Origin of the sequence: Pseudoalteromonas sp. (genome assembly GCF_018402495.1) — a bacterium.
Taxonomy (GTDB): domain Bacteria; phylum Pseudomonadota; class Gammaproteobacteria; order Enterobacterales; family Alteromonadaceae; genus Pseudoalteromonas.
The window spans coordinates 1-57671 of the sequence record NZ_JAGYIU010000002.1; the positions used below are offsets into that span (position 1 = coordinate 1).

Annotated in this window: 51 protein-coding genes (1 of these 51 running past the window's edge); 24 read left to right on the plus strand and 27 right to left on the minus strand. The window is 39.6% G+C overall.

What is annotated here, in order from left to right; translation table 11 throughout:
- Positions 1 to 293 precede the first annotated feature (293 nt).
- On the plus strand, positions 294 to 1607 hold the full coding sequence (locus KG708_RS05525) for a Na+/H+ antiporter NhaC family protein (RefSeq protein ID WP_213609308.1): 1314 nt from the start codon (positions 294 to 296) through the stop codon (positions 1605 to 1607).
- Between the two features lie 110 nt (positions 1608 to 1717).
- Entirely contained in the window at positions 1718 to 2512 is a 795-nt protein-coding gene (locus tag KG708_RS05530) for a nucleoside-binding protein (RefSeq protein ID WP_213608483.1), read from the plus strand.
- A 67-nt stretch (positions 2513 to 2579) separates the two neighbouring features.
- Here KG708_RS05530 and KG708_RS05535 read toward each other — a convergent pair whose 3' ends face one another.
- Positions 2580 to 3377, minus strand: coding sequence for a M48 family metallopeptidase (locus KG708_RS05535; protein ID WP_213608484.1), 798 nt, complete (start codon positions 3375 to 3377; stop codon positions 2580 to 2582).
- Positions 3378 to 3547: 170 nt separating this feature from the next.
- On the opposite strand from KG708_RS05535, the gene KG708_RS05540 reads away from it, so the two are divergent.
- Complete coding sequence (locus KG708_RS05540) at positions 3548 to 4750, plus strand: Bcr/CflA family efflux MFS transporter (protein ID WP_213608485.1); 1203 nt, start codon at positions 3548 to 3550, stop codon at positions 4748 to 4750.
- A 24-nt stretch (positions 4751 to 4774) separates the two neighbouring features.
- Here KG708_RS05540 and grpE read toward each other — a convergent pair whose 3' ends face one another.
- Positions 4775 to 5386, minus strand: a complete 612-nt coding sequence (gene grpE, locus KG708_RS05545) for a nucleotide exchange factor GrpE (protein WP_213608486.1) — start codon at positions 5384 to 5386, stop codon at positions 4775 to 4777.
- A gap of 58 nt (positions 5387 to 5444) precedes the next feature.
- Complete coding sequence (locus KG708_RS05550) at positions 5445 to 6410, minus strand: HrcA family transcriptional regulator (RefSeq protein WP_213608487.1); 966 nt, start codon at positions 6408 to 6410, stop codon at positions 5445 to 5447.
- Positions 6411 to 6589: 179 nt separating this feature from the next.
- On the opposite strand from KG708_RS05550, the gene nadK reads away from it, so the two are divergent.
- The 3 genes from nadK (at position 6590) to recN (ending at position 9854) form a co-directional block, all read left to right on the plus strand.
- On the plus strand, positions 6590 to 7474 hold the full coding sequence (gene nadK / locus KG708_RS05555; RefSeq protein ID WP_213608488.1) for an NAD(+) kinase: 885 nt from the start codon (positions 6590 to 6592) through the stop codon (positions 7472 to 7474).
- Between the two features lie 73 nt (positions 7475 to 7547).
- Entirely contained in the window at positions 7548 to 8105 is a 558-nt protein-coding gene (locus KG708_RS05560) for a hypothetical protein (RefSeq protein WP_213608489.1), read from the plus strand.
- 75 nt (positions 8106 to 8180) lie between these two features.
- On the plus strand, positions 8181 to 9854 hold the full coding sequence (recN, locus tag KG708_RS05565; protein ID WP_213608490.1) for a DNA repair protein RecN: 1674 nt from the start codon (positions 8181 to 8183) through the stop codon (positions 9852 to 9854).
- 587 nt (positions 9855 to 10441) lie between these two features.
- Here recN and KG708_RS05570 read toward each other — a convergent pair.
- From KG708_RS05570 to KG708_RS05580, 3 genes are all read right to left on the minus strand, one after another.
- Positions 10442 to 11857: an FAD-dependent oxidoreductase gene (locus tag KG708_RS05570; protein ID WP_213608491.1), complete on the minus strand. Its 1416-nt coding sequence runs from the start codon at positions 11855 to 11857 to the stop codon at positions 10442 to 10444.
- Positions 11858 to 11866: 9 nt separating this feature from the next.
- Positions 11867 to 16324 carry a glutamate synthase large subunit gene (gene gltB / locus KG708_RS05575; RefSeq protein ID WP_213608492.1) on the minus strand — a complete coding sequence of 1486 codons (4458 nt, stop codon included), beginning with the start codon at positions 16322 to 16324 and terminating at the stop codon, positions 11867 to 11869.
- A gap of 813 nt (positions 16325 to 17137) precedes the next feature.
- On the minus strand, positions 17138 to 17476 hold the full coding sequence (locus KG708_RS05580) for a Grx4 family monothiol glutaredoxin (RefSeq protein ID WP_024602947.1): 339 nt from the start codon (positions 17474 to 17476) through the stop codon (positions 17138 to 17140).
- 264 nt (positions 17477 to 17740) lie between these two features.
- On the opposite strand from KG708_RS05580, the gene KG708_RS05585 reads away from it, so the two are divergent.
- The 5 genes from KG708_RS05585 to KG708_RS17805 all read left to right on the plus strand — a co-directional run bounded on the left by KG708_RS05585 (position 17741) and on the right by KG708_RS17805 (position 23803).
- Positions 17741 to 18322, plus strand: a complete 582-nt coding sequence (locus tag KG708_RS05585; RefSeq protein WP_213608493.1) for a Fe-Mn family superoxide dismutase — start codon at positions 17741 to 17743, stop codon at positions 18320 to 18322.
- A 209-nt stretch (positions 18323 to 18531) separates the two neighbouring features.
- Positions 18532 to 20454: a PrkA family serine protein kinase gene (locus KG708_RS05590; RefSeq protein WP_213608494.1), complete on the plus strand. Its 1923-nt coding sequence runs from the start codon at positions 18532 to 18534 to the stop codon at positions 20452 to 20454.
- A gap of 31 nt (positions 20455 to 20485) precedes the next feature.
- Complete coding sequence (locus KG708_RS05595) at positions 20486 to 21769, plus strand: YeaH/YhbH family protein (protein ID WP_213608495.1); 1284 nt, start codon at positions 20486 to 20488, stop codon at positions 21767 to 21769.
- An 18-nt stretch (positions 21770 to 21787) separates the two neighbouring features.
- A complete protein-coding gene (locus KG708_RS05600) occupies positions 21788 to 23296 on the plus strand; it encodes a SpoVR family protein (protein ID WP_213608496.1) in 1509 nt (502 codons plus the stop codon).
- 228 nt (positions 23297 to 23524) lie between these two features.
- Complete coding sequence (locus KG708_RS17805; RefSeq protein ID WP_213608497.1) at positions 23525 to 23803, plus strand: DDE-type integrase/transposase/recombinase; 279 nt, start codon at positions 23525 to 23527, stop codon at positions 23801 to 23803.
- Positions 23804 to 24490: 687 nt separating this feature from the next.
- On the opposite strand, the gene KG708_RS05610 is transcribed toward KG708_RS17805, so the two are convergent.
- Both KG708_RS05610 and KG708_RS05615 read right to left on the minus strand, forming a co-directional pair.
- Positions 24491 to 25459: a diguanylate cyclase gene (locus KG708_RS05610; RefSeq protein ID WP_213608498.1), complete on the minus strand. Its 969-nt coding sequence runs from the start codon at positions 25457 to 25459 to the stop codon at positions 24491 to 24493.
- 6 nt (positions 25460 to 25465) lie between these two features.
- Complete coding sequence (locus tag KG708_RS05615; protein WP_213608499.1) at positions 25466 to 26470, minus strand: response regulator; 1005 nt, start codon at positions 26468 to 26470, stop codon at positions 25466 to 25468.
- Positions 26471 to 26680: 210 nt separating this feature from the next.
- Between KG708_RS05615 and tpx the strand changes: the two genes are divergently transcribed.
- On the plus strand, positions 26681 to 27262 hold the full coding sequence (gene tpx / locus KG708_RS05620) for a thiol peroxidase (protein WP_013465186.1): 582 nt from the start codon (positions 26681 to 26683) through the stop codon (positions 27260 to 27262).
- Between the two features lie 73 nt (positions 27263 to 27335).
- Here tpx and adk read toward each other — a convergent pair whose 3' ends face one another.
- Together adk and htpG are read right to left on the minus strand one after the other, a co-directional pair.
- Positions 27336 to 27980 carry an adenylate kinase gene (gene adk / locus KG708_RS05625; RefSeq protein WP_036982340.1) on the minus strand — a complete coding sequence of 215 codons (645 nt, stop codon included), beginning with the start codon at positions 27978 to 27980 and terminating at the stop codon, positions 27336 to 27338.
- 153 nt (positions 27981 to 28133) lie between these two features.
- The gene (gene htpG, locus KG708_RS05630) at positions 28134 to 30047 is read right to left on the minus strand and encodes a molecular chaperone HtpG (protein ID WP_213608500.1); all 1914 of its coding nucleotides are present in this window, start codon (positions 30045 to 30047) and stop codon (positions 28134 to 28136) included.
- A gap of 309 nt (positions 30048 to 30356) precedes the next feature.
- Here htpG and KG708_RS05635 point away from each other — a divergent pair, with 309 nt between their 5' ends.
- The 8 genes from KG708_RS05635 to KG708_RS05670 are packed head-to-tail and all read left to right on the plus strand — an operon-like array spanning position 30357 to position 37343.
- Positions 30357 to 30869 carry a Na+/H+ antiporter subunit E gene (locus KG708_RS05635; protein WP_213608501.1) on the plus strand — a complete coding sequence of 171 codons (513 nt, stop codon included), beginning with the start codon at positions 30357 to 30359 and terminating at the stop codon, positions 30867 to 30869.
- Positions 30866 to 31138, plus strand: a complete 273-nt coding sequence (locus tag KG708_RS05640) for a monovalent cation/H+ antiporter complex subunit F (protein ID WP_213608502.1) — start codon at positions 30866 to 30868, stop codon at positions 31136 to 31138. Before KG708_RS05635 ends, KG708_RS05640 begins: the two co-directional genes overlap by 4 nt.
- Positions 31135 to 31470 (plus strand): monovalent cation/H(+) antiporter subunit G, encoded by a 336-nt coding sequence (gene mnhG / locus KG708_RS05645; RefSeq protein WP_213608503.1) that lies wholly within the window; start codon positions 31135 to 31137, stop codon positions 31468 to 31470. The genes KG708_RS05640 and mnhG overlap by 4 nt, the downstream gene beginning before the upstream one ends.
- Entirely contained in the window at positions 31463 to 32413 is a 951-nt protein-coding gene (locus KG708_RS05650; RefSeq protein ID WP_213608504.1) for a hydrogenase subunit MbhD domain-containing protein, read from the plus strand. The genes mnhG and KG708_RS05650 overlap by 8 nt, the downstream gene beginning before the upstream one ends.
- On the plus strand, positions 32406 to 32714 hold the full coding sequence (locus KG708_RS05655; RefSeq protein ID WP_213608505.1) for an NADH-quinone oxidoreductase subunit K: 309 nt from the start codon (positions 32406 to 32408) through the stop codon (positions 32712 to 32714). Before KG708_RS05650 ends, KG708_RS05655 begins: the two co-directional genes overlap by 8 nt.
- A 20-nt stretch (positions 32715 to 32734) precedes the next feature.
- A complete protein-coding gene (locus KG708_RS05660) occupies positions 32735 to 34162 on the plus strand; it encodes a proton-conducting transporter membrane subunit (RefSeq protein ID WP_213608506.1) in 1428 nt (475 codons plus the stop codon).
- Complete coding sequence (locus KG708_RS05665) at positions 34159 to 35661, plus strand: proton-conducting transporter membrane subunit (RefSeq protein ID WP_213608507.1); 1503 nt, start codon at positions 34159 to 34161, stop codon at positions 35659 to 35661. The genes KG708_RS05660 and KG708_RS05665 overlap by 4 nt, the downstream gene beginning before the upstream one ends.
- The gene (locus tag KG708_RS05670; protein ID WP_213608508.1) at positions 35658 to 37343 is read left to right on the plus strand and encodes a complex I subunit 5 family protein; all 1686 of its coding nucleotides are present in this window, start codon (positions 35658 to 35660) and stop codon (positions 37341 to 37343) included. Before KG708_RS05665 ends, KG708_RS05670 begins: the two co-directional genes overlap by 4 nt.
- A 311-nt stretch (positions 37344 to 37654) precedes the next feature.
- Here KG708_RS05670 and recR read toward each other — a convergent pair whose 3' ends face one another.
- The 8 genes from recR to KG708_RS05705 all read right to left on the minus strand — a co-directional run bounded on the left by recR (position 37655) and on the right by KG708_RS05705 (position 44104).
- Positions 37655 to 38263: a recombination mediator RecR gene (recR, locus tag KG708_RS05675; RefSeq protein WP_213608509.1), complete on the minus strand. Its 609-nt coding sequence runs from the start codon at positions 38261 to 38263 to the stop codon at positions 37655 to 37657.
- Positions 38264 to 38269: 6 nt separating this feature from the next.
- Entirely contained in the window at positions 38270 to 38596 is a 327-nt protein-coding gene (locus KG708_RS05680) for a YbaB/EbfC family nucleoid-associated protein (protein ID WP_213608510.1), read from the minus strand.
- Between the two features lie 60 nt (positions 38597 to 38656).
- Positions 38657 to 40990, minus strand: coding sequence for a DNA polymerase III subunit gamma/tau (dnaX, locus tag KG708_RS05685; protein WP_213608511.1), 2334 nt, complete (start codon positions 40988 to 40990; stop codon positions 38657 to 38659).
- A gap of 3 nt (positions 40991 to 40993) precedes the next feature.
- On the minus strand, positions 40994 to 41539 hold the full coding sequence (gene apt, locus KG708_RS05690) for an adenine phosphoribosyltransferase (protein ID WP_213608512.1): 546 nt from the start codon (positions 41537 to 41539) through the stop codon (positions 40994 to 40996).
- Positions 41540 to 41693: 154 nt separating this feature from the next.
- The gene (locus KG708_RS17525; RefSeq protein ID WP_301003320.1) at positions 41694 to 41816 is read right to left on the minus strand and encodes a hypothetical protein; all 123 of its coding nucleotides are present in this window, start codon (positions 41814 to 41816) and stop codon (positions 41694 to 41696) included.
- Positions 41817 to 41888: 72 nt separating this feature from the next.
- Entirely contained in the window at positions 41889 to 42641 is a 753-nt protein-coding gene (locus KG708_RS05695; protein WP_213608513.1) for a putative DNA-binding domain-containing protein, read from the minus strand.
- Between the two features lie 54 nt (positions 42642 to 42695).
- Complete coding sequence (locus KG708_RS05700) at positions 42696 to 43553, minus strand: DUF692 domain-containing protein (protein ID WP_213608514.1); 858 nt, start codon at positions 43551 to 43553, stop codon at positions 42696 to 42698.
- 68 nt (positions 43554 to 43621) lie between these two features.
- A complete protein-coding gene (locus KG708_RS05705; RefSeq protein WP_213608515.1) occupies positions 43622 to 44104 on the minus strand; it encodes a hypothetical protein in 483 nt (160 codons plus the stop codon).
- Positions 44105 to 44291: 187 nt separating this feature from the next.
- Between KG708_RS05705 and KG708_RS05710 the strand changes: the two genes are divergently transcribed.
- Positions 44292 to 45272: a tRNA-dihydrouridine synthase gene (locus KG708_RS05710; protein WP_213608516.1), complete on the plus strand. Its 981-nt coding sequence runs from the start codon at positions 44292 to 44294 to the stop codon at positions 45270 to 45272.
- A 59-nt stretch (positions 45273 to 45331) separates the two neighbouring features.
- A complete protein-coding gene (locus KG708_RS05715; RefSeq protein ID WP_213608517.1) occupies positions 45332 to 45658 on the plus strand; it encodes a TraR/DksA C4-type zinc finger protein in 327 nt (108 codons plus the stop codon).
- A 14-nt stretch (positions 45659 to 45672) separates the two neighbouring features.
- On the opposite strand, the gene KG708_RS05720 is transcribed toward KG708_RS05715, so the two are convergent.
- From KG708_RS05720 to pyrC, 9 genes are all read right to left on the minus strand, one after another.
- On the minus strand, positions 45673 to 46716 hold the full coding sequence (locus tag KG708_RS05720) for a hypothetical protein (RefSeq protein ID WP_213608518.1): 1044 nt from the start codon (positions 46714 to 46716) through the stop codon (positions 45673 to 45675).
- Positions 46717 to 46776: 60 nt separating this feature from the next.
- Positions 46777 to 48036, minus strand: coding sequence for a tetratricopeptide repeat protein (locus KG708_RS05725; protein WP_213608519.1), 1260 nt, complete (start codon positions 48034 to 48036; stop codon positions 46777 to 46779).
- A gap of 11 nt (positions 48037 to 48047) precedes the next feature.
- Complete coding sequence (locus KG708_RS05730; RefSeq protein ID WP_213608520.1) at positions 48048 to 48662, minus strand: energy transducer TonB; 615 nt, start codon at positions 48660 to 48662, stop codon at positions 48048 to 48050.
- Positions 48662 to 49066 carry a biopolymer transporter ExbD gene (locus KG708_RS05735; protein WP_213608521.1) on the minus strand — a complete coding sequence of 135 codons (405 nt, stop codon included), beginning with the start codon at positions 49064 to 49066 and terminating at the stop codon, positions 48662 to 48664. Before KG708_RS05735 ends, KG708_RS05730 begins: the two co-directional genes overlap by 1 nt.
- Before the next feature lie 14 nt (positions 49067 to 49080).
- Positions 49081 to 49605 (minus strand): MotA/TolQ/ExbB proton channel family protein, encoded by a 525-nt coding sequence (locus KG708_RS05740; protein ID WP_213608522.1) that lies wholly within the window; start codon positions 49603 to 49605, stop codon positions 49081 to 49083.
- The gene (locus tag KG708_RS05745; protein WP_213608523.1) at positions 49605 to 50969 is read right to left on the minus strand and encodes a MotA/TolQ/ExbB proton channel family protein; all 1365 of its coding nucleotides are present in this window, start codon (positions 50967 to 50969) and stop codon (positions 49605 to 49607) included. Before KG708_RS05745 ends, KG708_RS05740 begins: the two co-directional genes overlap by 1 nt.
- 6 nt (positions 50970 to 50975) lie before the next feature.
- Positions 50976 to 51746: a DUF3450 domain-containing protein gene (locus KG708_RS05750; protein ID WP_213608524.1), complete on the minus strand. Its 771-nt coding sequence runs from the start codon at positions 51744 to 51746 to the stop codon at positions 50976 to 50978.
- A gap of 1004 nt (positions 51747 to 52750) precedes the next feature.
- Positions 52751 to 52954: a cold-shock protein gene (locus tag KG708_RS05755; RefSeq protein ID WP_004588138.1), complete on the minus strand. Its 204-nt coding sequence runs from the start codon at positions 52952 to 52954 to the stop codon at positions 52751 to 52753.
- Between the two features lie 424 nt (positions 52955 to 53378).
- Positions 53379 to 54419 carry a dihydroorotase gene (pyrC, locus tag KG708_RS05760; protein WP_213608525.1) on the minus strand — a complete coding sequence of 347 codons (1041 nt, stop codon included), beginning with the start codon at positions 54417 to 54419 and terminating at the stop codon, positions 53379 to 53381.
- A gap of 207 nt (positions 54420 to 54626) precedes the next feature.
- Here pyrC and KG708_RS05765 point away from each other — a divergent pair, with 207 nt between their 5' ends.
- Both KG708_RS05765 and KG708_RS05770 read left to right on the plus strand, forming a co-directional pair.
- Positions 54627 to 56996 carry an EAL domain-containing protein gene (locus KG708_RS05765; protein ID WP_213608526.1) on the plus strand — a complete coding sequence of 790 codons (2370 nt, stop codon included), beginning with the start codon at positions 54627 to 54629 and terminating at the stop codon, positions 56994 to 56996.
- A gap of 243 nt (positions 56997 to 57239) precedes the next feature.
- On the plus strand, positions 57240 to 57671 hold the 5' portion of the coding sequence (locus KG708_RS05770; protein ID WP_213608527.1) for a LysR family transcriptional regulator. Its footprint extends 456 nt past the window's final position; the window shows 432 of its 888 coding nt (coding positions 1–432); the start codon lies at positions 57240 to 57242; its stop codon lies off the right edge, out of view.

Consider the following 57671-nt stretch of genomic DNA (forward strand, 5'->3'; position numbering starts at 1 on the left):
CAACCACACCACATAGGCTCTGCCTTGCCTAAATACCAAACAGACTGCTGCAAATTTAACCTTGAAAGATCAACAGACCCTCATAATAATAACAGATAGTCTTTGCATTTAGCCATCTATACATTTAAACTTCCTTTTTTGCGCCGATTTGGTCTTTGGCTTGCGGGCGCTGTTGAGTTACTTATCTGGTTAGATAGTAAAACAAACACCTAAATTCAGCTAAAAGAGGGATATTTTGGCTGTTTAATATATCAATCGACTTCGATTGTTATGAATAATTAACGAGGATTATGATGCAGCCATCATTTGATAAAAATAAAGCAAGGTTTTCTTTGCTCCCCCTACTCACCTTTGTGGCCATTTTTTTAGGCTCAGGCTTATATTTACAATCTCAAGGGGTTGATTATGCATTTTATCAACTCCCAGCACCGGTCGCTATTTTACCTGCGATTGTTCTCGCTTTTATTTTAAATAAAGCCAGTATTAACCAAAGCGTAGCAACTTTTATTAAAGGCGTGGGTAACAATAATATTATTACCATGTGTCTCATATACTTACTAGCTGGTGCTTTTTCTGCCGTTGCAGGTGCAACCGGCGGTGTGGATGCGGTTGTTAATGCCGGTCTTTCACTTATCCCTCCTTCATTATTACTGCCTGGTTTGTTTTTAATAGCGGCAGTTATTTCTACTGCGATGGGTACGTCAATGGGAACTATTGGTGCTATTGGCCCAATTGCCTATGCGGTATCTATTAAAACAGGAATTGATCCTGCTTTAATGGCCGGTACCATTGTATCTGGCGCTATGTTTGGTGATAACTTATCAATAATTTCTGACACCACGATTGCTGCTACCCGTACACAAGGTTGTGAAATGAAAGATAAGTTTAAAGAAAATCTTAAAATTGCGATTCCAGCAGCAGTCCTTACCATTGCATTACTATTATACTTAACGCCTGCAGCTCAGGTTGTAGAAACCAACGACTACGATATTTTGTTAGTTCTTCCTTACGCCTTTATTTTAATACTGGCTGTTTTAGGCTTTAATGTGTTTTTAGTGCTATTAAGCGGTATTGTGTTTGCCGCGTTAATGGGTTTTACCGGTAGCTATGAAGGTGCCAGCTTTGTAAAAGATATTTACAAAGGCTTTAGCGAGATGCAGGAAATATTTTTACTGTCTATGTTTATTGGTGGGCTTTCTGAGTTTATCCGTATTAACGGCGGTCTCGACTATATTGCTCAAAAAATTCAAGCTATTACTAAAATTATTGCAAAGTGGCACCGTAAAGTCGCCGACCAATTAGGGATTGCGGCGCTAGTTGTTACCAGTAACATGTGTATTGCCAATAATACAGTATCTATTATTGTGACCGGCCCTATTGCGAAAAAACTAGCAGAGGATGGCGAAATTAGCGCTAAACGTTCTGCTAGCTTATTGGATATTTTTGCCTGTGTTGTACAAGGTTGTTTGCCTTACGGCGCACAAGCATTGTTACTGGGTGCTACATTTAAAATTAGCCCGTGGGATGTGTCAACCTCGTCTTACTACTGCTTTATTTTAGCCTTTAGCGCCATTGCGGTTATTTGTCTGCGCCGCAATAAAGCGTAAGTTTTGTTTGAACAGCGTATTAAGGTGTTGCCGGTACGCTGTTTTAAAATAAATAATTAACAAGTAAACCATTTTTGCTATAATCGCGCTTTTCGCGTGTCACATAAAATATGGTTATGAAAATTAAAAACTTACTTCCCCTCGTTGCACTCAGTGCGTGTACTTTGAGTTCAACCGTGACTGCCGCTAATTGGAGCAACACGGCGCTTCATATTAACAACGGCAACCACAAAAACCCATTTACTGAACAAAAATCTAATACCACGGTGTACTCAATTGAGCATGCTTCTGGGCATGATTATGGCGATAACTTTTTCTTTATTGATTACAGTACTGACGGCAACGATGATGGCTTTCAAGATCAAGACTTTTATTTTGAAGGTTACTCTACACTTAGCCTATCTGCGGTAATGAGTGAAAAAGTCGCGTCAGGAGCGCTCGTTGATGTTGGCTTAACCATGGGTATAAATGCTGCAGGCGATGCCAAAGTGGTTAAATATTTACCAGGCGTAAAATTAAGCTGGGATGTACCCGGGTTTAACTTTTTTTCTACACTTATAACTGCATATATAGATGATAGCCAAGGCGTTGCAAAAGGCGGTGCCCCCATTGAAACTAACAGCTGGATGTTTGATGTAGCCTTTGATTACCCGTTCATGATTGGCTCGCAAAAGTTTAACGTAAAAGGCCATGCAGAGTACATAGCTGAGCGTAAAGATGAGTTTGGTAACGATGTGCGTGCTTGGTTTTTAGCCCAACCTATTATTGTATGGGATATGGGCCATGCGCTAGAAATGAAAGAAAATACCTTACTGTTGGGTATGGAATGGCAATACTGGCACAATAAATTTGGTACTGATGTTAGTGAATCAGTACCGCAAGTTCATTTAGAGTGGACTTTCTAATATATAATTGAATGTTTTAATTATAAAAAATAAAACCTGTCATTAGACAGGTTTTTTTTATGGCTGATCACAACCTACACTGCGGATTTTTACCTTGTGCTTTAGCTATTTTTTGCTCGCTAAGCGCTTTACTCATTTGCGATTGTAAATTTGCAATACGGCTCGTTGGCGCTGGGTGAGTTGATAAAAACTCTGGCGTAGCCCCACTGCCCGCTTGGCTCATATTTTGCCACAGCGTTACAGACTCTTTTGGGTTAAATCCTGCTTGCGCCATAAGATCTAAACCAATTGTATCTGCCTCTGACTCATGTGAACGACTAAAGGGCAAAACCACACCATATTGAGCGCCCAAACCAAGACCTTGCATAATTTCATTACGGTACTGCACGTTGCCCATTTCAAGTGCTGCTCCCCCTAACTGCATACCAGTTTGCAATAATGAACTTTGTGAAATACGCTCGTTTGAGTGCTCTGCAATCACATGCCCTACTTCATGCCCAATCACAGTGGCAACTTGATCTTGATTTGTTGCTATTTTTAAGAGCCCCGTATGTACACCAATATAACCGCCAGGCAATGCAAAGGCGTTTGCAGACTCATCTTCAAATACCACCACTTCCCAATTTTGAGATGTATATTCTGTAGGAAGCACGGCCACTACTTTTTCAGCAATGCAGTTGACGTAACTGTTTACTTTTGGGTCTTTATTTACCGGCTGCGCTTTTTTCATCTCTGCAAAACTCGCTGTGCCCATTTGAGTCATTTGCTGATCTGAGTAGAGTGCTATTTGCGTGCGCCCAGTTGGTGATGTTTTACAACCTGCTAATACTGTACTGACAAGAACTGCCAAAACCAATTTTTTCATTATGTTAACCTAAAAAAGTTTGTTACTGAGTATAGAATAGCAAACGCGGTATTAGTTTAAAATCTTTGCTTTTTGCGATTAAACAATTAAGTTAGCAGGCAAACTAAGTTTATCCAAGGCTATTGCCCTGCTATAATGCTGCGCCTATATTCGTTGTTTTGAGTTTTTAAATGAGTGCTTCGGCTTCTTCTTTTAATACCCGTATTTTATTACCTTTATTAGCCAGTATTGTCGCGATCACGCCTTTAGCCATTGATATGTATTTACCGGCAATGCTGGTAATTGCCAATGACCTCAATACCAGCATGCCAAATGTTCAAATATCGTTGAGTATATATTTAGCGGGTTATGCATTGGGCATGTTGTTTTTTGGCCCTATAGCCGATCAAATTGGCCGGCGTATGCTGGCACGAATAGGACTCAGTTTATTTGGCTTAAGTTCACTGGCATTAGCATTTACCACTGAAGTGCATACTTTTTGGGGGTTAAGAGCTGTACAGGCATTTACAGGCGCGGCCGCTACAGTTGTCGTCCCTGGGATCATTAGGCACATCTATCAAAAAAATACTGCTAAAGGTATGTCTTACGTGTCTATGATCATGATGATAGCGCCGTTACTTGCCCCCTCTATCGGCTCGGTTATTTTAGGCTTTTCGGTGTGGTCGACTATTTTTATTGTTTTAGCGACCTATAGCTTTGTTATTTTACTCTTTGTGCAACGTTACTTAATCGATATTCCAATATTTAAAAATGAGCGAAAAGGATTAGCATTATTCTTCTCAAGTTATAAAGTGGTATTAAGTAATACGCACGCCCGCGCCGATATTTTAAGCTCGATGTTTGTGTCGTTTGGCTTTTTTTGCTTTTTAACGTCCGTCCCTTATATTTACCTCGACCTATTTAAAGTATCAGAACAATTGTTTGGCCTGTTATTCGCTTTTAATGTAATGGCGCTGATGTTTGGTAACTTTTTAAATACTCGAGTAGTCCCGCGTATCGGCTCTCGTAAAATGCTTTATTACGGCCTAGTGTGTGGTTTTATCTCTGGTGCAGCGTTACTAAGCTTTAGTGTCTTGCACCTATCACTTTACTTTATTGTTGCCTCAATTGCCCCGTTAATGATGAGCTTGGGTATAATAGCGAGTAACGCAGATTCATTGATTTTAATGAGATTTGAGCAAAATACAGGGACCGCAACTGCCGTTATTGGCACCTTACGTTTTGGTAGTGGTGCATTAGTAGGCCCCATACTCGCAGTGATACATGCACAAAGTGCAGTGCCATTTTCAAGTTTAATGTTCAGTGCAGTTGTACTCACTATCCTAGTGCAGTTAGTTCATTATTTTAAAGACAAAAAAAATGCCTCATTATGAGGCATTTTTTAATTGTATACTTAATTAAGCATCAGCTGCTTTAGATACCATAACCATTGCAGGGCGTAATAAACGACCGTTTAATGTGTAACCTTTTTGCATTACTGCTAACACAGTATTAGGGGTCACATCATTACTTGGCTGAATCGACATTGCTTGATGAAAATCTGGGTTAAACTGCTCACCTTGTGGATTTACAATTTCAACGCCAAATTTAGCCACTGCATCGTTAAAGCTTTTTACTGTCATATCAATGCCCTCTAACACAGGCTTAAGCGTTTCGTTTTCTTTATCTGAAAACTCAATTGCACGCTCTAAGTTGTCTATAACAGGAAGTAGTTCGTTTGCAAATTTTTCAAGTGCAAATTTGTGTGCTTTTTCTACATCTTGTGCAGCCCGACGACGCATATTTTCAACGTCGGCAGCAGCACGCACTACGCTGTCTTTTTGATCGGCAATTGTTTGCTTTGCCGCTTCTAATTCAGCATACAACATCGCAATTTCAGCTTCTGGGCTTTGCTCTTGCTCGGCATGTTGCTCAGCGGCTTCTACAGCAGCTTCAACGTCGGCTTCCATTTGTGCTACTTCTTCGTTCAATTCTACTTCTTGCTCTGGGTTTTGTGTCTGCTCAGACATAAAATATACACTCCAATTCTTTACAACTGCGATAATTATGGGGATTGAATAAAAAGATTCAAGAGCTCGATGGCTCTAATAATTTAAATTCTTGGATTATTTTCTCTAATTGCGCTGATTTCGGACAAATAACACAAAAACGACTTTGATATTCCTGATTTTGAAAGTACGGCACAGTGATCACAATGAGATCATCACAGGTGCTAAAAGGTAAGTTTTCAGCACTGAGAATTGAGACCCCATTTTTAAATGCGAGCTTATCTTCCACAAAATTTAAAAATGAAACGCCAATATTAAGACTTTGCTCGCAATCTATTTTTTTATAAAGGTAGTTTTCGCCCACCACTATGCTGTTGTCTGAGCCTAATTTTTGACTTAACTCACGTGTCCATTGAGTCAAAGAGTCATGACAATTTCGAGGGGCGGTATTAGCCATAGCCTGCATTCTGTACAACCCTTCAATGAGTGTTTGTTGACTAAACACTGTATTAAGCCAAGTAGCAAATTCGTACCGTTCACTATTATCGCAGTAACGTGGCTTATTAATACAAATATTATGGCTTTGCCCTGCTCTATCTAACAGTAGGATGAGCCAATTACTGGCATCAAAATCGAGCACTTCTACTCTGAATACTTGCTGAGTTCTGACTTGTGGCAAACCAACACAACAACATACCTGATAGCGCTGACTTAGACCATGTGCAAGTTCAACCAATTCAGCCTGTTCGGGTTGCCAAAAATTGGCTATCTCACTTAAGGTAAAAAACTCCTCAAACCAATAGTCAAAACCATTATTCGTTGGTACACGTCCAGCTGAGGTGTGAGGTGAATACAATAAGCCAATTTTTTCAAGGCGTGCCATTGCGTTGCGAACAGTCGCTGAGCAAACCGCCATACCTTTTTGTTTTGCAATTTTTGTTGAAGGCACAGGTAAGCCATCACCATTACAGTACAGGCTCATAACAGCGGCAAAAATTTGCTGGTCTCGAGGATTTAGTTTCATGTTATCTACATCTTTGAACATAACTGGTATATCGGGGCTACACATTATTATTTCAAGTAGATAAATTAACACCTATACAACAAAACTAAGTTTTACAGTGAATTAATCAAAACGACTGGTCATTAATAATAATCTGTGTTTTCAAACACTTCTTTTTTAGGTTACTCTTACAATTATTGAAACTCTCAGTGTAATTTATTATGGACTCTCCTTTTATCACTATTGGCCTGATTGGTAAACCAAACCACCCTAATGCAGCGACTACACTACAACGATTACATACGTTTTTATTGGCTTTAGGCTTTGAGGTACTTGTGGAGAAAAGAACAGGGAGCCAGCTTAGCGATGTACCTGAGGACAAACTCGTAAAACTCATTGATTTAGGTGAGCGGGCAGATTTAGCAATTGTTGTAGGCGGAGATGGTAACATGCTTGGCGCTGCAAGAGTACTCGCTCGTTTTGATATTGCAGTGATCGGTGTAAACAGGGGAAATTTAGGCTTTTTAACTGATTTAAATCCCGAAGGGTTTGAGGGCAGTTTAGAGCAAGTACTTAGCGGCGACTACATTGAAGAAAAGCGTTTTTTATTAGAAGTTGAAGTGTATCGTCATAACGAGCTTAAAAGCGCGAATTCTGCGGTTAATGAAGCTGTACTCCATGCAGATAAAGTAGCCCATATGATTGAATTTGAAGCATTTATAAATGATGACTTTGTTTTCTCACAACGCTCTGATGGATTAATTGTATCAACACCCACTGGCTCAACGGCCTACTCTTTATCGGGCGGCGGGCCGATTTTAACACCTGAGCTTAATGCCATATCATTGGTGCCTATGTTCCCACACACGTTATCGAGCCGCCCTTTAGTGGTAGATGCCGATAACGAAGTACGTTTAAAGCTCAGCCTAGAAAATACCGACAGCTTACAGGTAAGTTGCGACAGCCATGTTGTACTTGCCGTACTACCCGGTGATGAAGTAGTTATTCGCAAAGCTGATAAAAAATTACGCTTAATTCATCCCAAAGATTACTCTTATTATAATGTACTACGTAAAAAATTAAATTGGGGTAGCCGTTTATACTAAGTTATTGCCAAACCAGTAACTTTAGAGCAAAATATCGTGCTAAACTCTAAATCATCATCGGGAAATCATAGCAATGAATTATGTAGTATTTCTTGCTTTATTATTATTAATCACTTTACTTGCCAGCTACTTATTAATTGAGAGTAATCGTAAAAAAACGATTGAAGCAAAGAAAAAGCTGTTTAACGAACGCCTAGTAAATACTCAATCACGCCTTAAATTAAAACTAAGCGAGTTACTTGATGCTAAGATTATTAATCCTAAATATATTCCTCGAATTCAAGCTGTCGTCAGTAACTTTTTTGTCGTACAGCCACATACAGACGAGAACTTAAATAAGCTAGAAGCATTGTGTAATTCACTTATTAATATACTTAACGAAGAGCTGATAAAAACATATCAAAATAATAACGCTCAGGCATTTGCCGATACCACTGATTATTTTATTTCACAATTGCCTGCACAAGGCATTTTGTATAATAAATATTTTTACCAAGAAGTTCTTCCTTCGTTAATTTTAAAGTTAAAAACTGATGATACAATACAACCAATTGATAACAGTGAGGTTAATAATGAAATCATCTCTAATGAGGAAGAAAGAGCAACACCTACTGAATCGAGTCTCGCTTAAAATTTAAAAATTTAATTTGCAAAAAAACAAAACACTGTATAAATTAACAGTTAATTCACTGGATGGATGAACAGTATGTTAATTGGTTTAGAAATTAAAAATTTTGCAATTGTAAGTAATTTAAGCACTGAATGGCATTCGGGTATGACCGCTATCACCGGTGAAACGGGAGCAGGTAAATCGATCGCCATTGATGCATTATCATTGTGTCTTGGAGAGCGAGCAGAAGCGTCTGCTGTGCGCCCAGGTACTGATAAAGCAGAGGTAAGTGCACAATTTGATTTAAGCAATTTACCACACGCTCATGCTTTTTTAGAAGAGAACATGCTTAATAACGACGACAACGAATGTTTACTTCGTCGAGTTGTTTGTAAAAATGGTCGCAGTAAAAGCTACATTAATGGCAGCCCAGTTACCGCTGCACAACTAAAAGAGCTAGGCCAATATTTAATTTCTATTCATGGCCAACATGCGCACCAGCACCTATTAAAGGCAGAGCATCAGCTACAACTATTAGATGCCTATGCAGGGCATCACAACTTAGTTAATGCAGTAAGCCAACGCTATAAACGTTATGCTGATTTACAAAAAGAATTTAAACTGCTAGAACAACAGCAACAACAACAAGCGGCGCAAAAACAATTATTAGAATACCAAGTGGCAGAGCTAGATGAGTTTGCCTTACAAACAGGTGAATTTGAGCAAATAGAAGCCGAACATTATAAACTCAGTAATAGCCAAACTATATTGCAAGCCTGCCAGCGCGAGTTGCAGCATTTATATGAAAGTGATGAACAAAATGCGTGCTCCCTTTTACAGCACAGCGCCCAACAATTTACTGAACTTGCACAGTATGATGAAAGCTTAGCCAGTGTGGCAACATTATTATCAGAAGCCGCCGTTCAAGTTGAAGAAGCAAGTAGAGAAATACGAAATTACACTGAACAAGCTGATTTAGATCCTGCTCGCTTAACCGAAGTAGAAAACCGACTTAGTGGCGCGATGGATTTAGCTAGAAAACACCATATAAAGCCACAAGAGCTTGTAGAGTTTCACCAAACTATTACACAAGAACTTGACTCTATAAGTAATAACAGCTCACGTCTTGAGCAACTTAAAATAGAAATTGAACATGCTCTTGAGGATTACCAACACGCCAGCGAAGAGTTAAGCGCTAGCCGACACCAATACGCCAATACATTGAATAGCTTAATAAGTGAAAGTATGGCTAATCTGTCGATGGAAAATGGCGTATTTGAAATAGCCCTTACAGCACAAAATGATCGCTCTCCAAATAGCTTAGGCTTTGATAACGTTTCGTTTTTAGTATCAACAAATCCTGGGCAGCCATTGCAACCTTTAGCAAAAGTAGCCTCTGGTGGTGAATTGTCACGCATTAGTTTGGCTATACAGGTTATTATTGCGCAAAAAGTCACGACCCCTACTTTAATATTTGATGAAGTAGATGTGGGTATTTCTGGTCCAACAGCTGCTGCTGTTGGTAAACTACTGCGCCAACTAGGTAAGTCTACGCAAGTAATTTGTGTGACCCATTTACCGCAAGTGGCCAGTAGCGCTCATCAGCAGTTTTTTGTTGCCAAAGAAATTGCAGACGGTGAAACATTTACGCATATGCTGGCACTGAATAAAGATGGCCGAGTAAATGAAATTGCTCGATTACTAGGTGGTGATAATATTAGTAAAACAGCTAAAGCAAACGCGAAAGAGCTTATAAAAGCGCACGGATAAAGTTAATCGCTCTATTGCGCGTTACCTTAACACGGTGGGGATACCTTAATGCAAACAACGGTCATTTATTTTGGCTTAGCAATTAACTGGTTGCTATTAGTGGTCAGTATACTTTTGGCTATTTTTAGTAAGTTTAAACACACACAATTTAAGCAAAGTTTATATCGTTTTTTAAATATGGCATTAATTGTACATATTGTTATTGCTGTTATGCTAGCTTTTAGCAGCACAACTATTAATGGCTTGATAACACTTAGTTGGTTGGTAATTAGCATACAGCTTGTTTGTAACTTTATTTGTTATAAAAGCGTGAAGCGCCGACAAGCCAGGGTAAAACCGAGCCTTGATCACTTCTCGATGGATTAACAGCGCGTTTAAAAATGCTCGCAATCTATGTATTACGGGCATTTTTATATGTAAAATCTCATAATTGTAAAATATAGCTAGGTCAAAACCTACGTCCCTTTTTATAGACCTTAAACACCGACTATGTGAACCATAAATATTTATCCTTGTTTGTAAAACTGAGGGAATAAAAAAGCAAACCCTAAGGTTTGCTTTTGACTCAATGCTAACAAAGGAATCATTCACACTTTTAAATAATCCATAATACCTTCTGCAGCGTTACGTCCCTCAAATATAGCGGTGACCACTAAGTCTGAACCACGAACAATATCACCACCCGCAAATATTTTAGGATTAGTGGTTTGATGGGTAAATTCACCATGCTCGGGTGCATTTATACCACCCCAGTGATTAATTTCTACGTCGTACTGCTCTAACCAATCCATTTTATGTGGCTTAAAACCAAATGCCATAATCACTTGTGTAGCTTCAATAATATGCTCTGAACCCGGTACTTCCTCAGCGCGACGGCGGCCGTTTTCATCGGCTTCGCCAAGCTGAGTTTTTACCATTTTAACACCGGCTACAGCACCTTTGTCATCAAGTACAATCCCTTTAGGCTGAACGTTATAAGTAAAAATTACGCCCTCTTCTTTGGCATTTTTTACTTCACGCTTTGAGCCGGGCATGTTCTCTTCATCACGACGATAAGCACAGGTCACCTTTAATGCGTTATGGCGAATAGAGGTACGCACACAGTCCATTGCTGTATCACCACCACCTAGTACCACTACTTTTTGGTTTGCCATATCAATGCAGGCTTGTTTAGACTCATCGTAACCCATAACACGGTTAGTGTTACCAATTAAGAATGGCAGGGCATCATGCACCCCCGGTGCATCTTCGTTCTCAAGCCCCGCTCGCATACTCTGATAAGTCCCCACTCCCAAGAATACGGCGTCATACTCATTAAGTATTTCATCCATGCTAATATCTTTGCCCACTTCGACATTAAGCTTAAATTCAACACCCATTTCGGTAAATATTTCGCGACGTTTTTGCATGACTTCTTTTTCTAATTTAAAAGAAGGAATACCAAAGGTTAACAGCCCACCAATTTCAGGGTGACGGTCAAATACCACTGGCTTAACGCCATTACGCACTAAAATATCAGCACAGCCCAGGCCCGCAGGCCCTGCGCCAATAATAGCAACTTTTTTATCAGTCCATGTCACATAGGACATGTCTGGTTTCCAGCCCATTTTAAACGCGGTGTCGGTGATGTATTTTTCAATATTACCGATTGTTACTGCACCAAACTCTTCATCTAATGTACATGAGCCTTCGCACAAGCGGTCTTGCGGGCATACTCGTCCACACACTTCTGGCAAACTGTTAGTACGGTGCGATAGCTCAGCGGCCTCTAAAATGCGCCCTGTACGGATCAGTTTTAACCATTGTGGAATATAGTTATGTACTGGACATTTCCATTCACAATAAGGGTTACCACAATCAAGGCAACGATCCGCTTGTGAATTAACCTGATTTTCTGAAAAGGGTTCATAAATTTCTACGAACGATTTTTTACGCGACGAGATTGGTTTTTTGCGTGGATCTACACGCTGCACGTCTATAAATTGATATACATTTTCGCTCATACTGCCCCCTTATTGCGCCTGAACACGTAGTTCGGCGCTACTGCGAGCGCGGTGCCCGAGTAAACTTTTTACGTCACTTGATTTAGGTTTTACTAATTTGAACATCGGTAAATAAAGTTCAAAGTTAGCTAAAATAGTTTCTGCTCTGCATGAGCCTGTCAGCTCTAAATGATCGGCAATTAAGCCGCGTAAATGCTCTTGATGTGAACTTAAGTCATCTAAAGTAACCACTTCAACCAACTCTGGGTTAATGCGTTTCTCAAAATCACCTCGTTCATCTAAAATGTAAGCGAAACCACCGGTCATACCTGCACCAAAGTTCACTCCTACATTACCAAGTACACACACAACGCCACCGGTCATGTATTCACAACCGTTATCACCTACGCCCTCAACAACGGCTTGCACGCCTGAGTTACGTACAGCAAAACGCTCGCCTGCACATCCTGCTGCAAACAATTTACCGCCGGTTGCACCATATAAACAGGTATTACCAATAATTGTTGCTTTATGACTTTCAAATGACGAACCCAATGGTGGGCGAATAACTAGCTTACCGCCGGCCATGCCTTTACCAACGTAATCGTTAGCATCGCCAACCAAAGTCATTTCAAGGCCACCAGCATTCCATACACCGAATGACTGACCAGCTGTACCATGTAATTCAATAACTACCGGATCTGCGGCCATGCCTTGATTACCGTGTTTATCAGCAATATACCCAGAAAGCATGGCACCTACTGATCTGTCGGTATTACAAATACGACTTACTAATGAAATGCCGCTTGAGTTATCTATTGCCTCTTGTGCCTTGCCTAGTAAGCTCTCATTTAACTCACCTAAATAATGCGAGCTATTTGGTGCACTGCAAAACAGTGTTTCACCTGTTGGGTTATTTGGCTGAGCGATAACCGCTGATAAATCTATTTTTTGCTGCTTCGCTGTTTTGCCTTCAATGGCTTCGAGTAAGTCTAAGCGACCAATTAAATCGGTTAGGTTTGCAACCCCTAAACTTGCCATAATTTCACGCGCTTCTTGAGCAATAAACTTAAAGTAGTTCATCGCCATTTCTGGCAGACCATGATAATGCTTTTGACGTAATGTTTCGTCTTGTGTTGCAACACCTGTCGCACAGTTATTTAAGTGACAGATTCGTAAGTATTTACAGCCTAATGCCACCATAGGCCCTGTGCCAAAGCCAAAACTTTCGGCGCCTAAAATGGCCGCTTTGATGATATCAAGGCCCGTTTTTAAACCACCATCTGTTTGCAGGCGAATGCGATGGCGAAGGCCATTTTCTACCAATGCTTGTTGTGTTTCAGCAAGTCCCAACTCCCATGGGCTGCCAGCGTATTTAACCGAGGTTAATGGACTTGCACCCGTTCCGCCGTCATAACCTGAAATAGTAATTAAGTCGGCATACGCTTTCGCTACACCGGTTGCAATTGTGCCAACACCCGGTTCAGATACCAGTTTTACAGAAATCAATGCATTCGGATTTACTTGTTTTAAGTCAAAAATCAGCTGGGCTAAATCTTCGATAGAATAAATATCGTGATGCGGCGGAGGTGAAATAAGTGTCACACCCGGTACCGAGTAACGAAGCTTGGCAATATAGGGCGTGACTTTTTCACCCGGTAATTGTCCGCCTTCCCCAGGTTTAGCGCCTTGCGCCACTTTTATTTGAATGACATCCGCATTGCGTAAATAATGCGGCGTTACACCAAAACGACCCGAGGCTACTTGTTTAATACGTGAATTTTTTTCTGTGCCGTAACGCAGCTTATCTTCGCCACCTTCACCAGAATTTGAGCAGCCACCTAAACGATTCATGGCAATTGCGAGTGCTTCATGCGCTTCTGGCGATAATGCACCAATACTCATAGCCGCTGAGTCAAACCGTTTATAAAGCTCAGTTGCAGGTTCTACGTCATCAATACTTATACCCTTTTCTGGAAGTTTTAAAGCCAACATATCGCGCAGAGTCGCGACTGGACGGTGATTAACTAGCTTTGCGTATTCGCTGTAATCACTGTACTCGCCGCTACGTACTGCTTTTTGTAACGTTTGAATCACATCAGGGTTGTAAGCATGGTACTCGCCGCCATGTACGTACTTAAATAAGCCACCATGGCTTAATAATTTACGTTTACTAAGCGCCAGTTTATGCAAGCTTTGCTGGTCTTCATCAAAATCGCTAAAACATGCCCCTTTAATACGGCTCGCCACGCCTTTAAAACACATCTCAACAATCGCATCTGATAGGCCAACCGCTTCAAACAACATTGAACAACGATATGAAGCCACGGTACTGATGCCCATTTTAGACATGATTTTGTACAAGCCTTTGTTAATTGCTTGACGATAAGCCAGTGTAACTTCACAGTATGACTTATTAATTACCTTAGTATCGCTCATAGCCACAAGTGACTCGTACGCTAAATACGGGTAAATTGCGGTTGCACCAAATCCAAGTAATACCGCAAATTGATGCGCATCGCGAACGCTGCCAGTTTCAATAATAATATTTGACTCACAGCGTAAGTTATTATCTACCAAGCGTTTCTGTACCGCACCCACCGCCATAGCAGCAGGAATAGGTAATTGATTGTCATCAAAGTTACGATCCGTTAATACCAGCATAATGCAGCCAGATGCGGCTTTTGCTTGTGCTTCGTCACAGATGCGCTTAACCGCATTCTCAAGGCCTTCTTCTACGGTGTAAGTAATATCAATCTTACAATAGCTGTAGTGCGCTTCATCGGCGTTAAGTAGCTGCTGCATATCGGCGTACATTAAAATAGGCGTATCAAATTGCAGGCGTTTAGCGTGCCCTGTTGTTTCATTAAATACGTTTTGCTCACTGCCAATACACGTTGCAAGCGACATTACATGGTTTTCACGTAACGGATCAATTGGCGGATTAGTAACCTGAGCAAACTTTTGACGGAAATAATCATAAAGTGAACGGTGCCCTTCACTCAGTACGGCAAACGGCGTATCGTCACCCATTGAGCCAGTGGCTTCTTGCCCATTTTCACCCATAACACGAATAACACTGTCTAGCTCTTCATTAGTATAGCCAAACATCTTTTGGTATTTGACAAGGGTTTCATCATCAAATGAGCGATTGCCCGCATCTTGCTCGGTAAGTGCTTCAAAAGGCGTTAATCGTTTAACGTTTTCTTCTAACCACGACTTATAAGGGTGGCGTGATTTTAAATCTTGGTCAATTTCATCTGAATGCCAAATTTTACCCAATTTAGTATCAATAACGAGGAGTTCGCCCGGGCCAACACGTCCTTTTTCGACCACTTCGTCAGCGGTGTAATCCCATATCCCTACTTCAGACGCTAAAGTAATAAAGCCATCTTGAGTGATGATATAGCGCGCTGGACGCAAACCATTTCGGTCTAAGTTACAGGCAGCAAAACGACCATCCGACATAACAATCCCTGCAGGGCCATCCCACGGTTCCATATGCATCGAATTAAAATCATAGAATGCGCGAAGGTCGTCATCCATAGCACGGTTTTTTTGCCATGCTGGCGGCACTAGCATGCGCATCGCACGGAATAAATCCATACCACCAGCTAAAAACAGCTCTAGCATATTATCTAGGCTAGATGAGTCAGACCCTGTTTCATTAACAAACGGCGCTGCGCTTTGTAAATCAGGAATAAGCGGCGAAGCAAATTTATAAGAGCGTGCACGGGCCCACTGGCGGTTACCTTCTATAGTATTAATCTCACCATTGTGCGCTAAATAACGAAATGGTTGCGCTAAAGGCCAGCGAGGCTGTGTGTTTGTAGAGAAGCGTTGATGAAAAACACAAATAGCACTGGTCATGCGAATATCAGCAAGATCGAGATAAAAATTTGGCAAGTCAGCAGGCATCATTAAGCCTTTATAGATGGTGACTAGCCCAGATAAGCTCGCGATATAAAATGATTCATCATCCATCAAGCGTTTTTCTGCACGACGACGTGCAACATACAAGCGGCGTTCTAAGTCTTTAGAACGCCAACCTTCAGGCGCACTAATAAAAATTTGTTCAAACCCAGGCAATTGCTTTAGGGCTATAGGTCCTAACATTGATGGATCTGTAGGAACAACACGCCAACCTAAAATATTAAGCGTTTCTTTTTCTAGTTCTTCGCTTAAAACATCTTTAGCTGCTTGTGCTAATACCGGATCAGCATTGAGGAAAATCATCCCAACGGCGTAATTTTTACCTAAATGCCAATTATTTTCAGCAGCAATAGAACGAAAGAAGCTGTCTGGTTTTTGAAGTAACAAGCCACAACCATCACCCGTTTTACCATCAGCAGATATACCGCCGCGGTGCTGCATGCGATCTAAACCGGTGATTGCCGTACGAATGAGTCGGTGACTCGCTTGGTTATTAACTTGGGCTATTAAGCCAAAGCCACAATTATCTTTTTCTAATTTTGAGTCATATAACATGGACCCCTCCCCTTGCTGCACTGTTAACGTGGATGAACGGCTCGACGATTTGCTAACAGACGATCAAAATTAGCGTTATTCCTAACCTGAGTCAATATTTTTCTGAATACATATTCATTATATTGAATATATTTCAACTTCATTAAAAATCATAAAATAATGCTAAATATTAACATTTGAGCAGATATTGGATCGAAAACTTTAATGACACCGGTGTTATTTTTAAGAACTTGTAAATAAAATACCTCCATCAAAAACAGTTTACGTAAACGTAAACCATGCAAATAATGAATAATTATTCACTGTCGTATTTTCTTCTTTATTAACTTGCTGATAATTACCTTTTACAAGCAAATTAATTAATAGTTTTTTACAGCGGTTTAAATTAATGCATATATTATTTAATAGTTACCAGTGTTTGCTTTCATATTATGCATCGAATGAAGTTGGACCTGCCTTACCTCCAGGTAAACTTTGTTTGGCCACCTAAGCAAAAACAGTACTGCAATGAATACAGACATAAAATATAAAGCACTTTAAAATCAAAATACTAAAAGTTGACATGTCACTCGACTGCGTAAAAACAGATTCGCTTTTGAGTAAGCTAGCACGGTTTACTCGTGGAGTATTTTTAATTTCATCAACTTGATTAAGGTGGGTATTGTATCGACAGGTTATTGGATCGGCAGAGAATTGAACCTCATCATAGGCAAATAAGCCTATACCATTGTGAAATCGGCAGGTTCAGTGCTATTTAAGCTTACGCTAGACATAAAAAAGCTGCTTATAGCAGCTTTTCTTAACCCTAAACGCTTATTCAGCGTCTGCAGGTTTATGCTTTGCAGCTGTTTCAGCGATCAGCGGTTGTAATTCACCACGTTGAAACATTTCAATGATAATGTCACAGCCACCAATTAACTCACCTTCAACCCAAAGTTGCGGGAAGGTAGGCCAGTTAGCGTAAGCAGGAAGCTCTGCACGAATGTCTGGATTAAGTAAAATATCCACATATGCAAACGGTTCACCGCACGACATTAATGCTTGTGATGCTTGTGAAGAAAAACCACAATTAGGCAGTTTTGGTGATCCTTTCATGTATAAGATGATTGGGTTTTCAGCAATTTGCTGTTTAATTTTATCGATGGTTTCCATTTACAACCTCAAAATGACGATAGCGAACACATTAGGCCTTGAAAAAGTTTCACTGTGGCCTCAGATATATAGATTAACATAGGCAATTAAAGCCTCAATCTTAAATAGCTTTAGCAAGAGCATTGCTGTTTGCTAAAACTTGAGTAAAATACTCAACAATTATAGTAACACTATATTCCTGTTTGGTATAGATAAGTGCCCTGTTTGCGCAGGCATTACGTATTACTAAATAGACTATCAACCAAAAGAAGATGGAGATAAAAAATGGCATTTGAACTACCGTCACTACCGTATGCAATTGATGCACTTGAGCCACATATTTCACAAGAAACGTTAGAATTTCACCATGGTAAACACCACAACACTTATGTGACTAAACTTAACGGTTTAATCCCAGGCACTGAGTTTGAAGGTAAATCACTTGAAGAGATCGTATGTTCTTCAGAAGGCGGTGTATTTAACAACGCAGCTCAAATCTGGAACCACACTTTCTACTGGAACAGCCTATCTCCAAATGGCGGTGGCGCTCCAACAGGTGCAATTGCTGATGCAATTAACGCTAAATGGGGCTCATTTGACGCATTTAAAGACGCGTTAAACGACAAAGCAGTAAATAACTTTGGTTCGAGCTGGACGTGGTTAGTTAAACTAGCTGATGGTTCACTAGACATCGTTAATACATCTAACGCTGCAACACCATTAACAGATGCAGGTGTTACACCAATCCTAACAGTGGATTTATGGGAACACGCATACTACATTGATTACCGTAACGTGCGTCCAGATTACCTTAATGGTTTCTGGTCACTAGTTAACTGGGAATTCGCGAACGCTAACTTCGCATAATTAGTTTTAAACTAATCTTTAAAAAGACGCTTAGGCGTCTTTTTTTATGCCCGCTACTTTATTTGATTCCCTTTATACGTAGGTTGTTTTCTAAAAGCGCATCATGATCATTTTTCATATAAATTTTTAATTTTATTGCACAAAAATTTAAATTCGTGACTAGACTTTAAACAGTGAATACATTTTCCAAGTAGGTTTCGGAGGTCATTATGACTATTTTTGATCACTACCAAGCACGTTATGAATCAACACAAGAAGAAGAGTACAGTGTTGCTGAGTTTCTAGAAATTTGCAAAACCGATAAGTCTGCTTATGCCAGTGCACCGGAAAGATTACTGATGGCCATTGGCGAGCCTAAAATGGTAGATACCGCTACCGATACCCGTTTAAGTCGCTTATTTTCGAACCGTGTTGTTGCACGTTACCCTGCATTTGCCGATTTTTATGGTATGGAAGACGCCATTGAGCAAATTGTTTCTTATCTAAAACACGCGGCACAAGGCTTAGAAGAGTGTAAACAAGTGCTTTACTTGCTTGGTCCGGTGGGTGGCGGTAAGTCATCGATTGCTGAAAAGCTAAAGTATTTAATGCAACAAGTGCCTATTTATGCAATTAAGGGCTCTCCAGTTAATGACCATCCGCTGTCATTATTTGATCCCGTTGAAGATGCCAGCCTACTCGAAAAAGAATATGGAATTAAGTCTCGTTACCTCAAAACGGTAATGTCGCCATGGGCCGCAAAACGTTTACAAGAATTTAATGGTGATATTAGTCAATTTAGAGTGGTTAAACGCTTCCCATCAATTTTAAATCAAGTTGCGATTGCTAAAACAGAGCCCGGAGATGAAAACAATCAAGATATTTCTGCTCTTGTCGGTAAGGTCGATATTCGCCAGCTTGAACACTTTGCACAAAATGATCCAGATGCTTATGCCTATTCAGGCGCATTATGTTTAGCCAACCAAGGCTTAATGGAATTTGTGGAAATGTTTAAAGCCCCTATAAAAGTGTTACACCCACTACTAACAGCCACACAAGAGGGCAACTATAACGGCACAGAAGGTATAAGCGCCCTGCCATTTAACGGCATGATACTCGCCCACTCTAATGAATCAGAATGGCAAACCTTTAAAAACAATAAAAACAACGAAGCCTTTTTAGACCGTGTTTATATTGTTAAGGTCCCGTATTGCTTACGAGTGACCGAAGAAATTAAAATTTACGATAAGCTGATTGAACACAGTGAGCTTTACAACGCCCCCTGTGCGCCAGGTACACTTAAAATTTTAGCCCAATTTACCACTCTTTCGCGCTTAAAAGAGCCGGAAAACTCAAGTCTTTACTCTAAAATGCGAGTTTACGATGGTGAAACCCTTAAAGACACCGACCCAAAAGCGAAGTCTTATCAAGAGTATCGTGATTACGCTGGTGTTGATGAGGGCATGACCGGTCTTTCAACCCGTTTTGCGTTTAAGATTTTATCGCGAGTATTCAACTTTGACACCACCGAAGTGGCCGCTAACCCTGTGCATTTGTTTTATGTGCTTGAGCAACAAATTGAGCGTGAACAATTTAGTGCCGAGGTTGAAGAACGTTATTTAAGCTTTTTAAAAGGCTATTTAATTCCACAATATGTTGAGTTTATAGGTAAAGAGCTACAAACCGCGTACTTAGAGTCATATTCAGAATATGGCCAAAATATTTTTGACCGCTACGTTATTTATGCTGATTTTTGGATTCAAGATCAAGAATACCGCGACCCTGATACAGGGCAATTATTTGACCGTGATGCACTCAACGCTGAGCTTGAAAAAATAGAAAAACCTGCAGGTATTTCAAACCCTAAAGATTTTAGAAATGAAATTGTTAACTTTGTACTGCGTGCTCGCGCTCATAACAATGGCAAAAATCCGCTGTGGACAAGTTATGAAAAACTACGCACGGTTATTGAGAAAAAAATGTTCTCAAACACGGAAGACTTACTCCCTGTTATTTCATTTAATGCAAAAACATCAGCTGAAGATCAGCAAAAGCATGAGGACTTTGTTAATCGTATGGTTGAAAAAGGCTACACGCAAAAACAAGTGCGCTTGCTATCTGAGTGGTATTTACGGGTTAGAAAATCGCAATAACCTTCATAATTGCAGTTTTTAGGAGGTCATTATGGCGCATTTTATCGACAGGCGTTTAAATGGCAAAAACAAAAGCACAGTTAACCGCCAGCGTTTTATTAGGCGTTATAAAAAGCAGATCAAAGAAGCGGTGTCTGATGCGATAAATAAACGCAGTGTCACTGATTCAAGCTCTGGAGAGAGTATCTCTATTCCGCAGCGTGATATTAATGAACCTACTTTTCATCAAGGTAGAGGCGGTAATAGAGAGCAAATACACCCTGGGAACGATCAATTCTCTACTGGCGACAAAATAGAACGCCCTAAAGGAAGCAAAGGTGGTGGCGCAGGCAAAGGTGAAGCAAGTGACTCTGGCGAAGGCCAAGATGAATTTGTTTTTTCTATCTCTAAAGATGAATACCTTGATTTGTTATTTGAGGATTTAGAACTCCCTAATTTGCAAGAAAATCAGCTTGATAAGCTAGTGCAAATGAAAACCCATCGCGCTGGCTTTTGCAGTGATGGTATGCCCAGTAATATTGATGTAGTGCGCTCATTACAAGGCTCTCTAGCTCGTCGTATTGCAATGACCGCAGGTAAAAAACGCCACCTTAGCGAGCTTGAGGGGCAACTAGCACTGCTGCTTGAACAACCACACTGTGATAAAGCCGCTGTGGCCTTATTACAAAAAGAAATCGACACACTTAAACAGCAAATAAAAACCGTGCCCTTTATCGATAATTACGACTTACGTTTTCGTAACTACGACAAGCAACCACACCCAACCAGTAAAGCGGTGATGTTTTGTATTATGGATGTGTCAGGTTCAATGGATCAAGCAACAAAAGACATGGCAAAACGCTTTTACATTTTGCTTTATCAGTTTTTAACTCGCAGCTACAAAGACATCGACGTTGTATATATTCGCCATCATACCCAAGCTAAAGAAGTTGATGAGCAAGAATTTTTTTATTCACAAGAAACAGGCGGTACCATTGTTTCAAGTGCACTAAAACTGATGAATGAAATAATAGCTGAGCGCTATAACGCTGATGAGTGGAATATATACGCGGCACAAGCTTCTGATGGCGATAATTGGGCCGATGATACGCCCCAATGTGGGCACATTTTACGTAATAAAATACTTAAAGCTGTTCGCTATTTTGCCTATATAGAAATTACCACACGTGCTCATCAAAGCTTATGGCGCGAGTATCAAAGCATTAGCCAAACGAACAGTAATTTTGCCATCCAACATATTCAAGGTGTTGAAGATATTTACCCTATATTTAGGGAGCTATTTAAAAAAGGTCGTCAACAGCAAGGGGCTGCATAGCCAAAGCGAGGTAGCATTATGAACGATAATCAAATAAGTGATGGGCCCGATTGGACCTTTGAACTATTACAACAATACCAAGACGAAATAGCGCGTGTGGCTGAGCACTATAAGCTAGACACCTACCCTAACCAAATTGAAGTGATCACCGCAGAACAAATGATGGATGCCTACTCAAGTGTAGGCATGCCCATTGGCTACACTCACTGGTCGTATGGTAAAAAATTTATTCAAACGGAGCAAAATTATAAACGCGGCCAAATGGGACTTGCGTATGAAATTGTGATTAATTCGAACCCCTGTATTGCTTACCTAATGGAAGAAAACACCCTTCCGATGCAGGCACTGGTTATGGCACATGCTTGCTATGGGCATAACTCATTTTTTAAAGGTAATTATTTATTTAAAACTTGGACTGATGCAGGCTCAATTATTGATTATTTATTGTTTGCTAAAAATTATATTAGCCGCTGTGAAGAAAAATACGGTATTTCCGAAGTAGAAAGCATACTCGATTCTTGTCATACATTAATGAATTATGGCGTTGATAGATACAAACGTCCGCAGCGAATTTCATTATTTGAAGAGCAAAAGCGCCAGCAAGAACGTGAGGAGTATCTGCAATCTCAAGTTAATGATCTGTGGCGAACTATCCCTTCTCAACAGCAAGAATCAAAAAAGGACGAACGCCATTTCCCTCATGAACCACAGGAAAATATTCTGTACTTTATTGAAAAAAATGCCCCTCTACTTGAGTCATGGCAGCGAGAAATTGTGCGTATTGTGCGAAAAATATCACAATACTTTTATCCGCAAAAACAAACCCAAGTAATGAATGAAGGTTGGGCCACTTTTTGGCACTACACTATTTTGAACCATTTATATGATGAGGGAAAACTAACAGATTCATTTATGTTAGAATTTTTACAAAGCCATACTAATGTTGTTTATCAACCTCCTTATAATAGTGATTACTACTCCGGTATTAACCCCTATGCACTAGGTTTTAATATGATGGTTGATATACGTCGTATTTGTGAAAATCCGACAGAAGAAGATAAACGCTGGTTTCCTGAGCATGCGGGCAGTGACTGGCTCGAGACACTGCACTTTGCAATGCAAAATTTCAAAGATGAGAGTTTTATTAGCCAATTTTTATCCCCTAAGCTGATTCGGGACTTTAAATTATTCACCATAGTCGACCATGCTAGTAACCCACATTTAGAAATAGGCGCTATTCACGACGATAATGGCTACAAAGCGGTTAGAGAAGCACTTTCTGCACAATATAACCTTAGTAATCATGAGCCTAACATACAAGTTTACGATGTTGACTTACGCGGCGACCGCTCTTTAACTCTACGATATGTACCTCATAATGCCGTTCCACTGGCTAACTCCCATGGGGAGGTATTAAAACACCTTTACAGACTATGGGGCTTTAAGGTAAAACTGGAACAGGAGTCAAATTCTGGTGAGATTTCAACCATTGATCAATGTCCAATTGATGATTCATGCTATCAATAGAGTAAAACACATAATCAATTAGCGGACGGCAGAGCGTGTCGTCTGTTTAATGTCATTGATGACTTTAATCGTTAAGAACTAATACCAATCTGCTTGGATATGGGATCTATTTTAACGATAAGAAAATTGCTCTATAACTAGGCAAAATTTTTGATATCTAGTTGTTCTAAATGAAAAAAATTAACAACGTTATAGGGTGATTTAATTCGTTAAATTGTTCAAATATTTATGCAGGTTGGTATAACTATTGACGCTGATTTATCACTGCCAGCTGAACCTGTTATCCGTTCGTTAAATCAAATTATAGAATGGCGGGGTAAACCAAAAGCTATCAAATGTGATAATGGCCCTGAATATATTAGCAAGCAGCTAGCGCAATGGGCGTTGAATAATGATATCGAATTAAAGTTTATTCAACCTAATAACCTGCAGCAAAATGCATGTATAGTGCTTCAATCGAACTGTTCATTACGACTGGCTAAATCATTGTATTTAAAGCGATATTAGTGAGTTACAAGACAGAGTGACTGGTTCGGTATAAATTTATAATAATGAACACCCTAACATGGGCTTGTGTGGCATAACAACAATACAAAAGCTGGAAGATTAAATAACGAAAATTCTACAGCTCGCCTCCATTACAAATGAGGAGATTACCATTCCAATAAAGTTCATTGAGCAAAAGGGTATACAATTGATACATAGGGTACGTAAAAGGCTAGTAAAATCACAAGCTGCGTTAAGTAATCAAATATATAGCAGCAATGAACTTAGCATTCCTACCAACCACTATCTTGCAATTAAATAGAGTCCATACATAATACTATTACTAAAATTAGAGCCGACTTGATTTTTATAGGATATCTAGTGGAGAATCAATATTAAAATAAAGATGCGGAGAATCTGTTTATTTTTCTAGTTTTAATTTACAGTATTATGCTTGATTTTAGATAAAGCCGAATACGTGTAGTGATTTTATTTCCTATCAGAAGGCAATTGTGGAGCATAAATATATAACATTCGTTAACGGAAGAGCCCTATCAAGGTTGAGTCAACTATTTCTTCCACTCAATGTTTAGCACGTTGAGTTAAAAATATCGCGCCGGGATTACCCACCTAGATTTAACAAATTTCAATTTATAAAGGCTACCCCTAATAATACTAGAAAAATTTATGTGCTTGCTCAAAACTAATTTATTTATTTTTTATATCAGCGTATATCGACACTCTATTTCGACCTGTTTCTTTTGAATGGTAAAGTGCATTGTCGGCAGCTTCAATCCAATGCTCATGATCTTTAAATTCACTGTCTAAACAAGCTATACCTATACTAATTGTCATTTTCAATTTATGCTCTTTATAGTTAAATGGAGAAGTTTCTATAAGTTTACGTAAACGCTCAGCAAAGATAACCGCACCTTGTTTATCAGTATCTAATAAAGTGACTACAAACTCCTCACCTCCGTAACGTCCTGCAATATCAGTTTCACGTAATGCAGTTTTAAGCAAACTTGCTATATGACGAAGTGCTTCATCGCCACAGGCGTGTCCAAAATCATCGTTTACTTTTTTAAAGTGGTCAATATCAAATATTATTAACGAGCAACACCCCTTATTACGCTTAGTACGAAGAAATTCTTGGTGCAATAAGTGCTCCCAATGGCCACGATTTGTAAGCTGAGTAAGACTGTCGGTTTGACTGACTTGCTCTAATTTTTTGTTTAGTTTTTCGAGCTCTTTTTTGTTAACTGCAATATCAGTAACGTCGTAAAGAATGATGCAAATGTGCTCTACTTCTCCTTGGGTATTGGTTAATGGGATAAATGTCGCATTTTGATACATATAATCTGCTTTACCAGTAATAGGGCGGTAATTTTTAAAACGAAAAATATACGGCTGCTGTTCCCATATTGTAAACGAGCGGTTTTTTAATACAAAAACAGACTCCGCTTTACTCTTAAACCATTTTTCATCAATACTAGGAAACAAGTCAAATAAGTCTTTATCTTTTACGGCGCTTGGTAGTAGCCCAGAATGATTTTCCATAAATCCATTCCACACACAAACTTTGTAGTCCCTGTCAAGTACCACAAGGCCTACATCTACTGTGTTAAACATATCCATTAACCAATGGATTTCATTTAAATCTAGATCTGCTGGCATAAATATTTATTCTTCTAGTAGATAAGCAACTTTGTACTTTAAAGTTTTAAGTGAATCTTCAGTAAAGAGCAGCATTAAATCACAACTAATATCATGATTTTCAATACCGTAACTAATTTCAATAGCAAGCGTACGCTGCCAACGTTCTTTATTTGACTTTACCAGTTCAGAAACATCTCGGTGCTGACCCAATACAATTGGGTGGCCTTGCGAGAAAGTCATGTCGAGCTGCCTAGAAAACCCTGTTAAAATAGCACCTATTAGAATATTGCTAATATCCATTAGCAACTCTAGTTCGACTTTATCGTTAAGCTCACCATCATAATTCATCAATGACGCAATTTCTTTAAAACTAGAATCATTTAGTAGCAGTAGCGCCTCACCAGATACACCACCACCAATGAAGCCTTGGCAAATACCAGACGTCGAACTATTGTTATCAACTGAACGCAGTGCCATATCGAGCTCGCTGACTTCTAAAACATTCACATTAGGTATGGGTAATTTAACAAACACATTAAGCAACCTTGCGAGCAAATCTCCTGCTTGCCCCATTGCTACATTTGTTAATTCTTGATAAATATCTCTTACGTCAGGATCAACTTGTTCACCTAATGCATTTGCAAGTTGCTCTCGTAATGCCTTATCTCTTATACCATGGTGTTCAATAATGGCAGCAAGCTTTTCAGTTGAACACGGCTTTTTGATAAAATCAATCGCACCGAGCTCTAAAACACGTTTATGGGCTGTTGGTTGGATATCACCAGAGACAACCACAGTTAATACATTTATGCCTTCATCTTTCATCGCAGCCAATACACCATAGCCATCCATCTCTGGCATATTTAAATCCAAAAAAAGAATCTCAGGTTGAGCTTTAATTATTTGTTTAATACAGTCTATGCCATTATGCGCGAATTCGATTTTAATATCCCAATCATCAGGTAGCGAGCGAGCCAACTGGCGTCGTGCTAATTTAGAATCATCACATATTAGAACAGATGTAGACATACAATCTCACTATTTCAAAACGGGTGTAATTTTAATCGTGTAAAAATCACGAATACATTTTAGGCAATTTTAACTATTGTTAGCATATAGTAATCAATGTATTACATATTTACAATTTTAAGCAAAAAAAGCTTCGTATTATTCTACTTGGTAAGTCAGTCACAGTATAATACACTCATCACCATTACGTTAATCTAAAAGGAAAAATCCATGCGTCGTTCATTAGCCTTTGCATTGAGCCTGTTTTGTTGCACTAGTTTTGCATCAGAGTTACCTGAAAACACCTTAGATGCAGGAAAAGTAACAGCGCAAGGTAAACCTGTTACGTTACTAGGCCAAGGCCTTAAAGTCGGTGCTGATGCGCCAAATTTTAAAGTGGTCGACGACAGCTTTACTGCCATTACATTAGAAAATTACCAAGGGCAAGCTGTATTGATCAGCGTAGTACCAAGCTTAGATACTGGCATTTGTAGCCTACAAACAAAGCATTTTAATGAAAAAGTAGCGCAACAGTTTCCTGGCGTGGCCATGTTGACGATTAGTGCTGACCTACCTTTTGCACAAAAACGTTTTTGCAAAGCAGAAAATATCGATAAAGTTACGACACTTTCTGATTCTGTATGGCGTGATTTTGGCCAAAAGTATGGGTTAATAATTAAAGATATGGGGTTACTTACTCGCGCTGTTTTTATTCTCGATAAAAGCCATAAAGTTATATATAAGCAATTAGTTAGTAGCTTATCAACCGAGCCTGAATACGATAGCGTTATTGAAAAGCTTAAAACGCTTTAAAGGTCGAATTTCAGATAATAAAAAACCGCTATGAAGCGGTTTTTTTAATTATGCTTTTAATTTTAGATAAAAATCAACCTAAAAGCTCAGCGAGTTGCTTGCTTACTGCTTCAACCGCTTGAGTACCGTCTAATTTATGGTACTGGGTATTACCTGCTTGCGCTTCTGCTTGATAGTAGTCAACCAGTGGCATTGTTTGCTCATGGTAAATACCTAAGCGTTTACGAACTGTCTCTTCAGTATCATCCTCACGGATAATAAGCTCTTCGCCTGTTTCGTTGTCTTTACCTTCCTCTTTTGGTGGATTGTAAACAACATGATAAACACGACCAGAACCAGGATGAACACGACGGCCACCCATACGCTCAACAATCACTTCATCAGCAACATCAAACTCAATAACGTGATCAACGACAACACCATTGTCTTTCATTGCATCAGCTTGTGGAATGGTACGTGGGAAGCCATCAAGTAAAAAGCCTTTCTCACAATCAGGTTTTGCAATGCGCTCTTTAACAAGGCCAATGATGATGTCATCAGAAATTAACTGACCTGCGTCCATTACTTTTTTTGCTTCAAGGCCAAGTGGTGTGCCCTCTTTAATTGCAGCTCGTAGCATATCACCGGTAGAAATTTGTGGAATACCGTATCTATCCATTAAAAACTGAGCTTGAGTACCTTTACCTGCACCCGGCGCGCCCAAAAGAATAATGCGCATATCATTGTCCCCTAATATGAGAGTTTATTTTAAAGTCTGAATTCTTCCATAAGCGCTGCCGATACTCAAGTAACTTATACTAATTGCCTACGTAGCAGCGCATAAAAAAGGGAACAAAGGTTCCCTTTTTACTCAATCATTGATTTTTTGTGCTTATTTACTTAAATCAAGCATAAGTTTATTTAAGCGAGTGACAAATCCTGTTGGATCTTTTAAGGTACCGCGCTCAGCTAATAATGCTTGGTCTAGTAATACATGTGACCACTGCGCAAATTTATCTTCGTCTTGCTCATCATTTAAGTGCTTAACTAGCTGATGTTCAGGGTTTAGCTCAAACACAGGTTTAGCTTCTGGCACTGCTTGACCTACTGACTCCATCAGCTTTTGCATTTGCGAGCTCATGTCGTTGTCATCGCTCACCACACAGGCTGGCGAATCGGTTAGACGATGTGTAAAGCGTACTTCTTTAACATCATCACCTAGTGCGGTTTTTATACGCTCAATAAGGCCTGCCACTTCTTTTTCAGACTCTTCTTGCGCCTTTTTAGTTTCTTCGTCGTCTAAAGCGCCTAAATCTAAATCACCACGAGTAATTGATTGAAATTGCTTATCTGCAAATTCAGTTAAATGACTCATCATCCACTCATCAACACGGTCACTTAGTAGTAATACCTCAATGCCTTTTTTGCGGAAAATTTCTAAATGCGGTGAATTTTTAGCAGCAATAAATGAGTCAGCAACAACATAGTAAATTTTATCTTGGCTGTCTTTCATTCGCTCAATGTATTGTTCAAGCGATACATCTTGTGTTTGTGAATCTGTGTGTGTTGATGAAAAGCGCAATAATTTAGCAATGCTCTCTTTGTTAGCCGCATCTTCCGCTGGGCCTTCTTTCATCACTTGGCCAAATTCATTCCAAAACGTTTGGTAATCATCAGCTTTATTTTTAGCCATACGCTCAAGCATTTTAATAATACGTGACGTACACCCCTTGCGGATAGCTTGAGTTACTTTATTATCTTGAAGTATTTCACGTGATACGTTTAGTGGTAAATCATTTGAATCTAATAAACCTTTAACGAAGCGTAGGTAGCTTGGCATAAACTGCTCAGCATCATCCATAATAAATACACGCTGCACGTAGAGTTTTAAGCCACTTTGGCGCTCACGGTTCCATAAATCAAACGGCGCCTTTTTAGGAATGTATAACAAGCTAGTGTATTCCGTTTTACCTTCCACTTTGTTATGTCCCCAACTAAGTGGATCTTCCCAGTCATGGCTTACATGCTTGTAAAATTCTTTATATTCATCTTCAGAGATTTCAGATTTATCACGTGTCCATAAAGCTGTAGCACGGTTAATGCTTTCCCACTCACCTGGAACTGCTGGGATTTTTTCACCGTCTTCACCTTCAGATTCAGGGACTTCTGGTTTGTACATTTGTACTGGTGTAGAAATATGATCCGAGTATTTAGTCACTATGCTACGAAGGCGCCATTCATCTGCGTACTCTTTTTCTTCTTCACGTAAGTGTAAAATAATGTCTGTGCCACGGCCTTCTTTTTCAATTTCTTGCAGCGTATATTCGCCTTCACCTTTTGATTGCCATTCTACAGCTGTTGTTTCCCCAGCTTTACGGGTACGCACTGTCACTTCATCAGCAACGATAAATGCTGAGTAAAAGCCCACACCAAATTGACCAATAAGTTGTGAATCTTTGCTTTGGTCGCCAGTTAAGTTTTTGAAAAACTCTGCGGTACCCGATTTTGCAATTGTACCTAAAGAGCTGATCACTTCATCACGTGTCATACCAATACCATTATCAGAAATGGTGACTGTGTTGGCTTCTTTATCAGCACTAATACGCACACGTAAATCAGCATCACCTTGATATAAATCGCCGTTTGATAACGCTAAAAAGCGTAATTTATCGGCTGCATCAGATGCGTTTGATACCAGCTCACGTAAGAATATTTCTTTATTAGAATAAAGCGAGTGAATCATTAAGTTTAGTAGTTGTTTTACTTCTGTTTGAAAGCCTAATGTTTCTTTTTGTGCTGCAGTCATTTATGTATCTCCAATTTGCAAAGTGTCTGCGTTATGCACTTAATATGGGGGGAGGTGTGAGAACTTCAAGAGGAAAATATAAAAAAGCGATGCACAGAGGAAATTAACTTAAATTGGCTAGCATGAGATAGTAAAAGTTTGTCGCTAACAAGACCGTTCTTTTGAGTACTATATTAATATTTAATGCGCGCGATCAATTTTACAAAACGCATAAATGTTAGTATGTTGAATGCATGTTTTAAAACATTTAAGTGCTCTGTAGGGTCTGTTGACCTTTGATAATGCGTATAGACTTTAAACGGGGAATTAATGAATTATTTTGCTGCTCGTCTGCATCTCCTTTATGCCTTTTTTTTACGTAACGCAACCGCAGGTGCAGTGTGGTGGATTTTAACTGAAGGTGACCTATCAAGTTGGCCTGTTGGTTTAACGAGTGTGTTATTTTGCAGTGTTTTAAGCCTTTATATATACCCACCAAAAAGCCACAACATCAATGTGGTCGCAATGATTAAGTTTATGGGTTATTTTTTATTTGCTTCTGTTGTAGCGGGTATCGACATAGCAAAAAAAACCGTTAGTAAGCAACTAACAATACGCTCTGTAATGATCGAGTTTAATACACCTTTTCAAGGGCTGCCATTATGGGTATTTATGATCTCAATGAGTTTGCTGCCTGGCACTCTCAGTATTAGCACCACTAAACATGGATTAAAAATACATTGCCTAGATACAGAGGAAAAGATCATCCCAGAATTAATCCGCTTAGAAACTTATATTGCATGTATGTTTTCTTTACAACCATCTAACAGGGTAAGTAAATGATCGTTATTTATATCATCACACTAGTCATTTTATTTTTATCTTTATTATTTGGGCTTATTAGAATTTTGCGTGGCCCAACAATGGCTGATCGCATAATGGCAACACAATTAATAGGCACAACTGCTGTTGCCACTTTACTTATTTTTGCAGAGCTGCAAACCCTTCCCTCAGCACGCGATGTTGCACTTGTGCTTGCACTGTTAGCTATGATGTTAACAGTTGCTTTTATTGCAAAGGTATGGGGTAAAAGCATTAAGGAAAAAAAATGACAGCAGTTATGGTTGCACAAAGTATTTTACTTATCACTGGTGCATTATTTTTTTGTATTGGCTCGCTTGGTTTACTTAGATTTCCAGATACATATAGTCGTATTCATGCCCTGACTAAAGCTGACAATTTAGGTTTAGGTCTCATTGTATTAGCACTTATTCTTAATGTTGATTCGTTCGCATTGGCTTTAAAGCTATTGTTGATATGGGCGCTGGTTATGTTAGCTAGTGCCTTAAGTGGTCATTTAGTCGCCTGGCAAGCTAATAATTTATCGCTTGCTGTGCGTCAACCTAATGAGTCTGAACAACAAGTGAGTTCGGCGCATGAATGAGCTAATTGATCTCGCATTAATAGCTATTTTATTGTTTATGGCTTTGTTTAGTGTACTGTCAGCAGTGCTTTTTAAAGCAATTATTTTTTTCATTCTTTTAGGCCTGATGTTAGCAATTATATGGATACGCCTTGATGCGCCTGATATCGCCCTAGCAGAAGCGGCAATTGGTGCAGGTATTACCGGTATTTTATTTTTAAATGCACAAGCACAATTGCCCCCCCAACACACTCAAGCTTATACGGTATCAATGTGTAAACAATCACGTTTTTGGTTTGCGCTTATTGCCAGCCTAAGCACTATGATAGTGTTAACCCTTGCAGTAAACCAACCGCTAAATCCAACAATATCAATTAATCAGCCTATCATCGAGCAGCTAAATGCATCTGGTGTTGAACATCCAATCACAGCAATACTGCTTAACTATCGCAGCTTTGATACCTTACTGGAAATTGCAGTATTAGTGCAAGTGGCTGTTATTGCTTTGAGTTTACGTCAGCACGAACATATCAAAATACACAGCCCTACCCTGCCAAACCCTTTATTGCATGCATGTTTAACACTTTTTCTTCCTATGCTGTTTTTAGTTAGTATGTATTTATTATGGGCAGGTGCTTCACAACCTGGCGGCGCTTTTCAAGCAGGATCAGTATTAGCAGCCGCTTTTATACTTTTTTATCTTGCGGGTTTTAATACACCTATAAATAACCATGAGCTATATCTAAAGTTTGGCTGGGTTTTTGGCTTAAGTGTATTTTTAATGGTAGGCATATTAACACTTTTTACAGGAGATGCTTTGCTTGCATACCCGCTTGAATTTGCAGGTGTGTCGATTTTTTTCATTGAGTTTGCTGTCACTTTGTCGATTGGCTGGATACTTTTTAGCTTATTTGTATTATCTCAAAATATATCTCTTTCGAATGTGAAGGAAAATAATGAATAGTTATTTAATTTTTTCCTATGCCGGTGTAGCACTGTGCGGTATTGGCGTATTTGGTTTTATTTTTCATAGCCACTTAATAAAGCGTCTTATTGCGTTTAACATATTAAGTAATGGGGTGTTTTTAATTTTAGTTGGATTAGCACAAAATGCGCAAAAGCAACCCGACCACCTGCCGCAAGCACTTGTGCTTACAGGCATTGTTGTTGCTGTTGCAGCAACGGCATTAGCATTGGTTTTAATTAAGCAATGGTATGCAATAAGTCAACAAACCACCTTACCTGAAGATCAGGAGCACCAATAATGATGGGAGTGGCGATCAGCATGCCTGTCATTCTACCGCTTTTGGGCGCCATTATTTCTTTACTGTTGCCTGCTCGCTATAATAACCGTATAGCATTTATTTTTATGCTTGGCTTAGTAGTAAACGCCGCATGGTTGTTAATGCATTTTTCTGCACAAGGTCCCTATCAGCAAGTAATGGGAGGGTGGACACTGCCCTTAGGAATTGCATTACGCATAGACGCACTTGCTATTATTTTTAGTATGATGAGCTGCGTTGTAGCGAGTGTTTGCGGTTTTTATGCGCGCTTTTACTTACGTGCTAAACAACTCAAACAATTTTGGCCTTTTTTTTGGTTTTTATTAACGGCACTCAATACGATTTGGCTCAGTGCTGATCTTTTTAATCTTTATGTTGGACTTGAGCTTTTAACATTTAGCGCAGTGGGACTTGTGGCGCTTGGTCAAAATAAACACGCTTTAGCTGCAGCTTTGCGTTATTTGTTTGCTGCATTACTAGGTTCTATGGGCTACTTACTCGGCATTGCTTTGCTTTATGCTCAGTTCGGTACGCTGTCTTTATCGCAGCTTAGCGACGCTTTTTCGCTTACCACCACATCCGCTGTTGCGCTTGGGTTTATGTTTATTGGTTTAATGATGAAAACCGCCGTATTCCCCTTACACACTTGGTTACCCCCCGCACATGGCGGCTCATTAACCCCCGTGAGTGCTTTACTTTCGGCATTAGTCATCAAAGCCTCATTTTATATTTTATTGCGATTATGGATGGCACTCCCCTTTGGTGAAAATGCATTCGTTATCGGCTCTTTAATGGGAACTTTAGGCGGTACCGCAATTATTTGGGGCAGTTGGATGGCATTAAATCAAACGCAATTAAAGCAGATTGTTGCATATTCAACGCTTGCCCAGATAGGCTATTTTATGCTGATCTTCCCTTTGTTTTCATATTCAGACCCCACGGCCAATCAATATGCCTTACACGGGGGCGTGCTAATGCTATTGTCCCATGCATTAGCCAAAGCAGGGATGTTCTTAGCCGCAGGTAATTTGCTAATTTGCACTAATAAAACCGATTTAACATCATTAGCGGGGTTAAGTCGCTACAGACCACTGAACATATTTGCTTTTGGTTTAGCCGGCGTCAGTATTATGGGGTTACCACCAAGTGGCGGCTTTAATGGTAAATGGCTACTCGTACAAAGCGCTTTAATGCAATCTAAATGGGTATGGCTAATTATAATATTGCTAGGGAGCCTGCTTAGTGCAGCGTATATTTTTAAAGTTTTTTCATATACCTACTTAGAAACTAAGGCAGGCGATAAATTTGAGCAACCGTCTGCTATGCTCGAATGGTCAGCATTAAGCTTATCTGTGTTAAGTATTTTACTCGGTTTCTTCTCTGTATGGGTACTTGATCTCCTCACCTTAGCTGAAATGAGGATGCCATGAGCTTTTTAACTATGTTACCCGTTTGGGTGCTAATGACCTCTTTTTTAGCCGCCATGATAATTTTCATGTTACCTGAACACCGCCATGGCTTACGAACAACGATTAATATCGTGGCAGCTTTAATAAAAATTGCCTTCATTATTTTGCTATTACGCCTAGTTGCACAGCAATACACGCCTGAAGTGTCCTTTGAGCTGCTCCCTGGTTTATATTTTGTGCTCAAAGCGGACGCGCTAGCTATGTTGTTTGCAGGGTTGTCATCTATTCTTTGGCTATGTACTACAATTTATGCCATTGGCTATCTAGAAAATTCTCCTAATCGTAGCCGTTTTTTTGGGTATTTTAGCTTGTGTGTTGCAAGTACCATGGGTATTTCACTGGCAGGCAATTTATTTACTTTTCTGATATTTTACGAATTACTAACGCTTTCCACCTACCCGCTTGTTGTTCACAGAGGCACACAGCAAGCACTCAACGCAGGCCGTATTTATTTAACATATACGCTGATTGGCGGGCTTGTATTACTGCTAGGTGTAGCATGTGTGTACGCCTTTGTAGGCGATATAGCGTTTGGTGATACAACAAAAATGGCTGAATTTGTTGCCCGTGAACCAGTGAGTGCCGCTGTCATATTTTTACTTTTGATCAGTGGCATGGCAGTAAAAGCAGCATTATTTCCTGTACATGGCTGGCTCCCTAAAGCAATGGTCGCGCCTGCGCCAGTGAGCGCACTATTGCATGCGGTTGCGGTCGTTAAAGCCGGTGCATTTGGCGTTATTCGTGTGGTATATGATGTTTTTGGTGTGGCTTTATCATGGCAACAAGGCTACTTATTTGTATTGAGTATATTTGCCAGCTTTACAATTTTATACGGCTCATGGCGCGCAATACAACAAATAGATATAAAAAAGCGTTTAGCGTTTTCAACCGTCAGTCAAGTGTCTTACATTTTATTAGGAGTTACTTTGCTCGGGCCTATTGGCACCATTGGCGGGTTAGTTCATTTGTTACACCAAGGATTAATGAAAGTCACATTGTTTTTTTGTGCTGGAAATTATGCTGAAACACTGGGCATTCATAAAATAACTGAACTAAACGGTACGGGTAAACGCATGCCCTATACAAGCATTGCATTCACCGTTGGTGCATTAGGAATGATAGGGCTGCCTCCTATTGCAGGCTTTATAAGCAAATGGTATTTAGGTACCGGTGCACTGGCTGCCAATATGCAATGGGTTATTTGGGTGTTACTGGCAAGTAGTTTATTAAATGCTACCTATTTTTTACCTCTTTTACATCGTATTTGGTTTTTACCACAAAAAGGCCCATGGCCTGACGAAGTGAGTAATCAAAAAAAATACCGCGACGCCATACCACTATTACTTATTCCAACCTTAATTACGGCTGGTTTAAGTATTACAGCGGGGTTATTTGCAGGCTCAGATTTTAGCCCGCTAAGCTGGGTGCAATTAATTGTTACACGGGAGTATCAACCATGACATTCTTGCAGTTTTGGCTGCTTTTAACCCCTTGCGCTCCTTTTCTGGCAATAACCGCTTTTTTTCATCCTAACTGGCGTAAATATTTGCCGTATTTAAGTGTGCTTGCCCCTTTACCTGCGTTAATACTGAGCTTTATGCCAAGTCAATCACTCTCAGTACCCTGGTTATTTTTAGGCAGCGTTTGGATGGCTGATGAAATGCAACATATTTTCCTTCGTGTTAGCGCACTACTTTGGTTTTTTTCAGCTTGTTATGGAGTAGGGTATATAAATAATAGTACGAAAGCACCGCGCTTTTGGCTGCTATGGCTAATGACATTAAGTGGTAATCTTGGCCTAATCATTAGCCAAGACATTGTTAGCTTCTATGGCTTTTTTGCATTAATGACCTTTTCGGCTTATGGACTCGTGATCCACAACCAAAACAAAGCAGCATTATTTGCAGGTAAAGTGTATTTGGTGATGGCTGTGATAGGTGAAATGTTTATTCTTGCAGGGTTATTTTTAACCAGTGAGGCAGCCTCACACTCCAGTGTGTTATTTACAGATCTACGCGCATCACTCATTCATGCAAACAATCTACCACTTATCATTAGCTGTCTATTAATTGGCTTTGGCGTTAAAGCGGGTTTACCTTTTTTACATATGTGGTTACCACTCGCTCATCCTGTTGCGCCCACACCAGCAAGCGCAGTGCTTAGTGGAGCAATGATAAAAGCAGGCCTGTTTGCTTGGTTAACACTCATTCCACTTGGCATTATAACGCTGCCAAATATAGGCTTTACAATGCTACTATTAGGGCTATTTGCAGCCTTTGGTGCTGCCATTATTGGTTTTTGCCAATCTGCTCCAAAAGCTATTTTAGCGTATTCAAGTATTAGCCAAATGGGATTAATAAGCTGCGCTATTGGTACCGCGCTTATTTTTCCACAAAGTTGGCAAACGTTATTTCCTGTGGTTTTATTGTTTACCTTTCATCACGGCATAACCAAAGGCGCGCTTTTTTTATCGGTAGGAATAAAAGAGCACTACAAAAGCATACCTATAATTATAATATGCACTGCAATGCTCATACCTGCTTTATCACTCATCGGAGTATTTAACAGTGGTATCCATGCAAAATTAGCACTCAAACACGCGTTATCAGCGCCATACTTACCAACTTGGTTGTTACCAAGTATAACGGCCACCGCAGCCACCACAACGTTACTGATGCTGCGCTTTTTATATTGTTTATGGCTTGAAAAAGCAGTGACACCAAAGAAATTACCCCCGAGTATGTTGATCGGATGGCTTAGCCTGGTTAGTTTATGTGCGCTTGGACCATCGCTGTTGTTAAGCGAATTAACACTACCGACTATTTTGCAGCAATGGCAGCAGGCTTTAAATTTAGTATGGCTACCTCTATTTACATTACTTGTTTGGTATTTTTTACGTCCTTATTGTACCTACTCATTTAAAGCTGGTGACATACTTTTTCCCTTATTAAAAATAAAGGTATTTCTAGATTACATACAATTACATCGGCCTGTTTTCAAGACACCATTAAAGTTGTCATTGGTGCAGCATTTACCAGCAATACTCAACAGACTTAATTGTATTGAACATACTTTTTCTCGTTATATTGCCGCGTCATTCATTTTAATAATCGCATTATTTGTGGTCGCTGTATTATTTTAAATTCAGTGTTAACTCACTTAATTATACCGAGCTGCTTGGATATGGGATCTATTTTGACGATAAGAAAATTGCTCTATAACTAGGCAAAATTTTTGATATTTAGTTGTTCTAAATGAAAAAGTTTAACAACGTTATAGGGTGATTTAATTCGTTAAATTGCTCAAATATTTATGCAGGTTGGAATTAACACCAATTTGCTTGGGTATGGGGTCACTTTTAACGATAAGCATGCACGTACAAAGCCAATAAAAAAGCCTACATCATTTATGTAGGCTTTAATTTAAAGTTCAAATAGTTAGACGTAATATAAACTACTCATGGCTGACTAATCGCCTACCGCTAAACGCGTGCATAAGGGTCATTCCATCCACTAAATCAAGCTCACCACCCACAGGAATACCATGCGCAATACGAGATGCACCCACCTTATTTTTATGGCAAAGCTGGGCAATATAATGCGCCGTTGTTTCGCCTTCAACCGAAGGATTTGTGGCTAAAATGACTTCATTAATACCACCTTGCGCGAGTTTTTGCTCAAGTACATCAAGGCCAATTTCTTTTGGTCCTATGCCATCAATGGGTGATAAGTGCCCCATTAATACAAAGTAAAGCCCTTGGTATTGGCCTGTTTGCTCAATTGCCAATACATCAGTGGGCGATTCAACAACGCATAAAATACCACTGTCTTGGCGTTTTGTACTCAAGCAAATATCACACTGCGCTTGCTCGGTAAATGTACGGCACGATTGGCAATGACCAACTGCTGCCATTGCTTTAATGAGTGCATTACCAAGTTGAGCACCACCTTTACGATCGCGCTCTAACAAATGAAACGCAATACGCTGAGCAGACTTCGGACCAATGCCCGGCTGACAACGAAGTGCTTCTATCAGCGATGTTAAACTATCTGAAAGTTGCATAGTTGCTTAGAACGGCATTTTCATACCAGGTGGTAATTGCATACCGCCTGTCACTTTACTCATACGTTCTTGCGTTTCATCGGCAACACGGCGAACAGCATCGTTACAAGCTGCTGCAAGTAAATCTTCAATCATGTCTTTATCGTCTTCCATTAAGCTTTCATCAAGCTCAACTCGGCGCACGTTATGATTACCAAGCATGGTTACTTTAACTAAACCGGCACCCGCTTCACCTACAACCTCCATCGTTGCGATTTCTTCTTGGGCTTTTTGCATGCGCTCTTGCATTTGTTGCGCTTGCTTCATCATGTTACCCATTCCACCTTTAAACATAATCGTCTCTCTTTCTTTTAATACATTAACTGAAGTATAAATAGGGGCACTGATAGTTAATTACAATGCCTGGATACTGTTTTCGTCAATTTCAGCGCTAAATAGCCGTTGAAATTGTACTACATTTTCATCACGTGTGATCACATCAATCGCTTGCTGGTGACGACCGGCATCAATTTTTTGTTGAATCAAATAAGGCGAGTCAATTACCCCACTGGCAAAGTCGATATTTAGCTCAACGTTATGGCCATAAATAGTCGATAACGCTACATTTAACTTTTGGCGCAGCATAGGCGTATCTAAGTGCTTTTGCGATTCATCCACTTCAATATGAAAATGATTATCTTGCTTGGTAAAAATTGAATGTAAGGCAAACTGGCGCATACGCCCGCCAAGCCCCATCCGTTTTATTAAGTAAGCCCACTCATCTTGTTGATGGGCAAATCTAATTTCACTGATTGGACTTTGAAAATCATCAGGCACAGGAATACTGGGCGCTTGTTCAACAACAGGAGCTGGTTTTTGCGGATTAATTTGCTCTAATAGCTCAGGCGCTAAATGTTCAGTAATTGTTTGGTGCTTAGCTTTAAAGTCAATGTTACTCGCTGGTTTTGTTGCAACTTGAGCTTGGCTCCCTTGCGTTGGGAGCAGGGGCTTTTTTAGTAACTCATCATCCCCTTCACTCTCCCAAGGAGGCCGCTCCTTTGCTGCAGTATGACTTGTATTGCTAATCGATTTACCAATTGGCTTAGCAGGATTAGATTTTGGTGCTCTAGGTTTTTCTGTTGCTGCGCCTGATAGTTTACCCGCACCGGAAATATTTCTATCACGTAAAATACGCGCTATCGCAGACTGTGCCCGCGCTTCTTGCTCACCCATTGTTGGCGCTGAACTCTCAGTGCTACTAGGTACGTTTGATAGTTCAGGATTAAACCCTTGGTCAAGCGCGCTACTCATTACATCATCGTATTGCGCTGCAATGGTTTGTTCTACATCGCTGTACTGCATGTAGGCATCATCTTCACTTAGACGCTGCGCTTGCTCAGTACTCACTGACGGTGTACCAGTCACATGAGGCTGACTTGGTATTGAATTTTGTTCAGTGTGAGTGGCACTATTATCTGGTTGTGAAACCTCTGGTTCAGCGGCCTCTATTGACTGTGCATTCTCTATTAATGGCTGACTTTCAGCGTTATTACTCTGCGCTGGTTTATTTTTATTTAAAATCTCACGTAATGCATTGGTACGCTTTGCGGTATTTTGCTCTGGAGCAGGTTGCGAGCTAGGTGCTGAATGCGTCGTTTGTGACTGCTCAGGTTGAAATGCTAACAATCGTAGCATAATCATCTCAAACCCTAAGCGTGGCTCAGGCGCCCACTGTAAGTCTTTTTTGCCGTTAAGTAATAACTGATAATACACCTGAATTTGCTGAGCATGAGTGTGCGCAGCAACATGCTTAATGTAGTCAGCATTATTGCTATCAAGCGCTGCCGCTTCAGGCACCAACTGGCTTAATTGAATAATATGCGTAAGTGCGATTAGGTCGTCAAGCAGTGCAATATAATTAGGATTCCTGCTCGCTACTTGGGCAACTTCGGCCATTAAGGCGCCACCATCTTGTGCAAGCAACGCGGCGAGTAAACTCTGGCTATAATGGGTATCCATTAAACCAAGCATGGCTTGAACAGCTTGATTATTAATATCGCCATTTGTTTGGGCTATAGCCTGATCGGTCAGGCTTAAAGCATCTCGCATACTGCCATCAGCGGCTTTGGCAATTATACTTAAGGCATCATTGTCATAACTGAGCTGCTCTTGCGTAAGTACATGCTCAAGCTGATGTTTAATTTCAGCTTGCGATAGCGCATTTAAATTAAACTGTAAGCAGCGCGATAAAATAGTTACCGGTAATTTTTGCGGATCCGTGGTCGCTAATAAAAACTTTACATGCTCAGGTGGCTCCTCGAGCGTTTTTAATAAGGCATTAAAGCTATGTTTTGACAACATGTGTACTTCATCGATTAAGTACACTTTATAACGTCCGCGCGTTGGCGCATATTGAACGTTGTCAAGAATTTCGCGCGTATCTTCAACTTTTGTTCGTGAAGCCGCATCTATTTCGAGTAAATCAATGTAGCGCCCTGCTTCTATATCAACACAGCTACTACATTGACCACATGGTGTGGCTGATATACCTTCATCACAATTTAAGCTTTTTGCAAAAATGCGCGCAATGGTTGTTTTACCAACACCACGGGTTCCAGTGAATAAATAAGCGTGATGCAGTCTATTTTGAGTCAGCGCGTTTACCAGCGCTTGTTTTACATGAGACTGCCCAACCAATTCATGAAAGGTTTGAGGACGCCATTTTCTCGCTAGAACCTGATAACTCATCAATTATTCGCCTTCAAATTCAACCAATTTTAGGATTTTAATACCCATTTTTTCAACACGCTGCTCACCACCTAGTTCAGGTAACGATACGACGAATGCTGCATCTGTAGCGTGGCCACCTAACTTGGCAACCAGCTTTGCTGTTGCTTCGATTGTACCACCGGTGGCCAACAAATCGTCAACAAGCAACACTTTATCTCCCGCTACAATAGCATCTGAGTGTAGCTCTAGAGTGTCTTCACCATATTCGAGTTGGTAATCTTGGCGAATAACTTCGCGCGGCAATTTACCTGGTTTACGAACTGGAATAAAAGGAACACCTAAGGCATAAGATAGTGGCGCACCAAAAATAAAACCACGCGATTCTGTGCCAATAATTTTAGTAAAACCTTGATCTTTATAAGCGTTAATAAATGCGTCTATGGTTGCTTGAAACGCTGCAGGGTTAGCCATTAGGGTTGTTACATCGCGAAACATAATGCCCGCTTTAGGGTAATCAGCAATTGTAGTAATGCTGTTTTTGATAATTGCTGGTGTTACTTGAGTCATAATTTTAACTGCTCAATGATTTATATTACAAAGCAGCAGATTATAACCTTAAGTAGGTCTAAATTGCGAGTTCGGGATGATTAAAAACGTGGAACAAAAAAATCGTGTATAAGATGTAGGACTGAAGAAAAAACAACAGTCCTAAAAAACTAAATTAAGCTAATTTAGCAATCCAACCTAGTATTGCATTCAAACAGCCTATTCCAGCAAATAAAGCTAAAAATGCAAAAAAATAAGCCGCATTAAACGGATCTTTGAACTCTTTATCGTTTGACATGGGTACAACCTTTTATTAAGCACAACAAATAAAGGCGCTATAATAGACGATGTGAAATAATCAATAAAGGGCTTAATCTTGATTTTTTGTCACGATAATTTGGCGCTCTGCCATGGCTGTGAGAGTACTTAATGCCCCTTGAGTTATTTGTTCAAAACTAAATTGTGGCGCCTGTTCGCTAACCTGCTGACAAATATACTCGAATGTACTCCCTGCATTATTGTCAATAATAGACAACAGCAACGCAGTCATCGCGTTGGTTGTTAAAAATTGCACCTCATCGTCTTGATCCCTGTACACAACAAAATAATGGGGTTCCTCTGAGGGCTGTTGCGGTTGAAACGTTTCGCTAATATGTTGCACGGGGTAATCATAGCTTAAGTTACGTGCCGTTTTTGATAAATAGATAGAGGATTGAGTAAGCTTATTAGCAGTCAGCGGGATCTGTTGAGGATCGGCCTGAATAACGGAAATATCAAGTTCAATCCATTCATAATGGGCCAAGGCTAACATAAATAGAGGATCAAAATCTTTGGGCACATAGCTTGTGGCTAAATAGGTAACAAACTCTTCGGCAATGTCTAAAAAATAAGGGGATTGACAATCATGTTCGCTGAAAAATTCACGAACCAATTGCTGCCACTGTTGATCATTATATAGCGTTTTTAAAACTGGAAATGCCGATGAGACAAACCCGTTTATATTATTAAAAAAGAGCTCCCGATAAATAGCCATGCGTCTATCTTCAACATCTGCTGGACAAGGGGCCCTGTTGGGCTGGCGAATATGAGCAATAAACTCATTTTGAATATCGGAAAATCTCATAGTTTATACTCTTTTAAAACCATACTGTTGTTATTACTAGCTGCATAGGACTGTTTAAGCACTTTGCTCAGTGGATAACCGCTGCAGGTGCTTTGCTTGTAATTGATGAATTATATCCAGCTCTTTAGTTAATACATTAATAGGAGGAATATTGAAATCTCGCTCTAACAGCGTCGGAAATACACCATGCCTTTGATAAGCGCTATCGAGCAACTGCCATACAGGATCAATAACATCGGCACCGTGAGTATCTATAATCAAGTCATCGGCTTCGTTGTAATGCCCTGCAACATGGGCATAAGCAATTCGGTTAGTTGGCAATGCAGCTAAAAAGGCATGTGCATCGTAGCCATGATTAACTGAATTAACATAAATATTATTTACATCTAGTAGTAACTGGCAATCAGCATCTTTTAAAACAGCATTCGTGAACTCAAGCTCAGATAATTGCTGACCAGGTGCACCATAATAAGACACATTTTCCAGCACCAGTGGTCGCTCTAAAATATCTTGAACTTGTTTAACCCGAGAAACAACATGCTTAACCGCATCTTCAGTGAAAGGAATAGGCATTAAATCATACATGTGCCCTTTACCTGAGCAGTAGCTTAAATGTTCGCTATAGACTTTAATATCGTGGTTATCAAAGAAAGATTTTAACGACTTTATAAATTCAATATCGAGCGGCTCAGGCGAGCCAATAGAAAGGGATAAACCATGGCAAACAAAATGATTATTATTAGTTAATTGCTTAAACTGCTTTTCAAAACGCCCACCTAACTTTAGCCAGTTTTCTGGTGCAACTTCCATAAACTCAATTTGTTTTGGGGTGTTAGCTACAAGCTCATGGAGCATTTCTCTTCGTAAGCCTAAACCAACCATGCCAAACTTAGGCGTTTGAATATAAGCCATAATAAAACCTCTCGATAAATAAAAAGGACCAGATTGGCCCTACAGCTTAACTTATTTAAAAGAAAAGTTTAGTGGTGACCACCACATTTGCCTTCGCCGCATTTCCCTTCTTTTTCGGTCTTTTCATTGCCTTTAGTCATTGCGCCGCCACATTTACCTTCCTTTTTGGCCTTTTCATTGCCTTTAGCCATTGGGCCGCCACATTTACCTTCACCGCACTTACCTTCTTTTTTGGCCTTTTCATTACCTTTAGCCATTGCGCCGCCACATTTACCTTCACCGCACTTACCTTCTTTATTGGCCTTTTCATTACCTTTAGACATTGCGCCGCCACATTTACCTTCACCGCACTTACCTTCTTTTTTAGCTTTAGCGTCACCGCCACATTTGCCTTCGCCGCACTTGCCTTCACCAGCATCTAACTGATAACCAGCTACCATTTGTTGAAACTCAAATGGATTAGCTTGTACACCAGTACTCGCCATACTTGCACTGCCAACAACGACTGCGCCTAATGTTAATGCAATTGAGTTTTTCTTTATTGTTTTCATTTTTAATTACCTTTTAAACTTGTTGAACATCATTATACAAGTAGACCTGCATAAAGCTAAAAACTTTCAAATTATCTGTTTTTCAAAAATAAGTCACTAATCTTACTATGAGCCCTAATAAGCGTTTTATCAATTTATGATTTAAAGGTAAACTGACGCTCCTTTTAAGTAATCAATTAACCACACTATGAAACTTGTTTTAGCACCTATGGAAGGTGTCGTTGATTTTAAAATGCGCCAACTACTTACCAACATAGGTGGCTTTGATCTGTGTGTGACTGAATTTATCCGTGTTGTCGATTCTTGCCTTCCAGATAAAGTATTCCACCGTTATTGCCCCGAGCTCAAAAACGCTGGGCTAACCCAATGCGGTACGCCAGTGCGAATTCAATTACTTGGCCAAGTAGCCGGCGTGCTTGCTGAGAATGCAGTAAAAGCTGTAGGGTTAGGTTCTCATGGTGTTGACTTAAACTTTGGCTGCCCAGCAAAAACAGTGAATAAAAGCAAAGGCGGCGCCGTTTTGCTCAAAGATCCAGAACATATGTACTCAATAATTAAAACGGTAAGAGACGCCGTAGACAGTAAACACGAGGTAAGTGCTAAAATTCGCCTAGGTTTTGATGATGATAGCAATAGCCAAGAGATTGTCGATGCTGTTGTCAGTGCCGGTGCAAGCAGTATCGCCATTCATGCGCGAACTAAACGCGATGGCTATAACCCGCCTGCCTACTGGGAAAAAATCCCTCCTTTAGTTAAAGATAAACAAATTGCGGTTGTTGCCAATGGCGAAATTTGGCAAGTAGAAGACGCCCTTTTATGCCAAAAACGCAGCGGTTGCACCAACTTAATGATTGGCCGTGGCGCCCTTTCACATCCTGATTTAGCTCGAAAAATTAAAGCACACGTCAACAATGAAACGTATAGTGAGTTAACGTGGGAAAATATTTTGCACCATATCATTTACTCATCTATGCACCAAACCGCCAGTAAAGATACTAAATACTTTGCTTCACGCACAAAACAGTGGCTGGGTTATTTAAAACGCCAGTACCCACAAGCAGGATTATTATTCGACGAAATACGCCGTTTAAAAGCAAAAGATGAAGTGGCAGAGGTATTAAAAAAATATGCCAAAGCGCCACAATTTGATACAAATCATAACATCTAAAATAATCTAACTAGATAATAGCAGTCTCACTGAGGATTAATTTAAGGGTTTTACTGCTAATGCATCATCAGCAACGACTAAACGATGAGATAGAAAGTGTTAAAGCGACCATACTAGGCCTGCTGTCACAATCTACTCACCCTACACATCAAAACTTGCTTTGTGTTCTGACCCAAACCGCTAATGAAGACTGGCTTGATATAGCAGCGCAGCAATTAGGCACCGAGTACAATCCGTTAATTGAACGAATGAACAAGCTTGAAGCAGCAATAAGCCAAATTGATATTGGCCAGTATGGTTATTGCTGTGACTGTGAAGAAAAAATATCAGCGCAGCGATTAGAAAAAGACCCCGCCGCGCAGCGGTGTGAACAGTGCGCTAAATAATAGCGCACTAAAGTTTAATTTAATAATTGTGGTGCAAAACTAAACGACTGCCCCGGATAAAAAATAATATCTTCAACTAATAAAGTCGCTTCCTCTGCGCTTATATTTAATCGTTTAAGTAAATTTAAACGTGCTTGTGATAATGTCCAAGCGTGATAATGCACCCCTAGATCAGTTTCCATCATAGCCATATAAAGTAGCGCATCTGCAGGGGCTAATTGTATAGCGTTTGCACGCTGAGGTAATAACGTATAACCCGTTGACCAATCTAAACCTGCTATTTGCGAATCAATTGAAAGTAATTTGGTAAGCTGTGAGACAGTAGAAGCATATACACTTATTTGCTGTTTTTGGCTCTGCATTGTTTTAAATTTACTATCAATACGGCTCAACCATTCAAGCGGTGAGAGCACATTATTAGCAAAATAATTTAATTTACTTTGGTACCATTGACTGCCATTGGCAAGGCCTGATAAACCAATGCTGCCTCTTGGTTTGTAGTCTGTTAGGTACTTATTTAAATCATTTAGAGAATCGTTAAGTTCAACAGGCGTATTTGTACTCTTCATTGCATGTTGTACATAGCCTTTTAAGTAATTAAGTTCTACCTTGTTAAGCTTTAAATTACTCTGCTCAGCATCCTTTAGTTGAGCCTTTACAAACCTTAACCACTGTTCAACTTTTTTATACTGCGCATCATTTTTAACTATCGATAGCATGTTCGATAACACATCAATGTGTGCAGGCCAAGCAAAATAACGCTCTGGAAACCGCTCAGCAATTACCAAATAATTTACCTGATTGGTTTGCTCTGCTGATAATTGCATCTGCATTAGCTGCTGATAAATAACGTGGCGACGCGCTAAATAGGCATCGGTAAAAGGCAGTTGCTCATTACTAAGCACGGTAACGGCTGAGTTCTCTGGTGCACTTAGAGCCGAATTAAGTGAGATTAACGCGGTTTGCGCTTCTTCATAAGATGAAAATAAATCAGTAGGCTTAGAGCAAGACACTAAAAGCAAACAAAATAGCAATGAAAAAATAGGCGTTTTGTTCATATTAATTCCAATAAAAAAGCCCCCAAGGGGGCTTTTTAAAATACTAGAGTACATTAGATATTAAATTTTAACACCGTTGCGAGCGGCTTTATCTTTAATATATGTAGCCCAACCTTTAGCAAACCGACGTGTGCTTGGGTCGTCCATAGCTTTAGTAATAGCAGCATATGCTTGCTTATACTTGCCTTGGTAGTAAAACGCTTCAGCTAAATCTGAATAAATGGTGCCTTTTTTGTCAGAGCCAAGCTCTAATGCTTTGTTCAAACGAACAACAGCAGCGCTGAATTTTTCAGATTGTAAAAGTAATGAACCTGCTTTGCGGTAAAGCTCAGCGTCGTCATCAAATTTGGCAGCTTCTTCGTAGTACTTAGCCGCTTTCTCTATATCTTTAGAACGATGATAGTTACTCGCAATTGCACTAATATTTTGCTTGTCGCGTTTAACTTTCTGTTCTTTAATTGCCTTTTCAAGCGTTACGGCTGCTTTGTAAGGAATTTCGTTTAAAGAATAAAAGTTAGCCAAGACTTTATAGTCAACTTCGTTTTCAAAATAACCATTTTTGTACGCAACTTCCATTGTTGCTAAGCCCTTTTTGTAGTCTTCGGTTTGTAAGTAATACTTACCTAAGCCTACCCAAGATTTACTGTCTTCAGGCCATACACGAACGATTTCCTCTGCAACTTTTACCATATTTTGATATTGCTTTTGCTCAAAATAGGCAGCCAACTTTAATTGGAAAGGCGCTTTTACCGGTGCTTTTTCAAGCTTAATCGCTTTATTCGCAGGTACGATAACGTCCTTAAATTGTTTAAGTTCGAAATTTGCTTGCGCAATACGCGTATAAACTTTCGGATCCTCCTCACCAGTGAAGTCCATCCAATCGGTATATGCTTGCTTTGCAGCACTGTATTGTTCAGTACCTGCATACAAGTCACCCAGCGTTTTTAGTCCTTGGGCATGATCGGCAAAGTTTAATACATCAGGTGCAACCGCTGCTTTCATATACTTAATGGCGTCATTATATTGCTCTTTTTGAGCATACATGCTGCCTAAGTAACGATTTACAGTTGCTTTATCAAAATCATTAGACGGATCTAACTCTCGTAATATTGCAATTGCACCGTCAACATCGTCTTCGTTATACAAGTCAAACGCTTTTATAACTCTTTTACCAATTCGCTCGCCCATGATTTTAGTTTTTGCATTTTTACGCTCTTCAATCTTTGCGTAATCAGGCTCTGCTAAAACGGGTGCAGTAAACACTGCACCTGACATAGACATAAGAATTGCAAGCGCAGTTACTTTAGAAAAACTTCTCATTACTCGCCTCCTTAGTTGCCTTGGTTAAGTTTAAAGTCTAGTTGAACTTGTAAACCAACTTGCTTTTGTGGTTTTCCGTCAATGATTTTAGGACGGTACTTCCACTTACGCAATGCACGTTTAGCTTCACGGTCAAAGATACGCTTTGGATCTGCGTCAATTACATCAACGTCTATCACACCACCTAACTCATCAATTGTGAATGAAAGTTGAACCCAACCTTCTCTACCATCACGTGCTGCTTGTGTTGGATATTTTGGTTCAATACGAACGATAGGTGTCGCATCACCATCTCGTCCAAATGCACCTGGACCACTTAGTCCACCTGCCGTGCTTCCCACATCGATACTTGGCATATTAAAAGACATGCTTGTATTTGGGTTGCTGTTTTCCGGCTGTGGCGGCTGCGGTTTAGGCGGCTGCTTTGGCGGTGGTGGAGGCGGAGGCGGTACACGCTTCCTCTCCTGCACCTTAGATTCAGGCGGATTCGTCATAATTTCGACTATGATCTGCTCTTTTTGTTCCGTATTACGGTCAGCCCCACCAGAGATGAGGTATGCCATGAAGTAGAACAAGCCGAAAGTAACTGCCCCACCTGCAATCAGTGAAAACAGAAAACGAATCATTACTGATCTCCAGCTATTGAAATTCTCAGGTTATCACCCGTCGCTTTAATCTGGTCCATTACTTTAACCACTGTGCCGTGTTTTGCTTCTTTGTCAGCTTGCAAAATGACAACTTCAGTAGGTTGCTCTGCTAATAAGCTTTCAATTTTTGCTGAAACACGTTCAACATCAATTTGTTGCTTATCAATCCAGATTTCACCGTTGTTACGGATAGCAATAAAAATGTTAGCATTTTTTTGCTTCGTAGCTTGGGCCGCTTTTGGTTTATTGACCTCGATACCAGCCTCTTTAACGAACGATGTAGTTACGATAAAGAAAATAAGCATGATAAATACGATGTCAAGCATTGGTGTCATATCTACCGCTGCTTCTTCTTCTTCACGAAAACGTTGTTTACGTGCCATATTTAATTCTCTCTCTAGTGATGAGGCATACTATCTACAAGCTTGGCTTTCACCATTCTCGCTCTTGCCTCAAGGCGTGAGCTAAAGAATACTCCAGATAGTGCCGCAACCATTCCAGCCATTGTTGGGATTGTTGCCATTGATATGCCTGATGCCATTAAACGTGCGTTACCGGTACCTTGGGTTGCCATGGTTTCAAAAACCGCGATCATTCCCGTTACCGTACCTAACAAACCGATTAAAGGGCATATAGCTACTAATGTTTTAATCAACAACATACGCTGATCTAATTTTTCAGACGCTTCAGAAATCCATGCTTCACGGATTCTGTGTGCGTACCAAGACGTAGTGTCCTGGCGGGCATCCCACTTTGCTACAATTTCCTTCGTCATGCGAGGAAACTCAGCAAGTAAGAACCAATAGCGCTCAATCATTAAAACCCACATCAGAAAGAGTGCTATCGCGACCACGTATAAAACCTGGCCGCCTGTGCCAACAAAATCCCTGATAGATTCCCAGATCTCCATCAGGACTAACATTAGGCTTTCTCCTTCTCCGCGTGAGTAGCAACGATACCCGCGCTTTGCTCATCAAGGATGTGTAATACCGACTTACTACGACCTGCAACAATAGCGTGAAGTAAAATAAGTGGTAATGCAGCAATTAGACCTAGCGCTGTAGTTACAAGTGCTAGAGAGATATTACCAGCCATAATCTTAGGATCGCCCGTACCGAACAATGTGATTGTTTGGAATGTTAAGATCATACCGATTACCGTACCTAATAAACCAAGTAATGGTGCGATAGCAGCCAAGATCTTGATAATGTTGATACCGGCTTCAATGCGTGGTGTTTCACGTAAAATCGCTTCATCTAATTTAAGCTCAAGGTTTTCAACGTCTTGATTCTTGTTGTCATGGTAAACTTTTAATATGCGACCCAGTGGGTTATTAGCGTTTGGCGTACCCGCATTTTTTAGTTGGCTATTAATTTTACTCTTAGTTAGAGTAAGGTCAACAAAACGAACTAGGAAAATTAATAGACCTAAGCCTAATAATGCAGTGATGATATAGCCTACTACATCACCTTGATGATAGTACTCTGAAAGCGTTGCTTTTTGCGTGTTAATACGCAATATCGCGCCACGTGTGGGGTCTATAAAAACACCCGCGTAGTTATCAGAAGACGTATTTTCAAGATCTGAAATACCCTTTAATATGTAACCATCCGGTTGCTTACCTAAAGGCTGAATAGACTTAGTTTCAGCTGAATAAATCAGGTAACCGTCATCGGTAACGAGGTTAAAATTACCAATACGCGTTACTTTTTTCATAGATGGGTTACCATCAAGGCCTGCAACTTCAGTTTCAAATGTTGAAACTTTAGCTGACTCAGTCATTTCTGTTTGAAGTGAAATCCAAAGTTCTTCTAACTCACGAACCGTTGGAAGTTCTTTAGCCGCAGCTAATGAACGAAGTACTTCAGCACGACCTGGTTTTTCAGCACTTACTAAAGAAGCTTCAATTGAACCAATTGCATCAGCTGCTGCACGACGAACAACACCAAACATTTCACCTAACGTACCTTGAGCATTTTGAAGCGCTTGCTCTTTTTCTGCTAAGGTATTTTCGTTTTGTGCATATTCTTTACTAAGGCGATCACCACGTGCTTTTTCGGCAGCTAATTGGCTTTTTGCTTTATTAAGTAACGCTTGTTTATCAGCACGATCTGATAAGAACTCTTGTTCACGTTGCTTGTTAAGTTTTCCTTCAGAAATACGCTCTTGCTTTACTTGCTCAAGAATTTTATCTAAAGCATCAGTATTTGCATGTGCATTAAGCGCGGTACCGGCAGAAACAGACAGTACTGCTGCAATAGCAAAACCTTTAAATAGTTTCTTCATTATTGATTACTCCGCGCCAAAAATTGGTAGTTTAACAAGTTCTAGTGTGGCTTGCTTACGTGCCATACGGATCACTTCTTTAACAGGTTTTAGGTATTCTTCACCTAATTCTTTCCACTGTTTAGTGTTGTTATCCCACACCCAAGCGTGTTTCAGATCGAATGATTGAGCAACGTAAGTAATACGACCTAAACGACCGATATCAACGTTAATGCTACGACCATCAACTTCTAAAGTACCTTGAGAAGCATTTACAGCTGAGCTGTATGATGTTTCAACAGTGTACGCTTCAAGAACCTGGCGGAATTTCTCAGACGTTGTTACAGATGAAGATGCCATGATCTCACGTAATCTTTCAACGCGTCCAAGACGAGTTTCAAGGCTAAATGGAACGTCCGCTTTGATGAATTGCTCGAGCGTATCGATCATGCGATACATCAAAGGCACAACGTTTTGTTTTGTGTTGTCGATAGTCGCGATTTGACGATCGAACGATGCAATAGACGCATTTTGGTCAGCGACCAAACGTGCTACGTGATCGTTGTACACTTTCATAAGTTCAGTCTCATCAACGATGCTACGGTACTCAGCAATTAGCTCCTGAGTTTGACCATATACATTGTCAATTTTAGTTTGAGACTTAACTGCAGCCTTTTGAATTGTTTGACCTGCTTTTTGCACGTCATTCAAAGGATCTGCAATCACATTGCTGCTTGCAAATGCAAAAGCGCCAACCAACGCAGTTGCTACAAGACTCTTTCTGATTTTAACAGACATAGTTCCCAACCAATTAAGTAATGTTACTTTTATAATTTAATTATCAACCCGCAAAGGGAAGACAACCCTGATATCTTTTAATAGATATCAACTTATCAATAATGCTAAATGCATTAAGTCATGTCAACTTCATGTTTCGCATAACCTATAAATAAATCAGCTTGTTTGTAATTTATTTAAAAGGCAAACACAATTTAATTAACAATATTGCAACCTAGGTGACAAATATAATTTCAGCAAAGCCCGATATACTAAGAATATAGATAACCCCCTTGGTTAAAGTAAACAAAAAAATAACATTTAAAATTAACTTAATCTTGGCTAAAAAAAAATTAAAAATAAGCTAATTTTCTGTTCCGAATATTCCTTTTTAGTGGTTTTTAAAACTTTTTAACACAAAAATACAGCTAATCGTTATTATTCGCCCACTCATCGCATAACAATAAAGACGTGTTGAATACTCAAAAAGCAATACAAAGGTGAAAAATAAAGTTACAAAAAGCCATTTTTATTAACACATAAATTTTTTGTTTACTATTGAGCATATAGACTCAGCTCATCGTTTATGCTTTTCATGTAGGGATGTTAATCCTACTCACTTTAATAAACTTAATACTGAAACGGGTAGATTAAATTTATAAAGGTAAATAGTGAGAAGTAATACCAATTGCATTAAGTTAGTGATCGATTATAGCGACAAGGAAATAACCCGATAACAAGGCGAAATTATGATAGTTAGTTATTCTATATAAATAATTTTTAACGCAGGTAGCGGGTTCTTTAAATACGCTGGATTGATCATATTTTTTAATAAAATTGGTGTGGTTAGCTAATAACGTACTTAACGCACAAAAAGTTATAGTTAAGCAACGATAAAGAAGTTAAAACTTAGTAAATGGATATTTAAAGATGAAAGGCAGTACAGAAGGTTAAAACAGTTTTTGGTTAATTATGGTGAAACAGGTTAGTGTTTCACCACGATGAACTTAGGTCCACATAATAAATTATGCTACTTCTACGTTCTCAGCTTCAGGGCCTTTTTGACCTTGCTTGATGCTGAAAGTCACTGCTTGACCTTCGCTAAGAGTGCGAAAACCAGAACCAGTGATTGCGCTGAAATGTACAAACACGTCAGGACCATTTTCTTGTTCAATGAAACCAAAGCCTTTAGCTTCGTTGAAAAATTTTACTTTACCAGTAACCGACATACTAAATTTTCCTGTAAGTCAATAATTAAAATTCAGCCATATATTTATGGCAATATCCTCCCTGAGTCAATGCCCAAAAAACTGGAGGTGATAGTACAGGAACAAGTAATAACCTAACCGGTAACCTTAAACGCAGCACAATACCGTAATTCAATACGCAAAAACTCAAAGCAATTTAAGGTTAACACATTAATATTTTTTTAGCTCTATTAATTGGGATTTATTTTTCAAGATGTGTTGTTTTAGTAACGACTGCGTAACCTTTTAATTTTTATAGAAAATAACATGCAAAAAATTGTATTTTTTATATACAGAACATAATTGTTTTAAAATATGGCGTGTATTTATGTTTTTTGATTTAATTTAAAATAAAAAGCCACCTTAAGAGTAAGATGGCTTTAAAGGGTAATGTTATAAATATCAACTATTTAACTTGCCAGTCAATAACAGCATCGGCTTTAATAGGAACGACTTCAGAGCCACCTAATGAGTAGCTTGCTGGGACTGTCCAAGGCGTTTTTTCTAGGGTAATAGTATCTTTATTACGCGCTAAGCCATAAAAATCTGGACCAAAGTGGCTTGCAAAACCTTCTAACTTATCAAGCGCCCCCGCCTCTTCAAACGCCTCTGCGTATAATTCTATAGCAGCATGCGCGGTGTAAGCACCAGCACAACCACATGCAGCTTCTTTTTTATTTTTATAATGTGGCGCTGAATCAGTGCCTAAGAAGAATTTTTTATTGCCACTGGTTGCTGCAGCCATGAGTGCTTGCTGATGAATGTTACGCTTTAATATAGGTAAGCAGTAATAATGTGGGCGAATGCCCCCCGCTAACATATGGTTACGATTATAGAGCAAGTGATGCGCAGTAATGGTGGCCGCGACATTATCAGACGCATTTTCGACAAATTCTACAGCATCTTTTGTTGTTATGTGTTCAAGAACAATTTTAAGTTCAGGAAAGTCAGCAACAACGTCGCCTAAAATAGTGTCTAAAAATACTTTTTCACGGTCAAATATATCAATGGACGAGTCAGTTACTTCGCCATGGACAAGTAAAAGCATGCCAACTTCTTCCATTGCTTTTAATACAGGGTAAATATTTTTAACCGATGTTACGCCTGAATCTGAATTTGTGGTTGCACCCGCAGGGTAGAGTTTGGCTGCAAATATTTTACCGGTCGCTTTTGCTTTTTTTATTTCGTCAGGTGTTGTTTTATCTGTGAGATAAAGCACCATTAAAGGTTCAAACTGACCTTGCGGTTTAGCAGCTATAATTCGCTCTCTATAAGCCAATGCAGTTTCTGTACAGGTAGCTGGCGGTACTAAATTTGGCATAATAATCGCGCGACCCATGTAACGGCTGATATCACGTACCGTGTCTTTTAGCTGATCGCCATCGCGTAAATGTACATGCCAATCATCTGGTCTGGTAATCGTTAGAGTTGTCTTTTTGCTCGTCATCGTAAAGTCCTAATGCTTAAGTTAACTGATCATAGGCATATGGTGTTTTCGAGTAAAGGGCTTATTAAAAATAATCCTTACCGGTTTCATATAAAGTATACTTTACAGCTGATGTAGGCTTATTGAGTCTTTTATTTTGTGAAAAGGTTAATATTAGGTTAACGTATGATCCTTTAATAAATAAAATAAGGCTTAACTTCGTTGCTTATGTCGAACAGTATCGATACTTCCAAAGCGCTCGAAACTAAAACGGATCAATTGAGCATTATTAATCAGTTTTCCTCAAGTTTACTTCAGCTCAATACACTAGAAGCGCTTTTTAGTTACGTCACTACACACGTTGTTAACCGGCTTGGGTTTGTTGACTGTGTTATTTATTTAGCAGATGACAGCCAGTCTACGCTAAATCAAGTGGCCTCTATGGGGGTTGAAAGTGAACACACCCGTTATCAGTCCCAGCGAAAGGTAATCCGCTTTAATGAGGGAATAACGGGCTATGCAGCATCAACAGGGCAGGCTTTAATAATAGGCGATGTAACTAAAGACAGCCGTTATATTGCTGATGAACGCCCTGCACAGTCAGAGCTATGTGTGCCTTTAATATATAAAGATAAAGTACTCGGTGTTATTGACTGCGAACATCCAATAAAAAATTACTTTACCAGTTCTCATTTAGAAATTTTAACCACCGTAGCTCACTTATTAAGCGCAAAAATAAACCAAGTTAACACCGTCAATAGCTTACAAGATACCGTTCGACAGCTTAATAATGCGCAAAAACTAGAAAGCAGCCTATTACAAATAGCCAACTTAACTTATAAAGCACAGAATTTAGATACCTTTTTTAAATCGCTGCATGTAATTATCGATAGCCTTCTTAATGCGAGTAACTTTTTTATTGCTTTGTATGATAAAAAAGGCGATATCCTGGATTTTGTTTATACCGTTGAAGGCGGTGTACAAACAAATACACATAAAATCATCTCAAAAGCTCAATTAAAAGAAACAGCCTCTTATTACTTATTGCTTAACGAGCGGCCACTACTTCTCAACAAAGCGCAATATTCGCAGCACATAGCTCAAGGCCACTTTAAATTAGTCGGCGAGCAGGCAGAATCGTGGCTTGGTGTGCCCTATAAAGTCAATGAGCACATCAGTGGCGTTATTGTTGTACAAAGTTATAACAAACAACACTACTACAATGAACATGATAGCTCATTATTAACGTATGTGAGCCGACAAATAAGTATGGTAATAGACAGGCATCTAGCTCGCCAAGCGCTCGAACATAAAGCACTACATGATGAATTAACGGGTCTTGCTAATCGCTCGCTACTAATAGAGAGAATGAAGCATGCGATATTACGCTTAAACCGCGCTAAAAAAGGTACTTTTCATGCCCTGCTCTACCTCGATTTTGATCGTTTCAAAAGTATTAATGATTCTTTAGGCCACGAAGTAGGCGATCACTTTTTAATTGCTATATGTAAACTAATAACCCAAACAGTTCGCAATACCGATACTTTTTCTCGTTTAGGCGGCGATGAGTTTGCTATTTTTATGGAAAATCTTAGCCATAAAGAGCAAGTAAATGATGCCTTAGCACGGATTAAAGCCACCCTTTCTAAACCTGTTAATATTGATGGTCATCTACTGCAACCCTCTACCAGCATTGGTGTTGCATTTAGTGATAACGCAAATGACGAAGCATTTGTTTTATTACAACAATCGGATGCAGCTATGTATGAAGCAAAGTCATCAGGGCGCGGTCAGGTTAAATTTTTTAATAATGTCATGCGTAATAAATTAAAAACACATGCCGAATTTGAAAACGATTTACAACACGGTATTGAGCACAATGAATTTGAACTTTATTTCCAGCCTATTTTTAGCATTAACAGCGCAGAAATAATGGGGTTTGAAGCATTAGTGCGCTGGCATCACCCACGAAAAGGGTTCGTATCGCCAGGTGACTTTATCCCTATTGCAGAAAAAACGGGGCAAATTATCAACTTAGACTTGCATTTGCTAGACCTTGCAGCTGGCCATATTGCTTTATGGCAACAACAAGGGCATCGTTTTTTACGTGTTACAGTTAACGTTTCATCTCGCCACTTTGCAAGTTTAGAATTTGTTAATCAGCTTCATGCAATCTATAAAAAGCACCAACTGCCCTTGGGCTCATTGTGCTTAGAAATAACCGAGTCGGGATTAATTGAAAATTTAGAATTGGCCACACAAATTATCCAAGGACTATCACCTTTAAAAGTATTGCTCTGTTTAGATGACTTTGGTACCGGTTACTCTGCCCTAGGTTACTTACATCAACTACCCATTCATGTCCTTAAAATTGATAAAAGCTTTATCGATAACATAAAAACCACAGCCAACCCAGTGATTGATGCCATCTTAACGTTAGCTATTTCATTGGATCTTATTGTTATCGCAGAAGGCATAGAAAGTCCTGAGCAACTCGCTATTTTGCAAAAAACGCAATGCAATTATGGCCAAGGTTTTTTAAAGTCTAAGCCAGTGAGAGCAAAAGACGCTATTTTATTAATAAATAGCCCTCTTTAATTACTTTCCAAGAGAACGGCCAATAAAATTGTTATAAGATTATAAACAACATGAGTTAAATTCAACAACAAACAAGCAACCAGTTGTAATTTGACCATACAAAGTTAAAAAACTTAATGTTTATAGTAAAAAATAGATTAAATTGTATTTTCATAGCCATCCAGACGTTGAAACGGTTTTTGTATAAGCGTAGTATGTAATGAGTCTAAGCAATACTCACCATACTCATGAGATTTATTAAAGATGATTGACATTAAACACCTCAAAACTATAGCCACCCTTAAAGAGACGGGTTCTTTAGTTAATACAGCTCGCGAGCTATTTTTAACTCAGTCAGCTTTATCACATCAGATCAAGGATTTAGAAAACAAATTAGACTGCCAATTATTTGAGCGTAAAACTCAACCAGTGCGATTTACCCCCCAAGGAATGTTATTACTTGAATTAGCACACGAAATATTACCTAAATTAGAAGCCACCAAGTGTCGACTCAAAGAAAGTTTAAACCAGCCAATCTCACAGCTGCGTTTAAGCGTTGAATGCCATGCTTGTTTTCATTGGTTATTACCAACCATAAAAGAATTTAATAACTTTTGGCCTGATATAAAAATTGATTACGAACGTGGCTTTAGTTATGACGCCATTCCAGACTTATTAAATGATGAATTAGATCTC

Excerpts from the sequence above, each read along its gene's own strand:
- KG708_RS05525 (WP_213609308.1), top strand. The coding sequence starts at position 294 with ATGCAGCCATCATTTGATAAAAATAAAGCAAGGTTTTCTTTGCTCCCC.
- KG708_RS05530 (WP_213608483.1), top strand. The coding sequence starts at position 1,718 with ATGGTTATGAAAATTAAAAACTTACTTCCCCTCGTTGCACTCAGTGCG.
- KG708_RS05535 (WP_213608484.1), bottom strand. The coding sequence starts at position 3,377 with ATGAAAAAATTGGTTTTGGCAGTTCTTGTCAGTACAGTATTAGCAGGT.
- KG708_RS05540 (WP_213608485.1), top strand. The coding sequence starts at position 3,548 with ATGAGTGCTTCGGCTTCTTCTTTTAATACCCGTATTTTATTACCTTTA.
- grpE (WP_213608486.1), bottom strand. The coding sequence starts at position 5,386 with ATGTCTGAGCAGACACAAAACCCAGAGCAAGAAGTAGAATTGAACGAA.
- KG708_RS05550 (WP_213608487.1), bottom strand. The coding sequence starts at position 6,410 with ATGTTCAAAGATGTAGATAACATGAAACTAAATCCTCGAGACCAGCAA.
- nadK (WP_213608488.1), top strand. The coding sequence starts at position 6,590 with ATGGACTCTCCTTTTATCACTATTGGCCTGATTGGTAAACCAAACCAC.
- KG708_RS05560 (WP_213608489.1), top strand. The coding sequence starts at position 7,548 with ATGAATTATGTAGTATTTCTTGCTTTATTATTATTAATCACTTTACTT.
- recN (WP_213608490.1), top strand. The coding sequence starts at position 8,181 with ATGTTAATTGGTTTAGAAATTAAAAATTTTGCAATTGTAAGTAATTTA.
- KG708_RS05570 (WP_213608491.1), bottom strand. The coding sequence starts at position 11,857 with ATGAGCGAAAATGTATATCAATTTATAGACGTGCAGCGTGTAGATCCA.
- gltB (WP_213608492.1), bottom strand. The coding sequence starts at position 16,324 with ATGTTATATGACTCAAAATTAGAAAAAGATAATTGTGGCTTTGGCTTA.
- KG708_RS05580 (WP_024602947.1), bottom strand. The coding sequence starts at position 17,476 with ATGGAAACCATCGATAAAATTAAACAGCAAATTGCTGAAAACCCAATC.
- KG708_RS05585 (WP_213608493.1), top strand. The coding sequence starts at position 17,741 with ATGGCATTTGAACTACCGTCACTACCGTATGCAATTGATGCACTTGAG.
- KG708_RS05590 (WP_213608494.1), top strand. The coding sequence starts at position 18,532 with ATGACTATTTTTGATCACTACCAAGCACGTTATGAATCAACACAAGAA.
- KG708_RS05595 (WP_213608495.1), top strand. The coding sequence starts at position 20,486 with ATGGCGCATTTTATCGACAGGCGTTTAAATGGCAAAAACAAAAGCACA.
- KG708_RS05600 (WP_213608496.1), top strand. The coding sequence starts at position 21,788 with ATGAACGATAATCAAATAAGTGATGGGCCCGATTGGACCTTTGAACTA.
- KG708_RS17805 (WP_213608497.1), top strand. The coding sequence starts at position 23,525 with ATGCAGGTTGGTATAACTATTGACGCTGATTTATCACTGCCAGCTGAA.
- KG708_RS05610 (WP_213608498.1), bottom strand. The coding sequence starts at position 25,459 with ATGCCAGCAGATCTAGATTTAAATGAAATCCATTGGTTAATGGATATG.
- KG708_RS05615 (WP_213608499.1), bottom strand. The coding sequence starts at position 26,470 with ATGTCTACATCTGTTCTAATATGTGATGATTCTAAATTAGCACGACGC.
- tpx (WP_013465186.1), top strand. The coding sequence starts at position 26,681 with ATGCGTCGTTCATTAGCCTTTGCATTGAGCCTGTTTTGTTGCACTAGT.
- adk (WP_036982340.1), bottom strand. The coding sequence starts at position 27,980 with ATGCGCATTATTCTTTTGGGCGCGCCGGGTGCAGGTAAAGGTACTCAA.
- htpG (WP_213608500.1), bottom strand. The coding sequence starts at position 30,047 with ATGACTGCAGCACAAAAAGAAACATTAGGCTTTCAAACAGAAGTAAAA.
- KG708_RS05635 (WP_213608501.1), top strand. The coding sequence starts at position 30,357 with ATGAATTATTTTGCTGCTCGTCTGCATCTCCTTTATGCCTTTTTTTTA.
- KG708_RS05640 (WP_213608502.1), top strand. The coding sequence starts at position 30,866 with ATGATCGTTATTTATATCATCACACTAGTCATTTTATTTTTATCTTTA.
- mnhG (WP_213608503.1), top strand. The coding sequence starts at position 31,135 with ATGACAGCAGTTATGGTTGCACAAAGTATTTTACTTATCACTGGTGCA.
- KG708_RS05650 (WP_213608504.1), top strand. The coding sequence starts at position 31,463 with ATGAATGAGCTAATTGATCTCGCATTAATAGCTATTTTATTGTTTATG.
- KG708_RS05655 (WP_213608505.1), top strand. The coding sequence starts at position 32,406 with ATGAATAGTTATTTAATTTTTTCCTATGCCGGTGTAGCACTGTGCGGT.
- KG708_RS05660 (WP_213608506.1), top strand. The coding sequence starts at position 32,735 with ATGCCTGTCATTCTACCGCTTTTGGGCGCCATTATTTCTTTACTGTTG.
- KG708_RS05665 (WP_213608507.1), top strand. The coding sequence starts at position 34,159 with ATGAGCTTTTTAACTATGTTACCCGTTTGGGTGCTAATGACCTCTTTT.
- KG708_RS05670 (WP_213608508.1), top strand. The coding sequence starts at position 35,658 with ATGACATTCTTGCAGTTTTGGCTGCTTTTAACCCCTTGCGCTCCTTTT.
- recR (WP_213608509.1), bottom strand. The coding sequence starts at position 38,263 with ATGCAACTTTCAGATAGTTTAACATCGCTGATAGAAGCACTTCGTTGT.
- KG708_RS05680 (WP_213608510.1), bottom strand. The coding sequence starts at position 38,596 with ATGTTTAAAGGTGGAATGGGTAACATGATGAAGCAAGCGCAACAAATG.
- dnaX (WP_213608511.1), bottom strand. The coding sequence starts at position 40,990 with ATGAGTTATCAGGTTCTAGCGAGAAAATGGCGTCCTCAAACCTTTCAT.
- apt (WP_213608512.1), bottom strand. The coding sequence starts at position 41,539 with ATGACTCAAGTAACACCAGCAATTATCAAAAACAGCATTACTACAATT.
- KG708_RS17525 (WP_301003320.1), bottom strand. The coding sequence starts at position 41,816 with ATGTCAAACGATAAAGAGTTCAAAGATCCGTTTAATGCGGCTTATTTT.
- KG708_RS05695 (WP_213608513.1), bottom strand. The coding sequence starts at position 42,641 with ATGAGATTTTCCGATATTCAAAATGAGTTTATTGCTCATATTCGCCAG.
- KG708_RS05700 (WP_213608514.1), bottom strand. The coding sequence starts at position 43,553 with ATGGCTTATATTCAAACGCCTAAGTTTGGCATGGTTGGTTTAGGCTTA.
- KG708_RS05705 (WP_213608515.1), bottom strand. The coding sequence starts at position 44,104 with ATGAAAACAATAAAGAAAAACTCAATTGCATTAACATTAGGCGCAGTC.
- KG708_RS05710 (WP_213608516.1), top strand. The coding sequence starts at position 44,292 with ATGAAACTTGTTTTAGCACCTATGGAAGGTGTCGTTGATTTTAAAATG.
- KG708_RS05715 (WP_213608517.1), top strand. The coding sequence starts at position 45,332 with ATGCATCATCAGCAACGACTAAACGATGAGATAGAAAGTGTTAAAGCG.
- KG708_RS05720 (WP_213608518.1), bottom strand. The coding sequence starts at position 46,716 with ATGAACAAAACGCCTATTTTTTCATTGCTATTTTGTTTGCTTTTAGTG.
- KG708_RS05725 (WP_213608519.1), bottom strand. The coding sequence starts at position 48,036 with ATGAGAAGTTTTTCTAAAGTAACTGCGCTTGCAATTCTTATGTCTATG.
- KG708_RS05730 (WP_213608520.1), bottom strand. The coding sequence starts at position 48,662 with ATGATTCGTTTTCTGTTTTCACTGATTGCAGGTGGGGCAGTTACTTTC.
- KG708_RS05735 (WP_213608521.1), bottom strand. The coding sequence starts at position 49,066 with ATGGCACGTAAACAACGTTTTCGTGAAGAAGAAGAAGCAGCGGTAGAT.
- KG708_RS05740 (WP_213608522.1), bottom strand. The coding sequence starts at position 49,605 with ATGTTAGTCCTGATGGAGATCTGGGAATCTATCAGGGATTTTGTTGGC.
- KG708_RS05745 (WP_213608523.1), bottom strand. The coding sequence starts at position 50,969 with ATGAAGAAACTATTTAAAGGTTTTGCTATTGCAGCAGTACTGTCTGTT.
- KG708_RS05750 (WP_213608524.1), bottom strand. The coding sequence starts at position 51,746 with ATGTCTGTTAAAATCAGAAAGAGTCTTGTAGCAACTGCGTTGGTTGGC.
- KG708_RS05755 (WP_004588138.1), bottom strand. The coding sequence starts at position 52,954 with ATGTCGGTTACTGGTAAAGTAAAATTTTTCAACGAAGCTAAAGGCTTT.
- pyrC (WP_213608525.1), bottom strand. The coding sequence starts at position 54,419 with ATGACGAGCAAAAAGACAACTCTAACGATTACCAGACCAGATGATTGG.
- KG708_RS05765 (WP_213608526.1), top strand. The coding sequence starts at position 54,627 with ATGTCGAACAGTATCGATACTTCCAAAGCGCTCGAAACTAAAACGGAT.